This is a genomic window from Thalassospira sp. ABD4_177 (genome assembly GCF_056160125.1).
On record NZ_JBSWWO010000001.1, the window covers coordinates 346,030 to 401,825 of the forward strand.

Annotated in this window: 59 protein-coding genes and 1 pseudogene (2 of these 60 only partly in view); 19 read left to right on the plus strand and 41 right to left on the minus strand. The window is 55.5% G+C overall.

Annotated features, from left to right (window positions below; genetic code table 11):
• The 5 genes from ACXAF0_RS01600 to mnmE all read right to left on the minus strand — a co-directional run.
• On the minus strand, positions 1–916 hold the 5' portion of the coding sequence (locus ACXAF0_RS01600) for a ParB/RepB/Spo0J family partition protein (RefSeq protein ID WP_475343030.1). 302 nt of this gene lie to the left of the window's left edge; 916 of the gene's 1,218 nt are visible here — the first part of the coding sequence; its start codon is at positions 914–916; its stop codon lies beyond the left edge, outside the window.
• The gene (locus ACXAF0_RS01605; protein WP_475343031.1) at positions 913–1,740 is read right to left on the minus strand and encodes a ParA family protein; all 828 of its coding nucleotides are present in this window, start codon (positions 1,738–1,740) and stop codon (positions 913–915) included. Before ACXAF0_RS01605 ends, ACXAF0_RS01600 begins: the two co-directional genes overlap by 4 nt.
• Entirely contained in the window at positions 1,737–2,372 is a 636-nt protein-coding gene (gene rsmG, locus ACXAF0_RS01610; RefSeq protein ID WP_475343032.1) for a 16S rRNA (guanine(527)-N(7))-methyltransferase RsmG, read from the minus strand. Before rsmG ends, ACXAF0_RS01605 begins: the two co-directional genes overlap by 4 nt.
• A 497-nt stretch (positions 2,373–2,869) precedes the next feature.
• Positions 2,870–4,771 (minus strand): tRNA uridine-5-carboxymethylaminomethyl(34) synthesis enzyme MnmG, encoded by a 1,902-nt coding sequence (gene mnmG / locus ACXAF0_RS01615; RefSeq protein WP_475343033.1) that lies wholly within the window; start codon positions 4,769–4,771, stop codon positions 2,870–2,872.
• Between the two features lie 144 nt (positions 4,772–4,915).
• The gene (gene mnmE, locus ACXAF0_RS01620) at positions 4,916–6,289 is read right to left on the minus strand and encodes a tRNA uridine-5-carboxymethylaminomethyl(34) synthesis GTPase MnmE (protein ID WP_475343034.1); all 1,374 of its coding nucleotides are present in this window, start codon (positions 6,287–6,289) and stop codon (positions 4,916–4,918) included.
• Positions 6,290–6,535: 246 nt separating this feature from the next.
• Here mnmE and ACXAF0_RS01625 point away from each other — a divergent pair, with 246 nt between their 5' ends.
• Positions 6,536–7,525, plus strand: coding sequence for a DUF4238 domain-containing protein (locus ACXAF0_RS01625; RefSeq protein ID WP_475343035.1), 990 nt, complete (start codon positions 6,536–6,538; stop codon positions 7,523–7,525).
• 278 nt (positions 7,526–7,803) lie between these two features.
• Here the strand turns inward: ACXAF0_RS01625 and ACXAF0_RS01630 are convergent, their stop codons facing one another.
• The 6 genes from ACXAF0_RS01630 to ACXAF0_RS01655 form a co-directional block, all read right to left on the minus strand.
• Complete coding sequence (locus ACXAF0_RS01630; protein ID WP_475343036.1) at positions 7,804–8,115, minus strand: (2Fe-2S) ferredoxin domain-containing protein; 312 nt, start codon at positions 8,113–8,115, stop codon at positions 7,804–7,806.
• A 20-nt stretch (positions 8,116–8,135) separates the two neighbouring features.
• Positions 8,136–8,393 carry a DUF6489 family protein gene (locus tag ACXAF0_RS01635; RefSeq protein ID WP_475343037.1) on the minus strand — a complete coding sequence of 86 codons (258 nt, stop codon included), beginning with the start codon at positions 8,391–8,393 and terminating at the stop codon, positions 8,136–8,138.
• Positions 8,394–8,574: 181 nt separating this feature from the next.
• Complete coding sequence (locus ACXAF0_RS01640) at positions 8,575–9,336, minus strand: ABC transporter ATP-binding protein (protein ID WP_475343038.1); 762 nt, start codon at positions 9,334–9,336, stop codon at positions 8,575–8,577.
• Complete coding sequence (locus ACXAF0_RS01645) at positions 9,333–10,397, minus strand: FecCD family ABC transporter permease (protein WP_475343039.1); 1,065 nt, start codon at positions 10,395–10,397, stop codon at positions 9,333–9,335. Before ACXAF0_RS01645 ends, ACXAF0_RS01640 begins: the two co-directional genes overlap by 4 nt.
• A gap of 6 nt (positions 10,398–10,403) precedes the next feature.
• A complete protein-coding gene (locus tag ACXAF0_RS01650) occupies positions 10,404–11,519 on the minus strand; it encodes an ABC transporter substrate-binding protein (RefSeq protein WP_475343040.1) in 1,116 nt (371 codons plus the stop codon).
• Between the two features lie 136 nt (positions 11,520–11,655).
• On the minus strand, positions 11,656–12,060 hold the full coding sequence (locus ACXAF0_RS01655) for a hypothetical protein (protein ID WP_475343041.1): 405 nt from the start codon (positions 12,058–12,060) through the stop codon (positions 11,656–11,658).
• A gap of 234 nt (positions 12,061–12,294) precedes the next feature.
• Between ACXAF0_RS01655 and ACXAF0_RS01660 the strand changes: the two genes are divergently transcribed.
• From ACXAF0_RS01660 to ACXAF0_RS01670, 3 genes are all read left to right on the plus strand, one after another.
• A complete protein-coding gene (locus tag ACXAF0_RS01660; protein WP_475343042.1) occupies positions 12,295–14,334 on the plus strand; it encodes a thioredoxin domain-containing protein in 2,040 nt (679 codons plus the stop codon).
• Between the two features lie 39 nt (positions 14,335–14,373).
• Positions 14,374–14,862, plus strand: a complete 489-nt coding sequence (locus tag ACXAF0_RS01665; protein WP_475343043.1) for a methylated-DNA--[protein]-cysteine S-methyltransferase — start codon at positions 14,374–14,376, stop codon at positions 14,860–14,862.
• A 125-nt stretch (positions 14,863–14,987) separates the two neighbouring features.
• On the plus strand, positions 14,988–15,962 hold the full coding sequence (locus ACXAF0_RS01670) for a quinone oxidoreductase family protein (protein WP_475343044.1): 975 nt from the start codon (positions 14,988–14,990) through the stop codon (positions 15,960–15,962).
• A 50-nt stretch (positions 15,963–16,012) separates the two neighbouring features.
• Here the strand turns inward: ACXAF0_RS01670 and ACXAF0_RS01675 are convergent, their stop codons facing one another.
• Positions 16,013–16,567 carry an HD domain-containing protein gene (locus tag ACXAF0_RS01675; RefSeq protein WP_475343045.1) on the minus strand — a complete coding sequence of 185 codons (555 nt, stop codon included), beginning with the start codon at positions 16,565–16,567 and terminating at the stop codon, positions 16,013–16,015.
• A 170-nt stretch (positions 16,568–16,737) separates the two neighbouring features.
• Here ACXAF0_RS01675 and ACXAF0_RS01680 point away from each other — a divergent pair, with 170 nt between their 5' ends.
• Complete coding sequence (locus ACXAF0_RS01680; protein WP_475343046.1) at positions 16,738–17,040, plus strand: hypothetical protein; 303 nt, start codon at positions 16,738–16,740, stop codon at positions 17,038–17,040.
• Positions 17,041–17,072: 32 nt separating this feature from the next.
• Here the strand turns inward: ACXAF0_RS01680 and ACXAF0_RS01685 are convergent, their stop codons facing one another.
• The 10 genes from ACXAF0_RS01685 to ACXAF0_RS01730 all read right to left on the minus strand — a co-directional run bounded on the left by ACXAF0_RS01685 (position 17,073) and on the right by ACXAF0_RS01730 (position 25,408).
• Complete coding sequence (locus tag ACXAF0_RS01685; protein WP_475343047.1) at positions 17,073–17,720, minus strand: LysE family translocator; 648 nt, start codon at positions 17,718–17,720, stop codon at positions 17,073–17,075.
• Between the two features lie 177 nt (positions 17,721–17,897).
• The gene (gene rho, locus ACXAF0_RS01690) at positions 17,898–19,163 is read right to left on the minus strand and encodes a transcription termination factor Rho (RefSeq protein WP_475343048.1); all 1,266 of its coding nucleotides are present in this window, start codon (positions 19,161–19,163) and stop codon (positions 17,898–17,900) included.
• Positions 19,164–19,505: 342 nt separating this feature from the next.
• Positions 19,506–19,865 carry a helix-turn-helix domain-containing protein gene (locus tag ACXAF0_RS01695; RefSeq protein WP_044829896.1) on the minus strand — a complete coding sequence of 120 codons (360 nt, stop codon included), beginning with the start codon at positions 19,863–19,865 and terminating at the stop codon, positions 19,506–19,508.
• A complete protein-coding gene (locus ACXAF0_RS01700; RefSeq protein ID WP_475343049.1) occupies positions 19,862–20,509 on the minus strand; it encodes a Smr/MutS family protein in 648 nt (215 codons plus the stop codon). The genes ACXAF0_RS01695 and ACXAF0_RS01700 overlap by 4 nt, the downstream gene beginning before the upstream one ends.
• A 228-nt stretch (positions 20,510–20,737) precedes the next feature.
• Positions 20,738–21,679: a substrate-binding periplasmic protein gene (locus ACXAF0_RS01705; protein WP_475343050.1), complete on the minus strand. Its 942-nt coding sequence runs from the start codon at positions 21,677–21,679 to the stop codon at positions 20,738–20,740.
• 1 nt (position 21,680) lies between these two features.
• Positions 21,681–22,394, minus strand: coding sequence for a DNA polymerase III subunit epsilon (gene dnaQ / locus ACXAF0_RS01710; protein ID WP_475343051.1), 714 nt, complete (start codon positions 22,392–22,394; stop codon positions 21,681–21,683).
• 18 nt (positions 22,395–22,412) lie between these two features.
• Positions 22,413–22,997, minus strand: coding sequence for a dephospho-CoA kinase (gene coaE / locus ACXAF0_RS01715; RefSeq protein WP_475343052.1), 585 nt, complete (start codon positions 22,995–22,997; stop codon positions 22,413–22,415).
• Positions 22,998–23,018: 21 nt separating this feature from the next.
• Positions 23,019–23,885 (minus strand): shikimate dehydrogenase, encoded by an 867-nt coding sequence (locus ACXAF0_RS01720; RefSeq protein ID WP_475343053.1) that lies wholly within the window; start codon positions 23,883–23,885, stop codon positions 23,019–23,021.
• 45 nt (positions 23,886–23,930) lie between these two features.
• Entirely contained in the window at positions 23,931–24,536 is a 606-nt protein-coding gene (locus tag ACXAF0_RS01725) for a Maf family protein (RefSeq protein ID WP_475343054.1), read from the minus strand.
• A gap of 47 nt (positions 24,537–24,583) precedes the next feature.
• Entirely contained in the window at positions 24,584–25,408 is an 825-nt protein-coding gene (locus ACXAF0_RS01730; protein ID WP_475343055.1) for a pyruvate, water dikinase regulatory protein, read from the minus strand.
• A gap of 691 nt (positions 25,409–26,099) precedes the next feature.
• Here ACXAF0_RS01730 and hemE point away from each other — a divergent pair.
• From hemE to hemJ, 3 genes are all read left to right on the plus strand, one after another.
• The gene (gene hemE, locus ACXAF0_RS01735) at positions 26,100–27,140 is read left to right on the plus strand and encodes a uroporphyrinogen decarboxylase (protein ID WP_475343056.1); all 1,041 of its coding nucleotides are present in this window, start codon (positions 26,100–26,102) and stop codon (positions 27,138–27,140) included.
• A 200-nt stretch (positions 27,141–27,340) separates the two neighbouring features.
• Positions 27,341–28,456: a ferrochelatase gene (hemH, locus tag ACXAF0_RS01740; protein WP_475343057.1), complete on the plus strand. Its 1,116-nt coding sequence runs from the start codon at positions 27,341–27,343 to the stop codon at positions 28,454–28,456.
• A gap of 361 nt (positions 28,457–28,817) precedes the next feature.
• Positions 28,818–29,246, plus strand: coding sequence for a protoporphyrinogen oxidase HemJ (hemJ, locus tag ACXAF0_RS01745; protein WP_044829906.1), 429 nt, complete (start codon positions 28,818–28,820; stop codon positions 29,244–29,246).
• 135 nt (positions 29,247–29,381) lie between these two features.
• Here hemJ and secB read toward each other — a convergent pair whose 3' ends face one another.
• Together secB and ACXAF0_RS01755 are read right to left on the minus strand one after the other, a co-directional pair.
• Positions 29,382–29,882: a protein-export chaperone SecB gene (gene secB / locus ACXAF0_RS01750; RefSeq protein ID WP_475343058.1), complete on the minus strand. Its 501-nt coding sequence runs from the start codon at positions 29,880–29,882 to the stop codon at positions 29,382–29,384.
• A 553-nt stretch (positions 29,883–30,435) separates the two neighbouring features.
• Positions 30,436–31,038 carry an FxsA family protein gene (locus ACXAF0_RS01755; protein WP_475343059.1) on the minus strand — a complete coding sequence of 201 codons (603 nt, stop codon included), beginning with the start codon at positions 31,036–31,038 and terminating at the stop codon, positions 30,436–30,438.
• A 377-nt stretch (positions 31,039–31,415) separates the two neighbouring features.
• On the opposite strand from ACXAF0_RS01755, the gene ACXAF0_RS01760 reads away from it, so the two are divergent.
• The 3 genes from ACXAF0_RS01760 (at position 31,416) to ACXAF0_RS01770 (ending at position 33,930) form a co-directional block, all read left to right on the plus strand.
• The gene (locus tag ACXAF0_RS01760) at positions 31,416–32,123 is read left to right on the plus strand and encodes a Tim44/TimA family putative adaptor protein (protein ID WP_475343060.1); all 708 of its coding nucleotides are present in this window, start codon (positions 31,416–31,418) and stop codon (positions 32,121–32,123) included.
• Positions 32,124–32,287: 164 nt separating this feature from the next.
• On the plus strand, positions 32,288–33,568 hold the full coding sequence (gene mltA, locus ACXAF0_RS01765) for a murein transglycosylase A (protein WP_475343061.1): 1,281 nt from the start codon (positions 32,288–32,290) through the stop codon (positions 33,566–33,568).
• Positions 33,565–33,930, plus strand: a complete 366-nt coding sequence (locus ACXAF0_RS01770) for a Dabb family protein (protein ID WP_475343062.1) — start codon at positions 33,565–33,567, stop codon at positions 33,928–33,930. Before mltA ends, ACXAF0_RS01770 begins: the two co-directional genes overlap by 4 nt.
• Positions 33,931–34,025: 95 nt before the next feature.
• Here ACXAF0_RS01770 and ACXAF0_RS01775 read toward each other — a convergent pair whose 3' ends face one another.
• The 8 genes from ACXAF0_RS01775 to ACXAF0_RS01810 all read right to left on the minus strand — a co-directional run bounded on the left by ACXAF0_RS01775 (position 34,026) and on the right by ACXAF0_RS01810 (position 42,484).
• Positions 34,026–35,990 (minus strand): ATP-binding protein, encoded by a 1,965-nt coding sequence (locus ACXAF0_RS01775; protein ID WP_475343063.1) that lies wholly within the window; start codon positions 35,988–35,990, stop codon positions 34,026–34,028.
• Positions 35,975–36,829 carry a phosphate/phosphite/phosphonate ABC transporter substrate-binding protein gene (locus ACXAF0_RS01780; protein WP_475343064.1) on the minus strand — a complete coding sequence of 285 codons (855 nt, stop codon included), beginning with the start codon at positions 36,827–36,829 and terminating at the stop codon, positions 35,975–35,977. The genes ACXAF0_RS01775 and ACXAF0_RS01780 overlap by 16 nt, the downstream gene beginning before the upstream one ends.
• Positions 36,830–37,021: 192 nt before the next feature.
• On the minus strand, positions 37,022–38,269 hold the full coding sequence (gene rlmN, locus ACXAF0_RS01785; RefSeq protein WP_475343065.1) for a dual-specificity RNA methyltransferase RlmN: 1,248 nt from the start codon (positions 38,267–38,269) through the stop codon (positions 37,022–37,024).
• Positions 38,270–38,501: 232 nt separating this feature from the next.
• Positions 38,502–39,065: an invasion associated locus B family protein gene (locus tag ACXAF0_RS01790; protein ID WP_475343066.1), complete on the minus strand. Its 564-nt coding sequence runs from the start codon at positions 39,063–39,065 to the stop codon at positions 38,502–38,504.
• Positions 39,066–39,287: 222 nt separating this feature from the next.
• Positions 39,288–39,800, minus strand: a complete 513-nt coding sequence (locus ACXAF0_RS01795; protein WP_475343067.1) for a hypothetical protein — start codon at positions 39,798–39,800, stop codon at positions 39,288–39,290.
• Between the two features lie 12 nt (positions 39,801–39,812).
• On the minus strand, positions 39,813–40,310 hold the full coding sequence (locus ACXAF0_RS01800) for a bactofilin family protein (RefSeq protein ID WP_475343068.1): 498 nt from the start codon (positions 40,308–40,310) through the stop codon (positions 39,813–39,815).
• Between the two features lie 283 nt (positions 40,311–40,593).
• Entirely contained in the window at positions 40,594–41,271 is a 678-nt protein-coding gene (locus ACXAF0_RS01805; RefSeq protein WP_475343069.1) for an EI24 domain-containing protein, read from the minus strand.
• Positions 41,272–41,785: 514 nt separating this feature from the next.
• Positions 41,786–42,484 (minus strand): LolA family protein, encoded by a 699-nt coding sequence (locus ACXAF0_RS01810; protein ID WP_475343070.1) that lies wholly within the window; start codon positions 42,482–42,484, stop codon positions 41,786–41,788.
• A gap of 513 nt (positions 42,485–42,997) precedes the next feature.
• Between ACXAF0_RS01810 and gshB the strand changes: the two genes are divergently transcribed.
• Positions 42,998–43,942: a glutathione synthase gene (gene gshB / locus ACXAF0_RS01815; protein WP_475343071.1), complete on the plus strand. Its 945-nt coding sequence runs from the start codon at positions 42,998–43,000 to the stop codon at positions 43,940–43,942.
• An 82-nt stretch (positions 43,943–44,024) separates the two neighbouring features.
• Here gshB and ACXAF0_RS01820 read toward each other — a convergent pair whose 3' ends face one another.
• Positions 44,025–44,318, minus strand: a complete 294-nt coding sequence (locus ACXAF0_RS01820; RefSeq protein ID WP_475343072.1) for a cupin domain-containing protein — start codon at positions 44,316–44,318, stop codon at positions 44,025–44,027.
• Between the two features lie 218 nt (positions 44,319–44,536).
• Between ACXAF0_RS01820 and ACXAF0_RS01825 the strand changes: the two genes are divergently transcribed.
• Both ACXAF0_RS01825 and ACXAF0_RS01830 read left to right on the plus strand, forming a co-directional pair.
• Positions 44,537–45,994: an alkaline phosphatase D family protein gene (locus tag ACXAF0_RS01825; RefSeq protein ID WP_475343073.1), complete on the plus strand. Its 1,458-nt coding sequence runs from the start codon at positions 44,537–44,539 to the stop codon at positions 45,992–45,994.
• A 24-nt stretch (positions 45,995–46,018) separates the two neighbouring features.
• A complete protein-coding gene (locus tag ACXAF0_RS01830; protein WP_475343074.1) occupies positions 46,019–46,675 on the plus strand; it encodes a glutathione S-transferase N-terminal domain-containing protein in 657 nt (218 codons plus the stop codon).
• 148 nt (positions 46,676–46,823) lie between these two features.
• Here the strand turns inward: ACXAF0_RS01830 and ACXAF0_RS01835 are convergent, their stop codons facing one another.
• The gene (locus ACXAF0_RS01835) at positions 46,824–47,390 is read right to left on the minus strand and encodes a carboxymuconolactone decarboxylase family protein (protein ID WP_475343075.1); all 567 of its coding nucleotides are present in this window, start codon (positions 47,388–47,390) and stop codon (positions 46,824–46,826) included.
• Between the two features lie 49 nt (positions 47,391–47,439).
• Between ACXAF0_RS01835 and ACXAF0_RS01840 the strand changes: the two genes are divergently transcribed.
• The 4 genes from ACXAF0_RS01840 (at position 47,440) to ACXAF0_RS01855 (ending at position 50,588) form a co-directional block, all read left to right on the plus strand.
• The gene (locus tag ACXAF0_RS01840; RefSeq protein ID WP_475343076.1) at positions 47,440–48,039 is read left to right on the plus strand and encodes a TetR/AcrR family transcriptional regulator; all 600 of its coding nucleotides are present in this window, start codon (positions 47,440–47,442) and stop codon (positions 48,037–48,039) included.
• Between the two features lie 94 nt (positions 48,040–48,133).
• The gene (locus tag ACXAF0_RS01845; RefSeq protein WP_475343077.1) at positions 48,134–48,370 is read left to right on the plus strand and encodes a hypothetical protein; all 237 of its coding nucleotides are present in this window, start codon (positions 48,134–48,136) and stop codon (positions 48,368–48,370) included.
• Between the two features lie 118 nt (positions 48,371–48,488).
• Positions 48,489–48,971: a GNAT family N-acetyltransferase gene (locus tag ACXAF0_RS01850; RefSeq protein ID WP_475343078.1), complete on the plus strand. Its 483-nt coding sequence runs from the start codon at positions 48,489–48,491 to the stop codon at positions 48,969–48,971.
• A gap of 105 nt (positions 48,972–49,076) precedes the next feature.
• The gene (locus ACXAF0_RS01855) at positions 49,077–50,588 is read left to right on the plus strand and encodes a YifB family Mg chelatase-like AAA ATPase (protein WP_475343079.1); all 1,512 of its coding nucleotides are present in this window, start codon (positions 49,077–49,079) and stop codon (positions 50,586–50,588) included.
• A gap of 8 nt (positions 50,589–50,596) precedes the next feature.
• Here the strand turns inward: ACXAF0_RS01855 and ACXAF0_RS01860 are convergent, their stop codons facing one another.
• The 5 genes and pseudogenes from ACXAF0_RS01860 to ACXAF0_RS01880 all read right to left on the minus strand — a co-directional run bounded on the left by ACXAF0_RS01860 (position 50,597) and on the right by ACXAF0_RS01880 (position 53,580).
• Complete coding sequence (locus ACXAF0_RS01860; protein WP_475343080.1) at positions 50,597–51,184, minus strand: class I SAM-dependent methyltransferase; 588 nt, start codon at positions 51,182–51,184, stop codon at positions 50,597–50,599.
• A gap of 133 nt (positions 51,185–51,317) precedes the next feature.
• The gene (locus tag ACXAF0_RS01865; RefSeq protein WP_475343081.1) at positions 51,318–51,614 is read right to left on the minus strand and encodes a phosphoribosylpyrophosphate synthetase; all 297 of its coding nucleotides are present in this window, start codon (positions 51,612–51,614) and stop codon (positions 51,318–51,320) included.
• Positions 51,615–51,683: 69 nt separating this feature from the next.
• Complete coding sequence (locus ACXAF0_RS01870; RefSeq protein ID WP_475343082.1) at positions 51,684–51,977, minus strand: phosphoribosylpyrophosphate synthetase; 294 nt, start codon at positions 51,975–51,977, stop codon at positions 51,684–51,686.
• A gap of 115 nt (positions 51,978–52,092) precedes the next feature.
• Complete coding sequence (locus ACXAF0_RS01875) at positions 52,093–52,575, minus strand: GNAT family N-acetyltransferase (RefSeq protein WP_475343083.1); 483 nt, start codon at positions 52,573–52,575, stop codon at positions 52,093–52,095.
• Positions 52,576–52,840: 265 nt separating this feature from the next.
• Positions 52,841–53,580 (minus strand): annotated as a pseudogene (locus tag ACXAF0_RS01880) (SDR family oxidoreductase).
• 126 nt (positions 53,581–53,706) lie between these two features.
• Between ACXAF0_RS01880 and ACXAF0_RS01885 the strand changes: the two are divergent.
• A complete protein-coding gene (locus ACXAF0_RS01885) occupies positions 53,707–54,624 on the plus strand; it encodes a LysR family transcriptional regulator (RefSeq protein ID WP_475343084.1) in 918 nt (305 codons plus the stop codon).
• Here the strand turns inward: ACXAF0_RS01885 and ACXAF0_RS01890 are convergent.
• Both ACXAF0_RS01890 and ACXAF0_RS01895 read right to left on the minus strand, forming a co-directional pair.
• Positions 54,610–55,116 (minus strand): SRPBCC domain-containing protein, encoded by a 507-nt coding sequence (locus tag ACXAF0_RS01890; protein ID WP_475343087.1) that lies wholly within the window; start codon positions 55,114–55,116, stop codon positions 54,610–54,612. The genes ACXAF0_RS01885 and ACXAF0_RS01890 overlap by 15 nt on opposite strands.
• A gap of 470 nt (positions 55,117–55,586) precedes the next feature.
• Positions 55,587–55,796, minus strand: the 3' portion of a protein-coding gene (locus ACXAF0_RS01895) for a hypothetical protein (protein ID WP_475343088.1). It continues 84 nt past the right edge of the window; only the last 210 of its 294 coding nucleotides appear in the window; its start codon lies off the right edge, out of view; its stop codon occupies positions 55,587–55,589.

Consider the following 55,796-nt stretch of genomic DNA (forward strand, 5'->3'; position numbering starts at 1 on the left):
TGCCATGGGTCAGGCGCTGCAGAATGTCATCAAGCTGCTCGAGCGTGTCATAGCGGATCGAGATTTTGCCAGACGCCCCGTCAAAGTCGATATTGACCGCCAACCCCAACATATTGCTAAGGTCACGCTCCAGAGCCACTGTATCTGGGTCTTTCTCCGTCGATGCCCCGCCGGATGATTTCTTCGGACGCGACGCCTTACCACCATCGGTTTTAACAAGCTTTTCGGCCTGACGAACGTTCAAGCCCTTCTTGACGATCTGTCCGGCAAGCTCGACCGCGTTTTCCGCACCCAGAAGCGCACGTGCATGGCCAGAGCTTAACACCTTGTCCGAGAGCATCTGCTTGATCGGTGCCGGCAGACCCAGAAGACGCAGACTGTTGGCAATGTGGCTGCGGCTTTTACCAAGTGCCTGACCCAGCGCTTCCTGCGTGTGGGAAAACTCGCTCATCAGGCGGTTATAGCCTTCGGCCTCTTCAAGCGGCGACAAATCCTGACGCTGCAGGTTTTCGATCAGGGCAATTTCGGCCGTTTCGCGGTCATCAAACTCGCGCACCAGAACCGGCACTTCGTGCAGCTGTGCCCGCTGGGCCGCGCGCCAGCGCCGCTCACCGGCAATGATTTCATAGGTGGTTTCACCCGTCGAAGACGCACGCACCAGAATCGGCTGAATGATACCCTTTTCGCGGATCGAGGCCGCCAGATCATCAATCGCGTCATCGTCAAAATTGCTGCGCGGCTGGAACGGCGACGGCTTCAGATCGGTAATCGCAATCAGCTGCGTCGTGCCCCCCGGTCCCGGATGAGCCGCCTCGCCGGTATCATCGCCACTTGCGGCAACCGCAACATCTTCGTCTTCTTCGCCCAGAAGTGCAGACAGTCCCCTTCCCAAGCCGCGTTTTTTTGCTTCGCTCATGCTTTCACCCCTTCGCGTTTCAGGACTTCGCTCGCCAGATTCAAATAGGCCCGTGATCCCGGGCACTTCATGTCATACACCAGCACCGGCGCACCGTGGCTGGGGGCTTCGGAAACGCGGACATTGCGCGGGATCACCGTGCGATAAACCACATCACCGAAATAGTCGCGCACATCATTGGCCACCTGGGCCGACAGGTTGTTACGCTTGTCATACATGGTCAGCACAATGCCCTGGATTTCAAGGTTCGGATTGAACGCCTTCTTGACCCGTTTGATGGTCCGGACCAGATGGCTGACCCCTTCAAGGGCAAAGAACTCACATTGCAGCGGCACCAGAACCGCATCAGACGCCACCAGCGCATTCAGGGTCAAAAGACCCAGCGACGGCGGGCAATCAATCAGGACGTAATCAACATCCTGCGGCAGTTTGCCAAGCGAATCCTTAAGCTGCGTCTCGCGCCGTTCAAAATCAACCAGCTCGATCTCAGCCCCGGAAAGATCCATGCCCGAAGGTACGATGCTAAGCCGCGGAATGCTGGTTTCCTTGCGCGCCTCTTCAAGCGTATTGCCATTGATCAGCACGTCATAAGAACTGATTTCGCGATCAGATGGACGCAAGCCCAAACCGGTACTGGCATTGCCCTGCGGATCGAGATCGACAATCAGAACCCGCTGGTTCACCGCCGCCAGGGCGGTTGCCAGATTGATGGTCGTGGTGGTCTTGCCCACCCCGCCTTTCTGGTTGGCCACGGCGATGATGCGCGGACGATTTCCGGCACCCTCTGATTTCGTCGAAAGCGGCAAATCAATAACATCCGTCACCGGCCCACTCCTTTTAAGATCATCACGACACCGTCCGGATCGACCAGGCTGGCATGCGTGGTTACATCAAATGTCCAACCGGCATCGCGTGCGTCCGCCAGTTCATCCTCAAAGGCACGTCCCTTTAGCAGCACATAATGGCCGCCGTCTTTCAAATGGCGCTGCCCCAATTCCAAAAGCTTTGGCAGTGGCGCAAAGGCACGCGCCGTAATTACATCGGCCTTACGCGGCGCTGCCGCCTCAATCCGTTCGCGGGCAATCTCGGTCTGGCCCAACACACCACACACCCGCGCGGCCTCCATCAGAAAGACCGTCTTCTTGGTATTAGATTCCATCAGGGTCACATTGTTGGCCCCAAGGATCGCCAGAACGATGCCCGGGAACCCAGCACCCGATCCGAAATCAACGATCTTGCCATCGGCCGCGATATCGGAAAGATGCGGCCAAAGCTGTGCGGAATCCTGCAAATGACGCCCCCAAACGTCTTCGGCCGTGCTGGCGCCAACGATATTGATGCGTGGCTGCCACTTCACGACGAGGTCTGCATACTGGTTGAGGCGGTCCAATGTTTCACGTGAAACATTCAAATCCTGCTCAAACCAGGTTTTTACGGGTGTGGAAATTGTCTGCATATTTGATTTATAGGCCCACCCAGAAAAACACTCCAGTCTTGATTTTTGCCATTTTGTGTTTTTGGCCTCGTCGGATGCGACAAAATCGAAATAAAACACATCGAATGTTTCACGTGAAACATTCACACGCTCAGAACCGATCACCCCGGCCCAATTTCTCCGCATATTCGAGGAAGTTTGTCCTGCCCTCGCACGCCATCAGCCGAGTCGGCCCATAACGTGGGCAAAACCTTCTGCGACTCGGCATACGCCGGGCCGGTGTGTGGGTATGTAGATGTACCCCTCTTCACCCGCCGTCGTTTATGCGCGCCGATTGGAATGGCATGATGGTTGACCGACAAAACCGCTGCCACGCTCCGGCACATCCGCACACCATAAACAAAACACCCGGCCGATGGTTTGGCCGGGTGTTCGGATCTGGGATCAGTTGTCGGATGTGTTTGGTGCGGACACTTTATATATATGTGTGGCCGCAGCCGGAACCCGTCACAAGTTGATCAGGCGGTACGCGATGCCGCTGCGTTCTGATGCTTGTGGCTTTTGATATGGCCGAGCAGTGCCGTGACCGCCGCCGGGGTGACACCCGGGATGCGCGATGCGGCACCGATGGTTTCCGGCTGGATTTCTTTGAGCTTAAGCCGGATCTCAGCCGACAGGCCACCGACCTTATCGAAATCAAGACCACGCGGCAGACGCAATTCCTCGTCCCGACGGAAGGCGGCAATGTCGGCCGCCTGGCGATCGAGATAGCCCTTGTACTGAGCATCAATCGCCACCTGTTCCTTGATTGCCGGATCAAATGCGCCGAGCTGCGGCCAGACCTTGGTCAGGGTATCGAAGTCGATATCGGGATAAGCCAGCAGATCATAGGCCGACCGGCGCACCCCATCCTGATTGATTCTGATATCGAACTTGGCCAGACCATTCGGGGTTTCGGTCAGCTCGGCGACCTCGGTCTTGGCCGCATTCAATGCCGACTTCTTGGCATCCCAGGCCTGTTCGCGGGTCGATGCGATGCAGTCGATATCCAGACCGCGATCGGTCAGACGCTGATCGGCGTTATCGGCGCGCAACATCAGGCGATACTCTGCGCGCGAGGTGAACATGCGATAGGGTTCACGCGTGCCAAGGGTGACCAGGTCATCGATCATCACGCCGATATAGGCGTCCGCACGATCGAGAACAAATTCACGTTCCGTCCCACCAGCAATCAGAGCCGCATTCACACCGGCAATCAGCCCCTGCCCGGCGGCTTCTTCATAGCCGGTCGTGCCATTGATCTGTCCGGCAAAGAACAGGGCCGCGACCTTTTTGGTTTCCAGCGTATGGCGCAACTCGCGCGGATCGACGAAATCATATTCCACGGCATAACCGGGACGGAAGATCTCGACCTTTTCCAGACCCGGAATGGTGGCCAGCATGGCCAGCTGGACGTCTTCTGGCAGCGAGGTCGAAATGCCATTTGGGTAAACGGTCGGGTCATCGAGGCCTTCGGGCTCAAGGAAAATCTGATGCTGATTTTTCTCGGCGAAGCGTACGACCTTGTCTTCGATGGACGGGCAATAGCGCGGACCGCTGCTTTGGATCTTGCCGCTATACATCGGCGCACGGTCGAGATTGGCGCGAATGATTTCGTGGGTCGCCTCGGTCGTCCAGGTCAGGTGGCAGGGAATCTGCGGCACCGTGATTTCCTTGGTCAGGAAGGAAAACGGATCGGGCGGTGTATCGCCCGGCTGTTCCTGCAGGCTAGCCCAATCAATGGTTCGGCCATCAAGACGTGCCGGGGTTCCGGTTTTCAAACGTCCTAATCGGAATTCGTATTTCGCCAGTGTATCGGACAGGCCCGTTGCCGGGGCATCGCCCATACGACCGGCCGGCTCGGACTTCTCGCCAATATGGATCAGACCATTGAGGAACGTACCCGTGGTCAGCACCACCGCGCCAGCCGTATATTCCGAACCATCACCGGTGACGACACCCTTGATCCGGTTGTTGTCATCAATGATCAGGTCCTCAACGCCGCCTTCAAGGATGGTGAGGTTTTCCTGATCCGCCAGAATATCCTGCACCGCCTGACGATAAAGTTTACGGTCGGCCTGCGCGCGTGGCCCACGTACCGCCGGACCCTTGGAACGGTTGAGCATGCGGAACTGGATGCCGGCACGGTCAATCGCACGGCCCATTACACCGTCAAGCGCATCGACTTCGCGTACCATATGTCCCTTCCCCAGACCACCGATGGCCGGGTTGCATGACATTTCTCCGATGCGATCGGCGCGATGCGTGACCAGTGCCGTGGCAGCACCCATGCGCGCAGCGGCCGCAGCGGCTTCACATCCGGCATGGCCACCGCCGACCACAATCACATCAAAGCGGTTATTTGGCACGTTCTTTGACATCGACTTCCTCACTCAATCCCCGCAGCTTATCATGCTGCAGGCGTGAACCGTGTTTGGTTCGAATAGACTTATATGATCAACCTTGTGACGAATGTTTCACGTGAAACATTGGTTGGGCTCAAGCCTAACGACTCTTCCCTAACTCTATTTGCCGATACAGAAGTCCCCGAAGATGATATCGAGCAAATCTTCCACATCGACGCGTCCGGTAATCTTGCCGATTTCGCGGACAGCGAGGCGTACATCCTCGGCTGCCAGTTCTGCGATATCGGTCTGCAATCCGCGATCCAGATGATCGCTGGCACTTTCAAGTGCCCGCCGATGGCGCAAACGTGTCAGCGGCACGGGCCCGGCAAAATCGAGCCCCTCTTTTACGCGAGTCTCCAGCAGTTGCAAGAGGCTTTCCATCCCCTGCCCGGTCATGGCCGATATGGCCAAAACGGGAAGCTCCAGTGCGTGGCCATCGGCTGATGTCCCCTGCCACTGGGCCGGGACATCAATGGCATCTGTTGCATCGACCTTATTGATCACAATAAGCGTCTTGTCATCGATCAGACGCGCGGCCTCCGGATCGATAGTCGGCCAGTCCGCGCGATCAATCACCACCAGCCTGAGGTCGGCATTCTCGGCCCGCTCCGTCGCCCGGCGCACGCCCTCGGACTCAATCACATCACCGCTTTCGCGCAGGCCTGCGGTATCGACCATGGTGACCGGGAAGCCACCAAGATCCAGATGGACTTCGATCATGTCGCGCGTGGTCCCGGCGATCTCGGAGACAATGGCGGCGTCACGCTGGGCAAGCCGGTTGAGCAGGCTTGATTTACCGGCATTGGGCGCGCCAAGGATAACGATCTGAAACCCTTCGCGCAGCCGTTCGCCGCGTCGGTTATCAGCCAGATGTTTTTTGACCTCGCCAAACACACTCATCAGATCGCCGCGCACCACGGGTACGATGCCGTCAGGAAGGTCTTCGTCGGGGAAATCGATATCGGCCTCGATATGCGCGAGGGCCTTCATCAAACGCGCGCGCCAGCCTTCATAAAGCGTGCCCAATTCACCGGCCATTTGGCGCACGGCTTGGCGGCGCTGGGCGGATGTCTCGGCATCAATCAGATCGGCAATGCCTTCGGCCGAGGTCAGATCCATCTTGCCGTTTTCAAAGGCGCGCCGGGTATATTCACCGGGTTCGGCAACGCGCAATCCATCCTGGCGCGACAGGCAATCGAGTACCCCTTCGACCACAGCCCGGCCGCCATGAACATGCAGCTCGACCACGTCTTCGCCGGTAAAGCTTGCCGGGCCTTCGAAATAGATCGCCACCGCATCATCAAGCCGTTCACCCGATTGCGGATCACGGATCGGGGCATAGATCGCATGGCGCGGTTTGGGCATGGCATCCCGACCCAATAACGCGCACAGCACCGCCCCGGATCGCGGCCCGGATAATCGGATCACGGCAACGCCGGCACGCCCCGCGCCGGAGGACAGGGCAAAAATGGTTTCTCGGCTGGCAATCATGGCGGGTCCGTCAGTTTTGAAGATGCGGTTGCGTGGCTGACGAGGATATCGTCCAGACAGCGGCAAAGGTCAACATATCGCAGAAAACAACCAACAGGGCTTTAAGCCTCGCTAAAAAATCAAGGTTTCCGGCACATTGGTCTGTCCAAATTCCGACATGACGAAATCTGCAATACTATTTTCTATGCTACAAATAGACTTCCCAAACTACGCCATTAAAATCAAACAAGCTTGGGTTCAAAGATTATGCCTAAGGCGAACAAAAGAGATAGCTCTCCAAAAATCCACCACTATGTGCCGCAAGCACAACTACGCCATTTTTCGGGCAGCTCAGATGAAAAGTTCGTTTACACATTCGATAAACAAACTTATCGCTCCTACCCAGATTCAATTAAAGACAACGCTGGCGCGAAGAAAAATTTTAATACGATTTTTTCGGAAAAAGATAAGGAAGTCTTTGAGGGGATATTTCAAGAGGTAGATAAAACCTCTCCTAGGCTAATATCGAAAATCTTAGAGAGAGGCTCAATCGATTGGCTAAGCCAAAATGACAGAACGGCTCTCTCCGACTTATTCGTTACTCAGTACATTCGAACTGAATTTCTTCGACAGAGCTTAGTCGAAGCTGCATCACAAATACGAGATTTTGCAAACCGGCACGGTATTAGTGACATCACTTCCATGCCGAGCGAGAACGACGCCCGCAAATTCGCTAAGGATATGTTTCTTAATCGTCGGGAACTTATTTCATCTCTGCTGAGATTAATTCCATTGCTCTACGTCGCTACCGGAAGCAGACAATTCGTTATCTCTGATCACCCCATCACATTACAGAATGCCTTTCCATACGGCGATTTAGGGCTAGAATCCGCTGGAATTCTTTTAACCTTACCCTTGTCACCCAAGTACGCCATAACCTTAAATTGCCCAACGATACTTGAGAAAGTTAGACAAAATACATTTCTGGATTTGGAAGAAAAGACCGCTAGAACTGCAAAAAAATTCTTGAATGTGTGTCAGTTGGAAAGCCTTTTGAACTCTCCGACGCGGAGGTCATACAAAATAACAATCAACAAATTATGCAAAGCAATAGATTCATCTATTCAGCAACAGATGAATTTGATTTCGCCAAGCAGTTCCTCGACGAGCACAAAAAGTTTCGCAGCCCTAACCTACCCATCACTTTCTCAGACACACCGCCTACGAACGCACGTTTACCAAATGGGTACCAAATAGCTGTGTTCGAACCAACGGATCACTGTTTGTTGCCAATCCAGCTAACGCCAACCAATGATAGGCATCGTATCATCGCTGAGACTGAGAACATTTCTACTTTGTGGCAACTTATCAAGGAGCGGCAGCCCTTAAACATTCATCTGTACGAAAATGGAAGGGTGATACAGATGGTCACTGGAGCAAAATTCGAAAAGATCGGCAAACTCGATGACGGGAAATTTGAGATTACTTACTTTGATCCAAAGCTAAGAAACCTACCGTTCAGATAATGCAAGCCGTTAAAGCTGCAGGCGTTCGACCACCTGCCCGCCAATCAGATGGTCATTGAGGATCGCCTCGATGTCTTCCATCGTATCAAAGCGATACCAGGTGCCTTCGGGATAGACCACCATCACCGGGCCCAGTTCGCAGCGATCGAGACAGCCGGCAGTATTGATCCGGGTTTGCGGCAGGCCGAGCTCCTTGGCGCGCACCTTCATGTAATTGCGAAGTTTGGTCGCGCCCTTGGAATTGCAACACCCGCGTTCATGGCCGGCCGGGCGTTCGTTCTGGCAGACGAAAACATGGGCCTGATAAAAATGTTCACGCATGGAATTCATTTGATCCCGGCTCAGTCCTTGCTACCAGAGCTGCTGCCCGGTGTGCTGTTGAACTGGCCCCAGAAGGCTTTTTGCAGCTGTTCCCAGTTCTGAATGCCTTGGGGCAGCCAGGTATTGAGCATGGTTTCCGGATCCATCGCCGCCAGATTGGCTTTCATGCGGTCTTCGATGTCTTGCATCATCGCCTTTTGCATCGGCTGAACATCAGGAAGGCCAAAGAAGGTCCGTGCCTCTTCCGGGGTGCAATCAATATTCACGGTTACTTTCATGGCCCTGATCTCCTCATGCGTTTTTGTTCGCGTTATCGCTGTCTGGTTGTCGCCATTATGACGGGGAATGGCAACATCTCAAACACAAAGCACTCAGAGAGGCTCCCCTTGGCCGCAAGCTCCCCGGAAAACCACCAAAAATGGATCGCCCCGATGCGCTTAGATCGGCAAATTTGCGAATTTACGCCATGACTTGTGGCCGCGGTGCAATCACCGGCCTACCGCCCGCCCGGGCGACAAGGTCGACATCAAGCCCGTAACATCGACGAATGTTTGCAACAGAAAGCACGTTCTCGGGCGCATCCTGATGCACAAGCCGACCATCATGGATCAGGACAAGCTGATCAGCATATTGCATAGCAATGTTGAGGTCATGAATGGCCATCAGGGCAAGCGCGTTGTGGCGCACGACATAGCGTTTCAGCAGCATCAGTACCGAAATCTGATGGGACATATCAAGGGCGCTGGTGGCTTCATCAAGCACAAGCAATCCCGGCTGACGCACCAGACGTTGGGCGAGAAGAACAAGCTGCTGCTGCCCGCCCGAAAGCGTCGTCATGCAGCGTGACGCCAGATGCGACAAGGACAATTCCGCCAGTATGTCGGTCGCCCGCGCGATATCTGATTGCGAAACCCGCCAGCCCAACCGTTCATGCGTGCCCAGAAGCACGGTTTCAAGCACCGTCAGCGATGCCGTGACCTTGCACGATTGCGGCATATAGCCGATATCGCTGATGTGCGGCGGCACCCCGTTCCAAGATACGGACCCTGAAAAGCCCGATTGCCCGGCCATGGCCGAAAGAAGCGTTGATTTCCCCGCCCCATTGGGACCAATCACACCGACCACCTGTCCGGTCGTCAAGGAACAGGTGACGCCAGTGAGGATATCAGTCCCCGACCGTCGGACATGCAGATCGGCAATGGCAAGCGTTTGCGTTTTCATGAGGACCGCCTTTTACGTGCGTAAATAACCAGAAACAGCATGGGAATACCCGCCACCGCAGTAATGATGCCAACCGGAATAACCCCACCCGGCGAAATCAGCTTGCCAAATACCGATGCGCTGGCAAGGATGACCGCCCCCACCATGGCCGATAGCGGAATGGCAAAGCGATGATCTTCGCCGACCAGTGCCTTGGCGACATGCGGGGCAACAAGTCCGACAAAACCGATGGTGCCGACAAAACTGACCGCGGCGGCGGTTAAAAGCGCAATCAGCACAAAGCTGCGCCGGCGCAACCGACCCACCGAAATGCCCAGACTTGCCGCATTGGCATCGCCCAGACGCAAGACGGTCAGTTTCCAGGTATCGTGCAGAATGAATGGCAAGCAGGCCAATGCCACAAGGCTTGTGACCGCCACACTCGTCCAATTGGCTTTAAGCAGGCTGCCAAACAACCAAAAAACGATCTGCTGCAGGATCTCCGGCGAGGCAAGATATTGCAAAAGCGATTGCAGCGACTGGAACAGAAACAACACGCCAATCCCGCACAGAACAAGGATTTCCGGCGTTTCGCCCAGCGCATGCACCATGCCATAGACAATCACACAGGCAAGGATCGTCATGGCAAAGGCAGCAATCGGGGTGATGAGATATTCCGGCAAGGGCAAAGCGGCGCCAAACATGATCGACAAAGCCGCACCAAAACCGGCGGCAGCCGAAAAACCCAGCGTAAAAGGACTGGCCAGCGGGTTATCAAGGATCGTCTGCATCTGGAGACCGGCAATGCCAAGGCACATGCCGACAATCACCGCCATCAGACTTTGCGGCATCCGCAAATACCAGATGATGGTCGCTGTCGCGCGGTCGGCACCATCCGGCCCGGCCAGAACCGCATCAATGACATCTGACAGCGGCATGCCGGATGGCCCGATCGACAGATCAAGAATAACCAGCCACAGCATGACAAAAATCGCGCCACCCAGTGCCAAAGCGCGTTTGAAGGCCATGCGTCGATACCCGGCAATATGCCGGGTATCGACGGTCATTGTTTCGCGGTGCATTGCCCGTTATTGCCCGACCGGGACATAACGCGCGACAAACACGCCGTCCGGGTCCACCGGCAGCCAATCGGCATAAAATGCTTCAAGCTCTTTACGCGGATGGATATCGGCAAAGCTGTCCGGATAAAGCGCCTTGGCGACCATACGCATATAGACGAAGTCCGAAAGCGTACGCGCACCGCCATGATAAAGCGCATAAATCTCGCCATCCTGAACAGCTGGCAGGTCCGACCAACCCGGACGACCGAGATAAGCCGCCATGCGCTCATTAACCAGTTCCGGATCCGCGCCAAAGCCGACCGGTACCGCACCGGGCGACCCCAGCCATTCCGACCCGGCAAGGAAAATCACCTCTGGCTTGCTGGCAAGGACATATTCCGGGTTCAGCGGGCCCCAATTTTCGATCTGACCATTGGCGATGTTATCGCCACCCAGCGTATCGACCAACCCGCCCCACATGCCATTGGCATAGCTGTTGCCGATTTCCGACGGGCCATTTTTTGCCAGTTCGACATAGACTTTCTTGCGCGCAACCTTGGATGCTTCAACGCGTTTGAGGGTGTCCTGGTAATAGGATTCATAAAGCTCGGCGAGCTTCTCGGCCCGGTCTTCAGTCCCCATTGCCTTACCAAGGGCGCGGGTCGAGGTCAGGTGACGGTCCAGCGTCTGGGCATTGTAATCAATCACCAGAACCGGGATGCCGGCCTGTTCGATCTGCTCGACATTCTGACCAAGGGCGCGATATTGCCAGGCGGCCATGATCGCCAGATCCGGGCGGGCCGCAATAGCCGCCTCGATCGAGAATGTGCCGCCCTCGGTATCGCCAACATCAGTCATCTGATCAATTTCGGGGAATTTGGCGACATAGGTTTCGTATTGTTTGGGACGCCATCCCTTCCAGACCGGGCGGGAGATGGCAACAACACGGTCAAGCGCGCCGTCACCGGTAATCGCCAGAAAATCTTCGAAGTTAAAGCCAAGCATCACCCGTTCAGCGGGCTTTTCAAGGGTAATGGTGCGGCCTTCAACATCGGTGATTTCGATATCGGCCTGTGCCTGGGACGCGCCAAACAGCGCAATCGCGCCGATTGCAGCCGTGGCAATTTTTGCAAAAAGTTTCATTGTTGTTTTCCTGATAGGATTTTCTCAAGACCGCGACCTTGCCATCTGAAAGGCGCAGCAAGCCAAGCGCGCAGCGGCATTACCCGGTAATACCCGTAGGGTCACGGTCATTTCGTGCAGTCGCAGAAAGCGGGAGTCACCCGATCAGGACGGGTGGTGCACGCGGCGAGATATCAGCGAAAACAGGTTCTGCGAAATGAACGGGTTCCTGTGCCTTTGGAAAGAAAATCCTCGCATAGGGCTCGCGGACTTTAAGCGCGGGCTGCGGAACTGGCAGAACGATAGAGGAAATAATACGACAGGCAGGGCAATCCTGCGTCAGACCGGATGCCGGTTCGTCATTTGCACCTGTCGGGAAAGCGGCAGAGCAAATGTACGGGATCGACCCGTCCGGCAGGGCATAGAAGGAAAGATCAGGCTTGCCTGCGTTGCTTTGCGGAAATTGCGGGACCAGATGCGCAAAACCCACCAGAACAAGTGCCAACGCGCAAAGTGCACGGATGACATTGCCAGCCAGAGGGTTTTTGAACGTGTTCGTCACAATACGCTGATCTCGAAAGTTTGACGCTTGATGGGTTTTTTAATCAATCGCGCGTCATTTGCCATGATTTATCGCAAATGTATCAACGATCATCAAGAATTAGTGAAATTTGCCCCCTAAGACTCTCGAATCCCTTGTTATTTTATCCATGTCCGATAGGCTTGATGATAATACAGCCATGAACAAAAAAGAACCGGTCGCAGACCCAAATGCGCACCAGGCACAGGACACAAAATGGAACTCGCACGTAACAATCTTGGTTCGGAAACAAGCCCCTATCTTGTCCAGCATCGTGACAACCCGGTGCATTGGCAGCCCTGGAGCAGCGAAGTCCTTGAGCACGCAAAGGCCGCCAACAAGCCGATCTTGCTCTCAGTCGGCTATGCGGCGTGTCACTGGTGCCATGTCATGGCCCATGAAAGCTTTGAGGATGACGGCATCGCCGCCCTGATGAATGACCTTTTCATCAATATCAAGCTCGACCGTGAAGAACGCCCGGATCTTGATGCGCTTTATCAGAATGCGCTGGCCCTTCTGGGACAACAGGGTGGCTGGCCACTGACCATGTTCCTGACCCCGGATGGCGAACCGTTCTGGGGTGGGACCTATTTCCCCAAGGAGGCGCGCTATGGCCGGCCGGGATTTGGGGATGTGCTGAAAACGGTCGCCAAGATTTACGCCGAAAAACCCGATGATGTGCGCCACAATGTCAGCCAGATTTCCAATGCGCTGATCAAGATGAACCGGGCGACGGTCGGTGCGATCCCGACCCTTGAGATGATTGATCGTTGCGGCCATGGCTGTTTGCAGATCATGGATGGGGAAAATGGCGGGACATCCGGCGCACCGAAATTCCCGCAGCCCAGCCTACTGTCATATCTGTGGCGCACCGGTGTGCGCACCGAGGATGACGGGCTCAAACGCATCGTCAAACACAGCCTGGATCGCATGTGCCAGGGCGGGATTTATGATCATCTCGGCGGCGGTTTCGCCCGCTATGCCGTGGATGATCAATGGCTGGTGCCGCATTTCGAAAAGATGCTGTATGACAATGCCCAGCTGATTGATCTTCTCTGCGATGTCTGGCGCGTCGATCCCAATCCGCTTTATGCCAAGCGGGTCGAGGAAACCATTACCTGGATCCTGCGCGAAATGCGCATCCCCGGCGGCGCCTTTACCGCAAGTCTGGATGCCGACAGCGAAGGGGTCGAAGGCAAGTTCTATGTCTGGTCGGAAACCGAGATTGATCAGATCCTTGGCGCGGATGCTGACCTGTTCAAGAAATTCTATGACGTATCAAACGACGGCAACTGGGAAGGCCACAATATCCTCAACCGCACCGCATCGGGGCTGGCACTTTCCGATGACGCGACCGAGGAAAAGCTGGCCGAGCTTCGCGCCAAGCTTCTGGCAGAACGCGCCAAACGCATTCGCCCGGGCTGGGATGACAAGGCGCTGACCGACTGGAACGCCATGACGATTGCCGCCTTTGCCGAGGCAGCCATGACCTTCCACCGTCCCGAATGGCTCGATTACGCCAAGCTTGCCTATGGCTTTGTGCTCAATACGCTCATGGAGGGTGATCGCTTCCTGCACAGCTATCGCGATGGCCGCGTCCAGCATGCCGGGATGCTCGAGGATTATGCGCATATGATCCGTGCGGCTTTGAGGCTTTATGAGTGCTTTGGCGAGGATGTTTATCTTAATGAAGCCATCCGCTGGTCGGCGACCGTGGAAACCCTGTTTGCCGATGCCAAGGGCGGTTATTTCCAGTCGGCATCGGATGCCAGTGATCTTGTCGTGCGCCAGAAACCCTTCATGGATAATGCGGTGCCGTCCGGTAACGCGATCATGGCCCAGAACCTTGCCAAACTTTATGCCCTGACCGGGGACACCAAATACCGTGATCACGCTGAAATCACCCTGTCAGCCTTTAGCGGACGGATTGGCGAGCAGTTCCCCAATATGCCGGGTCTTATGATGGCGGCAGAAATGCTGCAAAACCCGGTGCAGATCGTGCTCATCGCCAAGGATCGCAGCCAGACCTATCTCGATATGCGCCGGGCGATATTTGGCAGCTACCTGCCAAACCGGGCGATCACGATCTTGTCTGACGGGGATGCCCTGCCCGACGGCCATCCGGCCCAAGGCAAGACCGCGATACAGGCTAAGGAAACCGCCTATGTCTGTCAGGGACCGGTCTGTTCGGCCCCGGTCACAAGTGTCGCGGATCTGACCAATCTGCTTGCCGATTTGCCGGCCACGGCTGCGTAGTCCCAAGACACCCAACTAGAAGCACGAAAGACAGCCACCATGCCGCAAATCTCGATCAACACGCCCGTTGGCGCAATTACGGTTTTCGCATTTGAAGATCAAATCGTTGCGCTTGATTGGGGATTTGTTGACGAGATTGAAAGTACAGCCGTGCTGGAAGACGCCAAAAATCAGCTGACCGCCTATTTCGCGGGCGACTTGAAGCACTTTGACCTGCCACTCGCTCCGGATGGCACGGATTTTCAAAAGGCGGTCTGGGATGCGATGTGCAAGATCCCGGCGGGCAAAACCGCGACCTATAAGGAGTTGGCGAGCATGGCGGGATCGCCGAAGGCATTCCAGTCGGTCGGCACGGCCTGTGGCCTTAATCCAATCCCGATCATCATTCCCTGCCACCGGGTTCTGGCCGCAGGCGACAAGCCGGGCGGATATTCCGGCCAGGGCGGGCTTGAGACCAAACGCGCACTTTTAAAGATCGAAGGCGTTGACCTGCCGCTTGGCAGCGATCAGGGCAGCTTCGATCTTTAGGGTGGCGCCCGGTATTTCTACTCTACAAAATACATAACTTCGCCTGCTGCAAATCGCTGATATCTGCCCTACACTCCCCCCATTGATCAAACAGGCGCGACACAGCGCATCAAGGGAGGTCCGCGATGACCAAAGCATTCCGATTTTACGAAACCGGCGGCAGCGATGTCCTGAAATTTGAAGATGTCGATGTCGGAACTCCGGGCGAGAGCGAAGTGCGCCTGACGCAAAAGGCGGTCGGGCTCAACTATATCGATATCTATTTCCGTTCCGGGGTTTATCCCGCACCTGCCATGCCGTCCGGTCTTGGGCTTGAAGGTGCTGGTATCATTGAGGAAGTGGGTCCCGGTGTCACGGATCTGGCAGTCGGTGATCGCGTGGCCTATGCCGCACAGCCGCTTGGGGCCTATGCCGAAGCGCGCGTGATGCCGGCCAAGGGGCTGGTCAAGATCCCCGATGATGTCAGTTTCGAACTGGCCGCAGCGGCGATGTTGCAGGGCACGACGGCGCAATATCTTTTGCGCCGGACCTATGAGGTCAAAAAGGGCGACACCATCCTTATCCATGCCGCCGCGGGTGGCGTTGGCCAGATCGTCTGCCAGTGGGCCAAGCATCTCGGTGCGACCGTGATCGGGACTGTGGGCTCCAAGGAAAAGGCCGAGATTGCCAAGGCAAAGGGCTGCGATTACCCGATCCTCTATCGCGAAGAGGTCGTCTCCGAGCGCGTTAAGGAAATCACCAATGGCCAAGGTGTTGAAGTTGTTTATGATTCGGTTGGTAAAGACACCTTTGATGATTCGCTTAAATGCCTCAAACGCCTTGGCATGATGGTCAGCTTCGGCCAGTCATCGGGTGCGGTGCCGCCGGTATCGCTGGCCCAGCTTGCCCCGGGGGCCTATTTCCTGACCCGACCCAGCATCTTCCATTATAACGCCACCCGCGAAGAGCTACTGGCGAGTGCTGGTGAGCTGTTTGATGTCCTTAAATCAGGCATCGTCACCATCAACATCACCGCGACCTACCCGCTTGCCGACGCGGCAAAAGCCCATGACGACCTCGAAAGCCGCAAAACCAACGGCTCAATCGTCTTTACGGTCTGATTTGGTGCTATAGCACTGATATTTATATGGCATTCGTGATTGAGGCAGGGTTATTTCCCTGCCTCTTTCAGTTCGTTCTGATGGAAGATCCGCACATCGCGGGCGATGGCATCAAAGCGTTCTGACAGGCCGTCGCTGACTTCGCGGCATGGGGCGACCACCGCTTCGGCCCAGTCGACATAGGCGAGGATCTGTTTTTCATCCCAGCCAATCGGGGTGTCGGTCAGCATGGCGCCGACATTGGCGACCTTGTCGGCCAGACGGACCAGCTTGGCGCCGTTGGTCAGGTTTGGGGCAGTTTCGATCTGCTTTGCCTTGCGCTCATCACGTGGCAGGGCCTTGTCATCACTGACTTCCAGCACGATGTCGGCAACAATATCATTAAAGCAGGCGGCGATTTCATCGCGGGTCGCACCGCAATCCTCGATCACGTCATGCAGGACAGCGGCACAAAGGATGTCCTCGTCGGTGCCCGGTTCGCATTCGACAATCAGGCGGGAAACCTCGATCGGGTGATTGATATAGGGTTCCTGTGCGGCGCCTTTGCGACGCTGGTCGCGATGGGCGCGGGCGGCGAAATCAACAGATTTGAGTAGAAGCTGCATAAAGCGCAATACAGTCGTGAACAGAAAGGCCAGATTCACACGGCTTTTGCGCGGTTTCAAGCTTTCATCGGGCCGGGCGGCTGAAAATCATGCAAAGCCATGAAAAACCGCCACAAACAGGGTAGTATAAACCCCATCAACGCAACGCCATTCAAAGGGAGATCTGGACCATGTCACAGGAATTGTGCCTGAAACTGACCCTGCGCAACGACAATGACAGTCCCCTGCATCTGAGCGGCCTGGCCCCCAAGGATGGCTGGCAAAGCCCGCCGCCCAACCGGCTGGAGGCCAATGAAACGGTGCTCTGCGAAATCACCACCGCCCATACCCTTGCGATTACGCTCAATTACGGCACGTGCCATATCGGCCTGCAGCTGAGCGACGACAGTTTCAGCATCGAGCCGGGCGATGCCCGCGTCGAACGCCAAAAGCTGGGCGGGAATGTCGCAGAGGTGATTTTGGCCCTGGCTTAGGGATGCACCTCACTTGGCTGATATTGCGCCGGTCAATTGCGCAACGCGCGCAACCCATCCAACAGCAACCGCCCGCCAATCAGGCCGAAAATCGCCCCGAAACTGGCATCAATGGCGCGGAAAAAGCGCAGATAGGTTCTGACAGCAACGCCAGTTGAAAACAGCACGGCATAGGTCCCATAGACCATCATCGCAGAAATGGCGGCCATCACACCGATCAAGACCAGCGAAGAATGCGCCCCGTGGGCGGAGGCCAGAAACATCGATACCGCCACCCACATCATCGCCGCCTTGGGATTGGTCAACACCACCAGAAGACCGGTCCGCCAGGAGACAAGGCCCAGTCTTGGGAAGATTTGGGGATCCGATATAGGGGCGTGATTGCCCGGGCGTTTCAGGCAACTGCGCAGGGATTTGGCTGCGAGATACAGGAAGTACGTGCCGCCCAATATCTTCATCGCCGTCAAGGTCTGCGGGAAGGCATCAATAATCGTTCCGATTCCGAAAGAAAACAGGATGGACCAGACGAAGACGCCAGTCGCAATGCCCGATGCCGTCAGCATCCCGGCCCGTCGTCCACCCGATAATGCAGCGGCAGACACCGCCATCATGTTCGGGCCCGGTGACACCTGCGCCAGCGCAATGCCAAGCATGACCGTACCGATTTCCAAGCCCGTCATCACCGTCCCTTTCCGATCATTTTCGACATACAAGTATGACGGGTAAATCAAAGATCGCAAGCACGCACAGTTTCATGTGAAACATCGCGCCGATCGGATCCGCACAAAAAACGGGGCCACAGCGGGCCCCGTTTGATTTGGTCGATCCAATTGCCGAGCCATCAGGCCCGGCTGGCGTTAGCCATTCATGGAATCGAAGAAGTCGTCGTTGTTTTTGGTGCCCTTGAGCTTGCCAAGCAGGAATTCCATCGCGTCCTGCGAGCCCATCGGGTTGAGGATACGGCGAAGGACCCACATCTTGGACAGAACGCCCTTGTCGACAAGGAGCTCTTCCTTACGGGTCCCCGATTTGAGGATATCAATCGCCGGGAAGATACGCTTGTCAGACAGTTTGCGATCCAGAACCAGTTCGGAGTTACCGGTCCCTTTGAATTCTTCAAATATGACCTCGTCCATGCGCGAACCGGTATCGATAAGCGCAGTTGCGATGATGGTCAAAGACCCGCCCTCTTCGATGTTACGCGCGGCACCAAAGAAGCGTTTCGGACGCTGAAGTGCATTGGCATCAACACCACCGGTCAGGACCTTGCCCGAGCTTGGTACGACGGTGTTATAGGCACGCGCCAGACGGGTAATGGAGTCCAGCAGGATGACAACGTCATGCTTGTGCTCAACCAGGCGCTTGGCCTTTTCCAGAACCATTTCAGTGACTTGAACGTGACGCTGGGCCGGTTCATCAAAGGTCGAGGAAATCACCTCACCCTTCACCGAGCGGTCCATGTCGGTCACTTCTTCCGGGCGTTCGTCAATCAGAAGAACGATCAGATAGGCTTCCGGATGGTTTTCCTCGATCGCGTGCGCAATGTTTTGCAGCATCACGGTTTTACCGGTGCGCGGCGGTGCGACGATCAGGGCACGCTGACCTTTACCAAGCGGAGAGACAAGCTCAATCACGCGGTTGGTGGTGTCCTTGTTCGTGCCTTCCTGATCAGACTCACGCTCCATATGCAGGGGCTGATCGGGATAAAGCGGGGTCAGGTTGTCAAAGTTGATGCGATGACGGACTTTTTCCGGCGCATCGAAGTTGACCTTGTCGACTTTCAGCAGTGCAAAATAACGCTCGCCTTCCTTGGGCGACCGGATCTGGCCTTCGACCGTATCACCGGTGCGCAGACCAAAACGCCGCACCTGGCTCGGACTGACGTAAATGTCGTCGGGGCCGGCAAGATAGTTTGCCTCGGGGCTGCGCAGGAAGCCGAAACCATCCGGCAGAACTTCAAGAACGCCCTGACCAAAAATGGCGTGGTCGTTCTCGGCCAGCTGCTTGAGGATGGCAAACATCAGCTCCTGTTTGCGGAGCGTGCTGGCATTTTCGATTTCGAGTTCCTCTGACAGGGCAAGCAGCTCGGTCGGAGATTTCTTTTTAAGGTCCTGAAGATGCATATGTGCGTTTAATGATCTGTGGTTGCCGAAAGGGCGAATATTTTAATGGAGATAGAAAAGAAGATGTGCGGTTGACCGTCAGGCAAGGCGCTCAGGCGTTTGCTGGTGCGTGCGGACGGATCAAAAACCTTGGAGTTGCAAGAAAGGCAGGTCTTTTCATGTTTCTGGATCGAAACACCACCGATTGATACCCTTGAAAATCGCAATAGTCAAACCGTGATTCAATGAAATCGGCTATTTTCCCCCTCACGTTGTACAAAAAACACGTTTTTGGCGGCTGATTACCCCGAATTCGATCAACAGTTACGGAAATATGGGCTCAAGCGTTGCGAAAAAGACGTCCTAGGCCGGACGTTCGCGCACGATTTCAAGCATGCGATCAAGCTGATCGTCGCTCAGGCCGGCAATGCGTTCCGACAGCAGGTTGGCAAGTTCGGTTGCCGCGGGCTCAAGCCCGGCGGTATCGACGGTGACCTTGGGATGGGACAGCTGGGCGAGGCGTTTGATGTCATCGACCTCGTCCCAGACCAGATTGAAATAGCCACAGATTTGCTGCACCAGACCGGGGCTCGGCCGCCCGCGATGGCCGTGCTCAAGGGCGGACAGATAGGCCGGTGAGAGCTGAAGCGCGGTTGCCATGTCCGTCAGCGTCACATTATTGCGTGCACGGAGTTCCCTGATGCGATTGCCAAAAGGTGTCACGGGCGTCTCCGTTTCAACAAAACATAAAAGGCCCCGGCCCCGCCGTGCTGAATCTGGGCCTGATTGATGGCAAGGATGCGGTTGCGCAGGCGCGGCGCACTCAGCCATTGCGGGGTGCGTTCGCGCAACAGACCGGTGCGGCCATATTCATCGGCGCGCGATCCCTTGCCGGTAATCACCAGAACACAGCGCTTTCCGGCCCGCCAGCTGTCCTCGATAAAGGCATTAAGGGCATTATGGGCGACGTCCTGGGTCATGCCATGCAGGTCAATGCGCCCGTCGATCGACATCTTGCCTTTCTGGAATTTGTTGGCGGTCGAACGATCGATGCCGTCGGTGACACCGGGTTGAAGTTCACCAAGCTGGCGGTTCTTGATCTGCGGGCCGCGATCGGCATTACGGGCCGAGGGCAGATTGCGCGCCGCCCGGCTTTGCTCGGATTGTTCGAGCTTGTCACCAAGATTGTCCGGCAGGGTGATCGCGGTGTCACTGGTGTGGATTTCATCGTCTGATGCGGCCACGTCGTCGTCCCCTTTGCGCTTTTTGTTGCGCAAGGGTTTGACGTCACGGGTAAAGACCTCCCACAGGGTCTTTTCATCTTCCGTGATGGTACGGCGTCGCTTATTGGGTCTTTTACTTGTCATCTACCAGAACGATATGCAGCCGGCGCGGTCCATATGCGCCAAGCTGTATCGACGGTTCGATAGTGCCTGTTCGCAACAGCCCGGTCACCCAAGGAATGTTCGCGGCATATTGCCGTGTCCGAGCTTTTCGCGCAACCGCGCCCATACCCGAATTCGGTATCGGGACGACAATATGTTGGTTTGAAAATCAGTTGGGCGCGCGGATTTAGGTCCTTCCGAACTGCGCGCTTACGGCCCGACCCCGTTCAGATCGACACAGGTCACGCCGTTATTATCAAGGTTCAGCATCGCCTTGAGGAACGAGCTTTCCAGATTGGTCGAAAGACCGTGCGAACGACGGTTTTCAATGAAGAAGCCATTGGTCTTGAAGTTATCAAGCTGTGTCTGGAGCTTTGTGACATCCGCATCGGGTACATCACCGCTAATCGCGATGTAAAGATAGCAGGTTCGATATGGCACGGCCCCGGCGATGTCGGGCACCGTCGTTTTGGGCGATTGGCTGCGGGCCTGATTGACATAATGGCGCAGGATATTGCCACCCACCGCAATCAGATCAACGCGGCCCGCCATCATCATTGGCAACAAAAGCTCTTCGCGTGGCACCGTGATCAACTGTTCCGCACCGCGATCACGCAAATAGGCCTCGCGCGCAGATCCCATCAGAACCCCGATCCGGGCATCGCGCAACAGCGCTTGAAACGTCAGGTCGCGCCAGCCTGTGTTTTCAAAGCCATACAGGTTCCAGATGGTGCGGCTGACCGGACCGACCCATTTGAAAACGTCTTCGCGATAATCAATGCGGGTGGTGGGATACACGACATGGCCGGTTTCGCGTTCGGCCAGCTCCATCTGACGTTTCCACGGCATCTGCGGCACGATTTCAACCGCAAGGCCGGTTTTGGCGAACAGTTCAATGGCAAGGCTATCGAAATAGCCGGGCTCCGGACGGCCGCTTGACCTTACACGTGCGCTTTCAGAGAGATGGATAATATAGGTGCCATCAAAGACGGTCGGGTCAGATGGGTCTTTCGCCCCGGTTTGCTGGGCATGAACACCAACAGGGGCTGCATTGAGAACCATCGCCACCAACAGGGCTTTGGCAAGGCGTCGGGCGCATCTTTTGAAATACAGATCTCGAAAACGCAATGTTGGCCACTGCCGTTTTCCCATCTTATGCCTCTTGCTTTGCAAGCCAGAGGGCGTCTTTGACCTTGGCCTCGATATAGGCTTCGTGGGCGGCGAGCTCTTCGTCGCTGATCACGTGCGGCCTGGGTTCAAGCCGGTTGCCCTTGGGCCCGAGAACCCGACGACCGCCGTTTTCATCATCCTGATTGCCATTTAACGCATTGGGATCAAGCGACAGGCCATGCTGACGCCCGCCAAGCAGTTCAAGGTAAACCTGGGCCAGCAAATCGGAGTCAAGCAGCGCGCCGTGCAGGGTACGGTTTGAGTTGTCGATCTTAAACCGTCGACACAGCGCATCAAGGCTGACCGGGGATCCGGGGAATTTCTTGCGCGCCATCTGAACCGTATCAAGCGCCCGGTCCATGGCAATGCGCGGTTTGTTCAGCCATTCCAGTTCCGCATTAAGGAACTTCATGTCAAAGCTGGCATTGTGAATGACCAGAACCGAATCTTCGCCAATGAATTCGACGAAATCATCGGCGACCTCGGCAAAGACCGGCTGATCTTTGAGGAAATCATCACCCAGACCGTGAACATCAAATGCCTCTTTGGGCATCGGGCGCTGGGGATTGATATACTGGTGATACTGACGGCCCGTTGGCATGTGATTGATCAGTTCGATACAGCCAATTTCAACAAGCCTGTGGTCGGCATACGGATCAAGGCCAGTGGTCTCGGTATCGAGGACAATCTCACGCATCTATTCTGGGTCCAGTGATCAACGCAGTTGGTCAATAATGCCCTGAATATATTGAAAAGTAACCGCACGTCCCAAGCCTGTCGGGATGATGAAATCGGCACGCTTTCGCTTTTCGATATCGGGCATCTGTTTGGACAGAATGGCGGAAAATTTTGCGTCCGTCATCCCCTGTCGCGAAAGAACACGTTGGCGTTGAATAAACCCAGGTGCTGACACAACCGCAACATGATCACAACGCTTTTCACCATTGGTTTCGTAGAGAAGCGGGATGTCGAGAACAACCAATTTGCGACCCAGACGCCGTTGTTTGGCCAGAAACCGGTTTTCACCGTCGCGCACCAGCGGATGCAAAATGGTTTCAAGCTTTTTCAAGACCCCCGGATCGGCAAAGGCGATCTTGCCCAATGCCTGTCGATCAATCCGGCCATCATGGATCACATCGGGAAAAGCCGCCGCAATCGGATCAAACGCCCGTCCGGTTGGCGCCATCAATTCATGGGTCGTGGCATCGGCATCATGGACCGGCACCCCAAGGTGACGAAACATCGCCGCCGCGGTTGACTTGCCCATGCCGATAGAGCCGGTTAACCCAAGAATTTTCATTGTAAGATCACCAATATATTCTTAATCAGGCGAAAGAACGAAGTCGCGCAGTTCCTGGGTGACTTCCGGATCAATCCCGAACCAGCGATGGAAACCCGGTCGTGCCTGATGCAGCAACATGCCCAAGCCATCAACAATCGGATTGCCGCGCTCCTTTGCCTGCACCAGAAGGTCGGTCATCAGCGGTGCATAGACAATATCGGTGACAAGGGCTGTTTGCGGCAAGCCGGTCAGATCAATTTCAAGCTTGGGCTGACCGACCATGCCAAGGCTGGTGGTATTGACCACAAGCGACGCTCCGTCGAGGGCTTCGGGTGCCAACGGCCAGTCAACGACCTTGATCCGTGGATCGTTGATTTCCTTGGCCAAGTCCTCGGCGCGTTTGCGCGTACGGTTAGCGAGCCGGATTTCCGGGCTGCCTTCATCCAGCAAAGCAACCAAAACCGCGCGGCACGCCCCACCCGCGCCCAGCACAACGGCTGGACCAGAGGCAAAGGCGATATCCGGGGCTTCCTGACGCAGGTTTTCGATAAAGCCGTATCCATCGGTGTTATCGCCCCACATCCGACCATCCTTGGAAAAGGTGACGGTATTGACTGCGCCAATGCGCCGCGCCCGATCTGAAAGCTCATCACATTCGGGCATCGCCATTTCCTTTTGCGGAATGGTGACATTGACCCCGGAAAAACCAAGATTGCGCAGGGAAATCAGGGCCGCCTGAAAGTTTTCCGGCTCCACGGGGAGTGGCATATAGCAGCCATCAATGCCGTATTTCGCCAACCAGTAACCATGCAGGCGCGGCGATTTCGAATGCGAGACCGGCCAGCCCATCACGCCTGCCAGGCGCGAGGTTCCGGTCAATGTGCGATAGGGATTACGCGGGGTCATGGATGAGGTTTCCTGCCTGAATTCTTATTATCGGTTTGTTTTTTTCTATGCTTTTAGAACGCCATGATCACGCAAGAAGCCGATCAGCGGCAAAAGCGGCATGCCAAGGACGGTGAAATAATCGCCGCGCACCTCGGTAAAGAGCTGCGCACCAAGGCCTTCAAGCTGATAGCCGCCGACACAGTGATAGATCTCTTCGCCGGCAGCATCGAGATAGTCTTCGAGCCATTCATCGGTGAAGTTGCGGACAGTCAGATGGGCGGTATCGATCGTGCCCCAGATGCGCGAGCCCTCTTTATATATAACAGCGGCCGAAACCAGCTTGTGGCTTTTCCCGCGCAGTGAAAGAAGCTGGGCACGGGTATTGTCACGGTCCATCGGCTTGTCAAACCAGATGCCATTACATTCCAGCATCTGATCGGCGGCAATGACGATGGCGTCAGGCTGCTGACGATACATGCGCAGCGCCTTCATTTCGGCGAGCGTTTCTGCGGCTTCGGCAGCACTGGCGCCCTCGGCCTTCATCGCCTGTTTATAGCCATCCTCGTCAATCATCGAGGCGACGGCTTCGCAATTAATACCCGCATTGGTTAGCATGGCGTGGCGGGCCTTGCTGCTGGATGCGAGAATAAGACGATGGGTGTTGGGCATGGCTTTATCCTGATTGGTGGGCGCGACCTTGTTTATCGGCCGCACCTTTAGTGACCGCGCCGGTCATACATGGTTGAAAGAATGATGGCCGCGGTTTCTTCGATGGAACGGCGGGTCACATTAATGATCTTCCAGCCGCGTTCGGTAAAGTAACGCCGGGCCTGATGAACTTCATCACGCACAGCAACCGGATCGACGTAATCCCCGCCCTCGCCGCGTTCGATCTGGCGCAGACGGTTTTTCCGGATCGAGACCAGCTGATCGACATCCTTGATCAACCCGACCACCAGCGGCTTGTTCAGCTGATCAAGTTCGGGTGGCAATGGGCAGCCCGGCACAAAGGGAATATTGGCGGTCTTGATGCCGCGATTGGCCAGATAGACCGAGGTCGGTGTTTTCGAGGTGCGCGACACCCCGACAATCACCACATCGGCTTCTTCCAGATCCCAGCCGGACTGGCCGTCATCATGAGACAGCGTGTAATCGATCGCCTCGATCCGGCTGAAATATTCCTCGTCCATTTTATGGAGCGCACCGGTCCGGCCGTGCGATTGCTGGCCCAGATAGCCCGCCATCATGGTCACGGTATTATCAAGCACATGGCTGTGCGGGACCTGCAGACGACGACAGCCTTCTTCAAGCTTGCGACGGATGTCGCTGTCAAAAACGGTATAAAGGACGATACCGGGATTGCGTTCGATATCGGCCAGAACACGCGCCAGCTGTGCGTCGGTGCGGATCAGCGACCAGACATGTTCATGGGCCCGCACATCGGGAAACTGCGCGACACAGGCGCGCGCAATGCCATCGACGGTTTCACCGGTTGAGTCCGAGACCAGATGAAGATGGAAAATTTTGTCCGTCCCGACCATGCTTGTCCGTTTCTTTGGCCAAAATCCGGGCCCACAAGCAGAATCTTATCCACTTTTTGCGCGCCAAGCGATTTTTCAAAATTTGTTCAAACGCCCACCGGGCTGTTCAAAATACCGATCACTATCTGGATGCATAGTATTTTTGCCGCAACCCGAAGTTAGCAGATCGGAGTCGGGCCTGTGGATAATTGTGGATAACGGGAGCGACTCCGACCCGATTTTTTCCACAGAATTTATCCTCCCACTCATACAAAATTTCTCAAACGCTCTGTCCCGAGCGGGATAAGTGCCGATTTTTTCCCGTAATAACAGGGATAAGAATGCGAAAACCAGACTTATTCACCTTATCCCCGATATTCAAAAACGTCTTTTCCCAAGGCAGAGTCTGAGAGTCGTTCGGAGTCGTACACAGTTTTCCCCAAGACCGCTTGAGATGAATCATTTTTCCCGAGTCGGAATGTGGATAAACTGTGCGCGAAATTTAATCCCTGTTATCCACAGGGAACCACTCACAAACAACATCCTTTTTTCTTAAATAAGGTTTTGTTAGGCAGAACGTGGAAAACGTTCGGGCAAAGGCCCCAGGACACATTTCACAAAATAACAAAACCGGTTCCGGACCATTCTAACGATCCGCTCAGAACCGGAGCCAAGCTTTAAAAGCGATCGGGACAGACGAACAGGAAACCAGATGCCCAACACCCAGAAGACCTTCTTGCGTTCCCTTGCCGGTGAAACTCTTGCCACACCGCCAATCTGGCTGATGCGGCAGGCTGGCCGCTATTTGCCAGAATACAAGGCCACGCGTGCAGAAGCAGGCTCTTTCCTTGATCTTTGCTATAATCCCGATCTTGCCTGCGAAGTTACGTTGCAGCCGCTACGGCGCTATAACTTCGATGCGGCAATATTGTTCTCCGATATCCTCGTTATACCGCAGGCACTGGGTCAGCATTTGGCATTCAAGCAGGGTGAAGGCCCACAGCTTGAGGCCATCAGAGATGCTTCGGGCCTAGGCAAGCTTTCGCTTGATGGCATTCATGACACCCTTGGTCCGATCTATGAGACGGTTTCCAAGCTCTCGACCGCCATTCCGTCCAGCACAGCGCTGATCGGCTTTGCCGGGGCACCCTGGACCGTTGCGACCTATATGGTTGAGGGTAAAGGCTCCAAGGACTTTCCCAATATTCGCCGCTTTGCCTATGGCGATCACGATGGTTTTGCCAAACTGATCGACATCGTGGTTGAGGCGACTACGCAATATTTGCTCAAACAGGTTGAAGCTGGCGCAGAATGCATTCAGCTGTTTGAAACCTGGGGCGGGGTTTTGTCCGAAACCGGCTTTAATCGCTGGGTGATCGAGCCGACCAAACAGATCGTTGCCAATTTGCGCGCCGTGCATCCGGATCTGCCGATTATCGGCTTCCCGCGGGGCTGTGGTTTGCATCTGGTGGATTTCAAACAGAAAACCGGTGTGACGGCGGTCGGCCTTGATAGCGGGGTGAAACTCGATTGGGTGGCCGAAAACCTTCAGACACTGGGGCCGGTCCAGGGCAATCTTGACCCGATGTTGCTGATCACGGGCGGTGATCCGATGTTTGATGAAGCCAAACGCATCCTCGATACGCTGGGCAAGGGGCCGTTCATCTTTAACCTTGGCCATGGCATCACGCCGGAAACCCCGCCGGAACATGTCGAGCAGCTGGTGAACTTCATTCGGGATTACAAAGGATAAATGTCGGCAATTGCTGCATTTTATTTTGTGATTTTTGAAATCAATCAAATCGATTGAAAAATTCAATGCGTATAGTGGCCTAAGTTGGTTGCGCTCCGCACCTGTTTGACCAGAATAGGCCCCGGAGCGCGAAGGATTTATGCAAATGTCCGGTTTGTCGGGAACCGGTTGAAACACGCTGTGCCATGAAGGATAGCCAAATGTCCGAAACGACGCGCAAGAAACGCGCCATTGTACTTTTCAATCTGGGGGGTCCGGACAGTCCGGCCTCTGTCGAGCCGTTTCTGTTCAACCTGTTTAACGATCCGGCGATCATCAGCCTGCCCAACCCGTTCCGGTTTTTGCTGGCAAAGCTGATTTCACGTCGCCGCGCCCCGATTGCGCGCGAGATCTATGATCATATCGGTGGCAAATCGCCGCTTCTGGAACTGACCCAGGAACAGGCCGATGCCTTGCAGGTGGCGCTCAATGGCGAAGATGACGGTTATGAAAACCGTTGCTTCATTGCCATGCGCTACTGGAAGCCGTTTGCCGATGATACCGCGGCCGAGGTCAAGGCATGGGGTGCGGTTGAACAGATTTTGCTGCCGCTTTATCCGCAATTTTCCACGACAACCAGCGGATCGTCGGTCAAGGACTGGAAACGGGCCTGCAAGAAGATAGGCCTCAGCTCCCCGATCAAGACCGCATGCTGCTATCCGACCAATCCGGGCTTTGTGGATGCATCGGCCGAAATGATCAAGGCCGGCTATGAACGGGCATGTGACAAGGCAAGCGAGCTTGGCATTGATAAGCCGCGTATCCTGTTTTCTGCCCATGGCGTGCCGAAAGCCGTGATTACCAAGCGTGGCGATCCCTATCAGTCGCAGATCGAAAAAACCTCGGCCGCGGTGGTCGAGAAGATGGCAATCGACGGGCTAGACTGGAATGTCTGCTATCAAAGCCGGGTCGGACCGATGGAATGGATCGGCCCATCGACCGAGGACGAGATCGAGCGTGCTGGCAAAGAAAACAAGGCGATTGTCGTTGTGCCGATTGCCTTTGTCACCGAGCATTCGGAAACCCTGGTCGAACTCGATATCGAATATGGCGAACTGGCGCATGAAAAACATGTGCCGGTCTATGAGCGGGTGCGCACGGTGTGCTCCCATCCGAAATTCATCAACGGTCTTGTTTCGGTTGTAAAACAAACTCAGGAAGAACTTGATGAAAAGGGTGCCGATGACCCGTCGGTTGAGACGCGCGGCTGGTGGTGCCCGGATGAACATTCCTGTGCTGCGGCCAAACAGCCCGGTCTGAAGCCCGCCGGGGCCTAGATCACACATCGCATGCCGATCAGGCCGGTTCCATTGGGGGATCGGCCTTTTTGCTGTTAAGGTTGGCGCACCGCACGCTAAACATCGGGTCCAAACTCAGTCACATGACCGCCCCGGCAACTGATATGAGAGAAAAAGCTAGGAAAAGCCCGCAGAGCGGGGTGATCCCCGGTCAAGGGTTTTGACGCAGAGGCTTTCTCTCATATCAATTGTCCTTTGGATCACCCGGATTTGCACGGGCTATGTTGTCGCAAAATCTTGAAAGATATAGATCTTCCTGCGATTTTGCTCCGCATATCCGCACAAATCCGGGAGACCGCGACGATTATGTGACTGAGTTTGGACCCGAAAGAAGAGAGAGATGGATAGTTACAGCATTATCAAATCCCTGCATGTCATCAGCGTGATCGCCTGGATGGCGGGTCTTCTGTATCTGCCGCGGCTTTATGTCTATCACTGCGAAGTGGCGCCGGGATCGGAAGCCAGCGAGAAGTTCAAGGTGATGGAACGCCGTTTGCTGCGTGCGATCATGAACCCGGCGATGATTGCCACCTGGCTGTTTGGCGGCCATCTGGTCTTTGCCATTGATGCCCTGTCGCAGGGTTGGTTCCACGCCAAGCTTTTATGTGTGGTGCTGATGACCATCTCGCACATGATGTTGGCGCGTTATCGCCGCGCGTTCGAAGCGGATGCCAACACCAAATCGCAGAAATTCTATCGCATTTTCAATGAAGTACCGACGGTTCTGATGATCATCGTCGTCTTCATGGTGATCGCAAAACCGTTCTGATTGCTAGCGGGTTGCCAGACGGCATCCGACGAATTCGCATTTCATTACGATTTTAAAATAAAAAGGCCGCCAAACTGGCGGCCTTTGTCTTTATATTGTTTTGGTATCGAACCAAAAGCAATATGATGGGCTCAATCAGGCGTTTCCGGCCGGCTGACCTTCCATCTTTTTGGCGAATTTCTTGCGGAAAAGATCAGCAAAATCAATCTGCTGCATCATCAGCGGCGGGAAGCCACCATCTGCGGTCAGGTCAGAGATGATCTTGCGGACATACGGGAACAGCATACGCGGCACTTCGATCATCAGAACCGGCAGGCGATGTTCGTCAGAAACATTGAGCGTTACCACAGCGCCATACTGCAGTTCGGCAATGAAGGCGACCTTTTCAGCAACGTCGGCTTTGACATTGATCTTGATGGTGACTTCGTGAAGTTTCTGGTCCTGGGTGGTGCGGGCCTCAACATCAACATCAATATTGATTTGCGGCTGCTGCTGCAGGGCAACGCTTTCCGGTGCGTTCGGGTTTTCGAACGACAGATCCTTGATATACTGGGTATGGATCGTGATCGGGTTTGACGGCTGCTGCTGCTGTTGGTCTGCAGCGCCTTCTGCACCGGTGGTATTCTCGTCGGCCATTAAAGTCTAGCTCCCTTAGAGGTCATTTTGCCTTGATCAGAAAAAAGCGCTCAGTTTGGCGCGCGGCCCTTACTGAAATGCTTGTTACTGACGCCGCCTCATCGCGGCAGATGAATTGGACTTGTTGGCCTAGCACGTCTGACAGAGACGGGCAAGCCAATCGCAAGACGCGCAAAGCGCTTAATTCTGCGGGTTTGCCTGATGTCATTTGCCATCAGACCCCTAGAATCAAAGAAGGTTGACTAGAGCACGTCGCGCTTAATTTGCATCATTTTGTTTGATTTTGGCGGCGTTTCGCGGCGTTACACCGTTTGACCGATGCGCCGCATCGCTCTGCACGCCGTGCCTTGCCAAACGGCACGCCAAAATCAAACCCTTCGGGCCGGGACAGTCTTTCGCCCCACTGCGTCAGGATCCTTGACCGTAGCGCCGCTACGCTCTGCGGATCTTTCCTTGTGCGACAGAAGACTGTCTCCGGCAAAATGGCGCAGATTAAACGCGACGTGCTCTAACATATCAGCCAACCTTCTGATTTTGTGATTTTCCCGTGAAATCAGCGCGTCTCGTCGCGTGGATCGTTATGGGGCGGCAGATTGCGCGGTGTTTCCGTATCGTCACCCTGCCCGGTATCGTTGGACGGATCATGCGGGCTGACATCTTCGAAATCGCCATCAATGATCGGTCCCGCACCGGGTCGGCGGGTCCCGCCTGCGCCCGGACCACGTGCGCCGTGTGGTCCATGTGGACCGCCGGGATGTGATCCGCCAAATCCGCCGCCGAAATTGGTGCGGATATTGCCCGACTGGACGAGCTTCATGATGACTTTGGCCCCGATCAGCTGACGCAGTGGCGGCACCAGAAGCAGGAAGCCAAACGTATCGGTGACAAACCCAGGCGTCAGCAACAACACACCGGCCACCAGAATGCAGATTCCGTCAAACATCGCCCCGATGGGCATTTCGCCCTGATCCATCTGGCTTTGTGCCTTGGCAAGGGTCTGCAGGCCCTGGGCGCGCATCAGCGACGTGCCAATGATGGCGGTCAGGACAACCACACCAATGGTCGGCCACAGCCCGATCAGTTCGCCGGCCTGGATAAAGACCGCGATCTCGATGATCGGCATGGCGACGAATATCGCGAGAAAATAAAAGCCCATTTCTTCTCCGTTTACTGGCGATTTTTTAGCACAGCGGCCCGCAAGTATCGCTTTAACACATGATGTTTGTGCTCAAAGCTGACGTCTTGCTGAAACTATTGCAGAAAACAACTTGGATTTCAGTGATTTCTCATTAATCTGCAGACTGTCGTCCTTATAGATGGTCGGGACGCTAAAACGACAACGCGACAAAAATGCGGCAGATCGTCCTTTGGCCCCATATGCCTGAGGATGGTGCAGGTGAAGGGTGAAGATGATCACATCTTCGGGCGCGATCGGCAGTTGCCCTTGCATTTGGTTAAGTTCATACCATCTCTCGACCACGGTTGTGATATAAGTGCAACCAGTTTGAAACCACTAGGATCAAGAGACCGGTCTTGCAGTATTTCGATATATTCTTATTCGCTCTGATTGCGGTTTTCCTTGTGCTGCGTCTGCGCGGCGTTCTGGGCCGGCGTACCGGCAATGAAAAACAGGGACCGTCCGATATCTTTGGCCGTCAGACCCATGACAATGCCCATGAAAATGATGGTCAGAACGACACCGCTCCTCAGACCGATAACGTTTATCGCCTGCCGGACTCCGGTAACGATCAGGAAGACGCAAATGTTCCGTCCGGCACGTTTGCGACCCTGCAGCAGATCCAGAAACACGATCCGAACTTTACCCAGCAGGACTTCCTGAATGGTGCGCGCATGGCGTTCGAAATGATCGTCGAATATTTCGCCAAGGGCGACAAGGACGGTCTGAACCCGCTGCTTTCGGCCGAGGTGTACAAGAATTTCGCATCTGCCATTGATGCGCGCGCTGAAAAAGGCGAGCACGAGGAAACCACCCTGGTCGGCATCAAGAGCGCGTCCATCCATGATGCCAGCCTTGAAGGCCGCACGGCCTATGTCACGGTGAAGTTCGTTTCCGAGGAAGTTTCGGTCATCCGCAATGCCGAAGGCGATGTGGTTGATGGTGACCCCAATCAGGTGGTCGAGGCCGAAGACCTTTGGACATTTGCGCGCAATATCGAAAGCCGCGATCCGAACTGGCAGCTGGTGGCAACCGAAACCCCGGAAGAAGAAACCACCGACTGATCCGGGTTTCGTAAAAACCGAATACATATCAAAGGCGATACGACAAACCGGGTCGCCTTTTTTCATGTCCGGATGACACGGCGCGCGGGCAGTTATCGCCTTGTTAAGCATGTCAGGGGCAAGATCGGGTTTTCGTAGAACTGTTCTGAAAAACGGATTCCATCTTGAAAAGACGACTGGTTTTATCGCGCAGCCTTTCGCTGATTTCCGTCCTGGTGGGTGCGGCGGCGGCCCTGATCTGGATGTTCTGGCCACAAATTACCGGACAGATCGAACCTCCGGCCGAGGTTGAAGACAAACTGACGCTCCGCCCGGCGAGTTTTGGGGAACTTGATGGCTGGCAGGGCGATGACATGCGCGGCTCGGTGCGCGCTTTTGCCCGGTCGTGCAAGGCGATGCTCAGGCGTGATGATGACCGGGCCGTTGGCCCCGATCCGCGCATGGGAACGATTGGCCAGTGGCGCGATCTTTGCCAGACGGCGGTTACGATTGATGTCGAAAGCCTGCGCAAAGAAGACGCAGGGACCTTCTTTGAAAGCGGCTTCAGACCGTATCTCAGCGGTAATCGCGATAAGGCAGAAGGCCTGTTCACCGGCTATTACGAGCCGGAATTGCAAGGCCAGCTGGCCCGTGGGGGCGCCTATCAAACCCCGCTTTATCTCAAACCAAATGACATGGTTTCGATTGATCTTGGCGAGTTTCGCGAGGATCTCAAAGGCACCAAGCTGGTCGGGCGTTTGTCGGGCAGTTCGGTAAAACCCTATTACGACCGCGAAGCGATCGAAGAAGGGGCGTTATCCGAGCGCGATCTTGAGCTGGTCTGGGTGGATGACGCGGTCGATGCGTTTTTCCTGCAAATTCAGGGATCTGGCCGGGTGGTTTTGCCTGATGACAGCGTGCTGCGCGTTGGCTATGCCGCAACCAATGGGCATCCCTACTTTGCCATCGGACGTGAACTGATTGCGCGTGGGGTGCTAACGCGTGAGACCGTATCGCTGCAATCGATCCGCAAATGGTTGCATGACAATCCGGACGAAGCCGATGCGGTGATGAATACCAACGCATCTTATGTGTTTTTCCAACCGCTTAAGGTGGATCCCAATGATCCCGAGGCCGGACCACTGGGATCGCAGGGCGTGCCGTTGGAACCTGGTCGGTCACTGGCGGTGGATCGGCGGTTCCATGCCATGGGGGTGCCGGTCTGGCTTGAAACCAGCGATCCGATGAATGCAGACCGCAAATTCCGGCGTTTGATGATCGCCCAGGATACCGGCGGGGCCATTCGTGGGCCGGTGCGCGGTGATATCTTCTTTGGCCCGGGCGAGGACGCCGCCCTTTATGCCGGGCATATGAACCGGCCCGGTCAGAAATATGTCCTGCTGCCCAAAACCATCGATCCGGCAAGCTGGCAGGTTGCAGATGGCTCGAGGGGGGACAGTTCATGATCCGTCATATCGTCCTTTTGCAGATTCCAAACTACGCCGACCCGACCGAGGTCGAGACCATGTTCCGCCAACTTGAGCAGGCCGCCCTTGCCGTACCAGGGACGGTGGCCTTTTGTGGCGGGGCGAAGCTTCCCGGAAGCTGGATGGGTCAGGGGTTTACCCACGCCGTGAATATTGATTTTGTCGATGAGGCCGCACGCGATGCCTATCTTGCGGAACTTGATCGCGATCGGGTGGGCAGCAGATTGTCCGAGATGACCGAAGGCGGCCTTGGCGGCATCCTGATCATGAACATCAATATCGACAATATCACCACCCCGCAAAAGGACCTGACGAAAAAGCCGCAGCTGCGCTGGGAATAATCAAACAGATATATCTGATTATCCTTAATGTAGTAAAATCGTCGGATAGCTGCGCCTGAAATCCCGTTACCGAATCATTTTGCTGATCAATTAACTTAGGCCGCAACCGATGCATCACGCGGCAACTGAATGACAAAGCGCGTACCTTCGCCCGGTTTGCTGTCGACAGCCAGGTTGCCTGAATGGTTCTTGCAAATGATCGCGCGTGAGATCGACAAGCCCTGCCCCGTACCCTTGCCAATTTCCTTGGTGGTGTAGAATGGATCGAAGATGCGTTTGCGGACCTCTTCGGGCATGCCGGTGCCATTGTCGGTCACGACCATATAGACCGATTCTTCATCCTGACAGGCGGTGATGGTGATCAGGCCATCTTGCGGGTCGCCCTGATCGCGGCGTTCCTTGATGGCGTCAGCCGCATTAATGATCAGATTGACCAGAACCTGCCCCAACTCGCCGGAATTGACGACAAGCGGGGCGATAGTGTCGTCGATCTCGGTCTTGAGTTCGGCGACATAGCGCCACTGATTGGTGGTGACCGTCACCGCATTGCGGATCACTTCGGCGAGATTGGTCAGTTGGGCATTGCCTTGACCCGGATGGGAGTAAATCTTGATCGCCTTGACGATATCGGTAATCCGCTTGAGGCCGTCTTCGGTCTGTTCGAGCGCATCGGGCATTTCTTCGCGCAGGAAATCAACATCATAGCGTTCATTGAGCAGGGCAATGACGGCTTGCTTCTTGGTTTTGACAAGCTCGTCTTCAAGATCCTTGGCATAGGCGGACAGGCGGTTGGCGGCATCCTTGATGAAGCCGAGGTTGGAATCGACAAACTGGATCGGGGTGTTGAGCTCATGCGCGATGCCACCGGCAAGCGTACCCAGGCTTTCGAGGCGTTGCTTGCCAAGTTCGGTGAATTCTTCGCGACGGCGGTCTTCGGCCTTGCGATGAAGTTCCGACACATCGGTCGAAACAATCACCCGCCCGCCATCGGGCAAGCGGCACATGTGATTAAGGATAATGCGCTGATCAAACAGCTGAAATTCCCATTGTGCCTGCTCTTCCAACCCGGCCGTCTGTTCAAGTTGAATGCGGATGCGGTCTTCTTCCGGCACAGTGCGGCTATTGATAGAGACGTCGACAGAGGGCATCAGGCCGACATTATGGACCTGTTCGGACACCATGCGATCAAGCGGGATCGACATGCCTTCGGGGATGGCATCAAGCTCATACATCTCGCGACAGGCGCGGTTGATATGAATGACTTCGTCTGCGCCGTTGATGATGGTGACGGCCTGGGGAATGTTTTGCAGGGCGGCATATAGGCGGTCTTCGGCCTGAACGCGGCGGTTATCGGTTTCGCGCAGGACAGTTTCGGCCCGGTTGCGATAGGCGAGCAACGCGGTCGACATGGTATTGAAGCTGTGCGCGGTATCGGCCAGTTCATCCTGTCCGCGCAGCTCCATGGTATAGCCGAAATCACCCGCCGCGACACGCGCCGCGGCATCCTGAAGCCGGCTGAGCTGGCGGGTGAGAAAGCCGCCCAGCATGCTGCCAAATGCGGCAACCAGCAGGATTTCAGCCGCGGCAATACCGAGCATCCATTCGCCGGCTTCGGCAATGGTTTCATGGAGTTGTGTCGTCGACAGGCCAAGTTCAACAGTGCCAAACACCGTATTGCCGATCAAGATCGGTGCAGCGACATCATAGACATTGTCAGTGTCGGCATCGGAAATGGTACTATCGGCAACAAACGAACGCCTGAGAATGAGCGGATCGCCAGCCGCAGCCAGAACATTACCGTCGACATCGCGCACACGGGCATAGGTGATACCGGGATTGTCGATGGCTTGGGCGACCAGTTCTGCAATGGTTGCCAGATCAAGGGCTACAACGGCATCGGTCGTCATAGTAGCAAGCAATTTCGAGGATGTCTGTGCCTGTTCAATCAACCGGGTCTCGTTTGAGGACCGAAGATAACCAAGTCCGCTGATGACGAGAATGGCCAACAGAGTAATTTCGATGATGGCGATGCCGAGAACTGTTTTTAGCCGGAATGACATTGGTTGCTGTCCTCAACAACGACACCGGTGTCTTTTTTCGTCAGGCCAAGCCCACGAATATCATCCCAATCACCGTCAACACCCGCCTCGATCCCCTTCATGCCCAGCGGAGCGAGGGTATCTGCATCAAGTGCGGTCAGTGCATCACGAAAAGCCTTGGCCTGTTCTTCGGTCAAGGTGGAATGCACGGCAAAGGCATGCGGGGAATAGGGATCGGTCTGATAGAACACGCTCAACTGATCGCGGATGGCATCAGGAATGGTGTTCCAGGTGCGTTTGACGCCGCCACCGGCAACGGTCAGACCATTGGCGACCGCCATATAGACCGAATCGTGCGAGTTGACGTAGTTTTCGCTAATGGAAATACCGCGTCCGGCGATTTCGGCGCGGGGAATGACACTGGCGCCAAAGGCGGCCGGGGATGGAAAGGCCACTTCCTGACCATCGAGATCATCAAGGGTTTCAATCGTGCTGTCCTTGCGGGTGACCAGAAGACCACGCAGGCGATGATCCTGCTGGCGGCCGATGGCGCGATAGCCACTCACATCACTGAAAACGACATAGTGATACGGGTTCATATAGGCGATGTCATAAGCGCCCTGCGCCAAGCAGGCCTCAAAGGTCGGGATGTCCTTGGCAGTGGCGAACTTGATCTGATAGCCGCTTTTCTGTTCCAGCTTTTCAAGGATCGGCAGCCAGATGCGGGCCAGACGGCTGGCCGACTGTTGCGGGACGACCCCGAAACTGAGCGATGTGTGGTCATTTGCCTGTGCATTACTGGGCACGACGGTGGCTATGGTCAGGGCAAAGGCCATCAGGGCGGTTTTACGAGCAGCCATTTCCGGTCTCCGGCAGGGTTCCTTGATGGTGCCGAAATTACGCCATGGGAAAATTGCCCAATATCCCAATTTGGGGAGTGTCGTTTACCCAGTCCGTCATGAAGCGCTGATCACGCAGAGGTAATTGGCTGCCAAAAACAAAAAACCCGCTGTTTCCAGCGGGTTTCGTGTGTATTCCGAGGCGTTGCGGTTTTACTGGGCGGCAACGACCTTGTCGTCACCGGGGCCGGTTTTGCCACAGCCACCAGCGGATCCAACGCGTGATTTGCGCTGACGCTGGCTTTCGGATTTGAGCTGACCACAGGCCGCCAAGATATCGCGGCCGCGCGGCCAGCGGATCGGGGCTTCGTAGCCGTTATCGAGCAGAATTTGCGCGAATTTCTTGATGTCGTTGGTCGGCGTGCATTCGTAATCCGAACCCGGCCATTTGTTGAACGGGATCAGGTTGAACTTGCAGTGAACGCCTTTGACCAGCTTGGCAAGTGCGCGGGCATGTTCGGGTTTGTCGTTCACGCCTTTGAGCATGACATATTCCATGGTGATCGGACGCGCATTGGACATGCCCGGATAGTTCCGGCAGGCATCCATCAGTTCTTTCAGCGGATATTTCTTGTTGATCGGCATGATTTCGTTGCGCAAATCATCATCAGGTGCATGCAGCGAAATCGCCAGACCAACACCAAGATCCTCGCCACAACGTACGATTTCCGGCACCACGCCCGAGGTCGAGAGCGTGACACGGCGGCGCGAGATCGAAATGCCTTCGCCGTCCATGGCAATGCGCAGCGCATCGCGAACGTTTTCATAGTTAAACAGCGGCTCGCCCATGCCCATCATGACGATGTTCGACAGGCGGCGGATGCCATTGGCCGGGGTCGGCCATTCGCCGTAGCTGTCACGTGCAACCATGAACTGGCTGACGATTTCGCCCGGGGTCAGGTTGCGCACCAGAAGCTGTGTGCCGGTATGGCAGAATTTGCAGGTCAGCGTGCAGCCGACCTGGGATGAAATGCAGACAGCACCGCGATCTTCGTTGCGATCGGGGATATAGACCGTCTCGGCCTCATTCCCGTCATGGAATTTCATCAGCCATTTATGGGTATCGTCCGAGCTTTTCTGATCGGCTGTCAGAAGCGGACGACCGACATAGAAGTCCTGGGAAAGACGATCACGCAGCTTTTTGGAAATGTTGGTCATGTCCTCGATGTCGGTGACACCGCGGTTATAGATCCAGTTCCAGAGCTGTTTGACGCGGAATTTGCTTTCACCCATGCCGGCCATGATTTCGGTCAGCTCTTCGCGGGTGATGCCCACCAGATCACGACGGCCGTCGGCAGCCTGCCCATTGGCGGCGCGCGAAACGAAGTCGGACAGCGATGGCCCGTCCTGCGTCGCAGGGGCATCGGTCTGGGGTGCGTTTTCGGTCAGGACGTCGGTCATCCCGGGCTCTCTCTTTTAAGTATTGTGGGTTTGCCGGACGGTTTTTGGACCGTCTCTTTCTGGCGTCCGCGGGACTATACCAGAAATGATGCAAAAATGCTTGGCCCCGCATATAGCGGGGCCGGGTCGATTTAGAAACGATAAATTTCACATTGCTGCTATCACAGCAGTGCAGTCGCGGTTGCAAATCGGGCCGTGGCGGCCCCACCATACGGTTTGATCGGGCGTGTGATCAGTTGACCGGCTTGGTGTTGCAAGCCTTTGAAATCGCGTTATAGGCGGCAGTAAAGCCCGAAAGCGAATAGGTGTCGGTGGTCTTGGTCCCGCGCGAGGAATAGCCGACCACAACCATGGTCGATCCTGCTTTCATCGAGCTGACCAGTTTGCGGTCTTCTTCGCTGTTGGTCGCCCAGGCGGAATCGTCATGGGTAAACAGCTTGAAACGTTTGGAATCGATTCGAAGATCCACCTCGCTGCCCGATTTATAGGTATAGCCGGTGATAAAGCTGACTTCATTGAGCAGTTTCAGGGCCGGGCGGTGGGTGACCATGACATAGATTTTGCCGCGCTGGGTGTAGTCGCCTTTGGCCGAGGTCGGCTGGCTGCCCATATAGCAGACTTTCTGGCCGTCTTCGGAATAGGTGTAGGCTTCCCACTTGCTGTAGACATCAATCAGCTGCGGGGAGTTCTGTGCCTGTGCGCCGCTGGTCGGCAGACCAAGGGCAAGAAGACAGGCAATGGCGCCAAAAGCGGCGGCAAACGAATTTCTGACGAGACGATGGGCGTGTTTTTTCATGAGGTCGCGTATCGTGTCTGAAGTTTCGGGATGGTCCGGCGGACCGCGTTTGGATGCATAAAATCCAATGGATATGGCAAATTTATGAGCTCGTTTTCCGAGATTGCCGCCAAAAGGTAAAGATTAAACCAAGGAATGCATCCGGATGCCGATCAGACCAGGATTTTTAGAAAGTTTTTAATCTGCAGATCGGAAAAACGCGACGTCGATGCGCTTTGGACCCTAGCCGCGGGCGAGATGCTGTTTGACCACCTGATCAAGGCAGTCCTGCACCGTGATCGGCTGATTTCCCCGGCGCATGCGGGCCAGCATGTGGCGCAATTCGCGGGGTGCGCCCTCGGTTGCGGGGGCGAAAAAGGCATCAAAGGAGCAGAGGTCCGAGCGATATTGCCAGACGCGGATATCGCCTTCGCCGCGGATCATTTCCGGCGCGCCGATCTTGGCTTCGACTTCCTGTTCAGACAGCCCCTTAAGCGTTGCGTTGGGAACCGGTTTGAACGGAATGGCTGCCGATCTGCCGGTTCGGGAGTTTTCCGGTTTCTGGCGAGTATCGGGTTGGGTTGTGATGACATTGCCCTGGGCGTCAAGCTGCCCGTAATTGGTGTTTGTCGAACCCGGCGGCACAGATGCCCCGCCACACGCGACCAGACCCATGGCCATGGCGGCCAGAAGCAAAATCACCCCGACAGGACGGGTGATGTCCGTTCGGGGTGTGTTTCGGGTCAGATCAATCATGCGCAGCAAAAATCAGGAATCGTCTGATTTGCGCGGGATGGTGATCGCACCGCTATTGCCAGAGCGGTTGATGCCGGTGTCCGATCCTTCGACATAGTCGAGTTCGCCTTTGATGCGGCCACCGTTTTCGATCTGAAGCACGCTATAGGTGATCTTGCCGCTGATTTCAGCCGAGTTTACGACAACCACGCGGCCTGCGGTCAGTTCGCCTTCGAACTTGCCGCTGATTTCGGCCTCGTCAACCTGGGCCGAACCGATGAAGCTGCCGCCTTCAGAAACTTCGAGGCGCGAGCATTCCTGGATCTGGGCTTCGACAACGCCCTCGACGACCAGAATATCACAGGAACCAATTTCACCTTTGAGCGTGATGTCGCGACCAACTGTCAGCTTTTTGCCTTCGGCGTTGCCGCCCTGGCCTGCCGGACGGCCCGAGCTGCCACGGGTCGGGATTTCAAGCGGGCGCTTGGGGATTTCCGGGCGGAAGTTGGTGGAGTGCGGTCTACTGGACATTTGCGGTTCATCCTTTGTGCGCGGCTGGGTGAAGAGTCGCGGCTCACTTCGATTTTCTGATTTTTCGGTCGTCCCGCCAGAGGCGGGTTTTTCGGCTGCGGGTTCAGAGGCCGTGGTCATGGTCCCGGAAAGCGCGTCTGATGCATCCGGGCGAGATGTATCTGACGAAGTCGCACTGCTGTCGACTGTTTTATTGGCTTTTTTCTTTCCAAACATGGGATGACCAGATCCTTAAAGTTGCAGTTTCGGTTTTGGTCTCGGGTCAGGACCGTGTGTTCACCGGTTATACGGTTTCAGGCACATAGGTTCCAAGACGCACAGAATAGTGGACCATAAAGGCCGTGGCGATGATCGGCGCGACCAGGTTGACCACCGGAATGGTCATCAGGAAGGTCAGGCCAACCCCAGCGATCCAGAGCTTTTTCTGGCGGCTTTTGCGAATGGCTTCAACCGTGCGCGCATCATAACGGCGTGCGGCAACCAGTTCAAAATATTCACGCGACAAAAGATAACCATTCATGGCGTAAAACGCGATGACATAAAGCGGCCCGGCCAGAAGAAGCGGCAAAATCAGAATGTTAAGTGCAAGCGCTGTCAGGGCGAATTTAAGGCCACTGATCAGTGCATCCATGATCGGCTGCGGACGGGTATCGGGCAGTGTCGGGTAATGCTTGTCTTCGACCGCATCGGCAATCTGATCAAGCAGAAGGCTTGAGATCAGGACAGTTGCCGCAGGAAACAGCAAGATCACCAATATTGCGAGAACAAGACCAAGCGACCAGTCCGCAAGGCTTTCGAGCCATCCACCTTCTGTGAAGAAGTTAAACGAGTTTAATCCAAAACCGATCAACATCCAGAGACCAACGATGGTGGCAAGCGCACCGGCGACACCGATTAGCACGACTTTGCGAAAACGCGGGTCGGAAAACTGCGCAACGGATTTCAGAAAGTCATTGATCATAGAAGGCGTCGGTCCTGTCGTCTCGTGTGTTGAATGTGGTCCCGTCAGGGAATCATGCCTGACTTTAGTAGGCAATTAAAATTAACAGCCTGTGAAATCCCTGCCAAATCATGGCCTAGCTTTGTGGATTTCCCGAGAATGCGCGTTTTAGCTTAGGCATTGGGCAAAAAAAAGGCGTCCGGCCAGGGGGGAGAACCGGACGCCAGCGCTCCGATGATCTGGAGCGTGAGGAAAGGTAGGGGAGACCTTTTCCTCACACGGGGTTCCCGTCGTTTAGGGGAACCTTGTGACAGACTCACATATAGGAATTGATCGGACTTGCTGCCATGGGGTTGGGGCCGAAAAACCAACAAATTTTAAAACTTTATAATGATTCCAAACCGGCGATCATTTCATTACGAAACCACAATAAGATCCCGCGTCTGCCAAGCACTTGAATCAGAAAATATTCTTGATCCAAAAGCCGGTTTCAGACGGTTTTGCACTGTCAGACAGGGTTCGAAAAAATTCCGGCTTAGCTGCCTCGCTTTGGCCAGATGCGTTCAAACTTGAACAGTTCCGGATCGAGCTTCATGCCGGCCTTGGCGTTAAACAGGGTCACAGTGGTTTCAATACCGGTCGGATCGGTGACGATCCATTGGCGCAGCTGCATCGGCTTTTCGGAAAAGACCAGGGTGACGCTGCCCGCACCGGGGTCGGTTTTGCGCACCAGCTCGACACGGATGGTTTCGGCCGTGCGGCGATAATCGACAATCTTGACCTTGTCGGTCAGCGAGATGTTTTCGGCCAGAATGATGCCAGCCGGGGTTTCATCAATGTCGAAATAGGTCGGCGCGTTGATTTCCTTGTCATAATAGATGAAATCATGGCCGGTCGAGACCAGAAGGATCTGTGCGGGCGGGTTATATTCAAACCGCATCTTGCCCGGACGTTCCATGAACAGTTTGCCTTCGGCCGCACCGCCATCCGATGAAATCTGAACGAAATCGGCGGTCAGCGTGGTAATCCCGGCCAGATAGTTTTCGATCTTTTCGACCATCTCGGGGCTGATCTGATCGCTTGATTGCGCGGTTGCCGGGCTTGGCAACAGGGTCAGACTGGTCACCGCACCCAGACCAATGGCCGTGGCAAGTGCACCGGCAGCCACAAAGGCGCGGGTTTTCTTGCCAAAGGATTTCCAGCGGGTCTCTTGTTTCTGGGTCAAACGGGTCATGTGCCTTTTTGCCTTAGCGCTGTCTAGGGTCCAAACTCATTCAAATAATCGTCCCGGTCTCCCGGATTTGTGCGGATATGCGGAGCAAAAAGCGCAGGAAGATATACATCTTTCAAGGTTTTGCGACAAAATAGCCCGTGCAAATCCGGGTGATCCTAAGGACAATTGATATGAGAGAAAGCCTCTGCGTCAAAGCCCTTGACCGGGGATCACCCCGCTCTGCGGGCTTTTCCTAGCTTTTTCTCTCATATCAATTGCCGGGTCGGTCATTTGAATGAGTTTGGACCCTGACAATTCGTTGATCGCGATCATCGCGATTGCAGAAGGTGAATGGCGAATGATAAAAATCGTGCCAAATAGTAACCAGCAATCGCGAATTACATATCGCATCATTTGGCCGGGAAGGCCAGCCGGGTCAAGCCATGCCCGCAAATGACCTTATTTGGCCGGTTTGGGCCATATTTGCGGATTAAAGGCCGGCTTGATCAACGGTCTAAAGGAGAACGCTTTATAATGAGCCGTATCGTCGCCATCCAGATGGACCCGATTGAAAGTATCGACATCAAGGGGGACTCCACCTTTGTCATGGGCCTTGAAGCCCAAGCGCGCGGATATGACCTTTTGCATTATCATCCCGATGACATGTTCTATGACCGCGGCCGGGTGAAGGCGGAAGTCCGCCCGATGACCCTGCGTTACGAGCATGGCAATCACCATGATCTGGGTGCTGCGCGCGTGATCGATCTGGCGCGTGAAACCGACGTTATCCTGATGCGTCAGGACCCGCCCTTTGACATGAACTATATCACGGCGACACATTTGCTTGAGTCGATCCACCCGGAGACCTTTGTGGTCAACCATCCTGGCCATGTCCGCAATGCGCCGGAAAAGATCTTTGTCACCGAGTTTCCCGATCTGATGCCGCCGACCCTGATCACGCGATCGGGTGCGCGGATCAAGGATTTCCGCGAGGAATATAAAGACATCATCGTCAAGCCGCTGTTTGGTAATGGTGGGGCGGGTGTCTTCCACCTTAAACCGGGTGACGAGAACCTGAATTCCCTGATTGAGCTGTTTGCCGCCCAGTCGCGTGAACCGCTGATGGTGCAGGCCTATTTGCCCGATGTGCGCAAGGGTGACAAACGCATCATCCTTGTTGATGGCGAACCGGTGGGTGCGATCAACCGTGTCCCGGCCGAGGGAGAGGCACGGTCGAACATGCATGTTGGGGGTGTGGCCGAGAAATCGATGCTGACCCCGCGCGAACGTGAGATTTGCGATCGCATCGGGCCGGAGCTCAAGAAACGGGATCTGATCTTTGTCGGGATCGACGTGATTGGCGATTACATGACGGAAATCAACGTCACCTCGCCGACCGGCCTGCAGGAAATCAATCGCTTTGACGGGTCGAAGCTTGAAGGCCTGATCTGGGATGCAATCGACAAGCGTCTGGGTTAAGTCCGGGCCTGAAAGTGCTTTGAGACGAAAACGGGCAGGTGTTGATTACCTGCCCGTTTTGTTTGTTATCTGGTCCGACCGTTTATTTGGCTTCGATTTCAACAAACGTGATGGGGAAATCATTTTCGTTGATCACGTTATGCGCCACCCCGGTCTTGCGGGAATAGGACTTCCCGGCCGTCATTTCCGAGGGAAAGGTTGTGCCGTCATCGTTTACGATGGTCAGGGTTCCCGTGGTCATCGGCACGACGACATAATCCATGCCATGCACGTGGTCGCCGGTTTCCGATCCCGGGGGGAAATGCCATTCGGTCACCCGAAAGGTGTCATCATCGACCTGAACAGTGGGAATGGCTTTGGAGCGCTCTGTTGTCATGGGGCTTTTCCTTTTGGTGGCGTTTGAAATGCGAGAGTAAAAAAGACTAACGCATTGCAGCATTTAATCAATCGCCGGTCTTTGGACGGGTTTTGCCCGTATGGCTTTTTTGTTCGAAATTTCCGATCCAATTGATTTTAATAGGTTCGATCCGAAGGGAACCAAAACTGCGATCAAACGTATGATTTAAGGACAAAATTGGCAGGTATCAGACGCGCATGACCAACACAGAGGCAGAGACAATCACCGATCATGAGTTTTTCGGGCCGTTCTTGTTTGCGCGGGGTGCCGATGAAAAAACCGCGCGTCTGGCAGCACTTGTTGTTGCCGAGAGTGGCATGGATATCCCGGCATTCAAGGCCAATGGCAGCGATATTGTTGCCCCGGTCAAGCTGACGGAGCTGTTTGGCCGGTGTTATTGGCGGTTTGATTTTGACCTGCCGGCAAACACGACAGCAACTTATAGTTTCGGAAACGAAACATATGAGGTTTGTACGGATCTTAGCAAAGATCTGCGCATCGGGTTTGTGTCATGCAATGGTCAGGAGGACGGTGATCTGGACCGGCCGCTGGAAGACCGCAATGCGCTGTGGGCCGATCTGGGGCGCGAACATGCCGCCCAGCCCTTTTCACTTTTGCTGCATGGTGGGGACCAGATTTATGCCGACGGGGTGTGGGAATGCCACCCTGACATCATCGCCTGGGACAAAGCCGGGCGCCGCGAGCGGATGGCGACGGCCTTTTCCGATGCCCTGCGCGATGCGGTTTTGAAATTCTATCTTGATCATTATCTGGCGATTTATGGCCAACCGCAGATCCACCACATGCTGACCCGGGTGCCGTCGCTGATGATGTGGGATGACCATGACATTTTTGACGGCTGGGGCAGTCACAAGAAGTGGTTTCAGGGCACGGCAGTGGCCAAGGGCATGTTTGACTGCGCCCGCGAGGCGTTTTGCCTGATGCAGCTCTGCTGCGCGCCGGATGAATTGCCAGACATGGTGATGGATCGTGCGGGCAAAAGCCTTGCCTGGCGGACCGATTTTCCCGGCCTTAGCATTGTTGCGCCTGACCTCAGGTCCGAGCGCACACCGAATGCCGTGATGGGCGAAAATGGCTGGCGGGATTTGCCAAAGGCGCTTGAAACCGTGCCGGGTGGCAACCGGATTTTGCTGATGTCGAGTGTGCCGGTGATCGGACCGCGATTGTCGCTGGTCGAGATGATGATGCATCTGTGGCCCAAGGCGCAGAAATACGAAGATGACCTGCGCGATCAGTGGCAAAGCCGCTGGCACCGGCGCGAATGGTGCCGTTTTCTTGAGCTGATCGAAGACATCGCCAATGAGCGCGATCACGAAATCACCCTGCTGTCGGGGGAGATTCACGTGGCAACGCGCGGCACCTTTGAAACGCGGGGCAAAACCATCCATCAGCTGGTGGCATCGGGCATCTCGCACACGGCACCGCCGTCTGCTTTTGCGCGGGGGTTGGGGCTTCTGGCGTGGATCGGCGACAACCCGCTTCCCGATCGGCCGACAAAGTTAAAACCGCTGCCCGAACGCAAAGGTACCTATTGTGCGGCGCGAAATTACCTTACACTGTCACGCAGCGACACCAACTGGCATGCCAAATGGCATCTCGAAGGCATCGGCTGGACGCCGGATTTACGGGTTTGACAGCCTTGAGGGACCAACGGGATCGTGGCTGATGGCAAGGGGCTTTGGATCATGATGCAGCTTTATTACGCGCCAACTTCACCCTTTTCGCGCAAGGTGCGCGTGATTTTGCGTGAACTGGGTCTGGAAAAACAGATCAACGAGATTCTGATTGATCCGTGGACGGATGAAGCGCTGCGCGCCCATAACCCGCTGTCAAAGGTTCCGACCCTGATCCTTGAAGACGGGATGGCAGTTTTTGAATCTGCTGTGATCTGTGACTATCTTGATCAGCTTGCCAAATCCAAAGGCATTTCCGAGGGTGTCATCCCCGAAAGCGGCCCGGGGCGCCTGAGTGCCCTTAAATGGCAGGGATTGGCCGATGGCATGATGGTGGCGACCGGCCGTCTTTATGCCGATTCAAACCGTGATGCCAGTGATCGTTCCGAAATCGTAATGGAACGGCAGGCGCAAGCCATCACCTCGGGCATTGCGGCGATCCTGGACGGTTTGCCAAGCCTGCGCACCGAGGAACCGCATCTTGGCACCTGGTCGGTTCTGGTTGCGCTTTATTACATTGATTTCCGCTGGCCGGACCGGCGGTTTGATATCCCGGTGCGCGTGCGCGACTGGATGGCGATCATGTCCGAACGCGAATCCTTTACCGAGACGACCTTCCACCTGCCCCATGATGATGATTGATCTGATCGGCGACGCGAGTGTCAGATAAAAAAGCACCGCCCGGGGACAACGGGCGGTGCAGGACAACGCATGGATATGACGCAGGGGGATGGGGAAAATCTGTCCACGCCAAAGACTTGCGTTGATAACGGGTTGAGGTGGGCAGTAATCAGGCGGCTTTTGCGCCGGATTTTTCCCAGGCAAAACGCTGGAACGGTTCATCGACCGGCGTTTCGGCAACGTGGTTGACGTAGTTCGACATCACTTTCTGAGCCAGACCCAGAATGATCTCAAGCACCTGCTGCTGGCCGTACCCGGCCGCGTAGAAGGCGTCAAGCTGATCGGCCGTGACATTGCCGCGGCTACGTGTCATGGCAAGCGTAAAGGTGCGCAGCGCTTCGAGCTTTGCATCGGCAAGCGGGGTTTCATCGCGCAGCGCATTGATGGTGTCGCCATCGACTTTCATCATATGGGCAATGGCGGTGTGGGCCGGAACGCAGTAATGGCAGCCGTGCTCGACATTGATGGTCATCCAGACAACGGTCAGTTCATTGGCATCAAAGCTGGTCTTCTGAAACAGGTCATGCAGCACCTGATAACCTTCAAGCACAGCCGGGGCTTCGGCCATGACGCCGTGCAGGCCCGGGATCATGCCAAAGGCATCCAGCGAGTTCTGCAAAAGCGGTTTGGAATCGGCCGGAGCGGAATCTTTGTCGTAAATTTTGAAGTCGGACATGGGTATCTCCAGAATTTTTGAGTGATTGCTCAATAAACAAGGAAATATCGTGGCGAGACCAAGCTCATTTGATCGTGAAGATGCCCTGGCCAATGCGCGTAACCTGTTCTGGCGCAAGGGGTTTCATGCGACCTCGCTCAAGGATATCGAAGCGGCCCTTGCACTTAAGCCCGGCAGCATCTATGCCGCCTTTGGCAGCAAGAAGGAGCTGTTTTCCGAAGCGTTGAACTATTATGCGCGCGGTGTCGAAGGCGAATTTCAAAACTTCATGGCGCAATCGGACTCCCCGCTTTCGGGGCTGATCGGTTATGTGCGCAGCATCACGCAGGGCGGCATGAACAAAATGCCGTCCAATGCCTGCATGGTGTTCAAGACCGCGTTTGAGCTGGCCAATGACGAGTCTGATTTGAAAGACCTGGCCGCGCAGAAACTGACCAGCATGGCCAAACTGTTTGCCGGGGCCTTTGAACAAGCCCGTGCGAAAGGCGAAATTGCGCCGGATGTCGATCCGCACCGCGCAGCGCTTAAGCTGCAAACCAGCATTACCGGCCTGCGCGGCATGATCGAAAGCGGCCTTCTGGCGGATGATGTGCAGAACCTGATTGATGATATCATTGCGGATCTGGAACGTTTGCGGGTGGCGCATTGAGTCCCCATCTGTGCTGATTGGGTGCGACAAACGCCGCCAGACATGCTATCGCCGCCTTTTAACGCGCCAATTGCCAACGGAACTGCGAAAGCCGATGAGTGAACCGACCATTACCAAAGCCATGCGCGAACGCGCCTGGGTCCGTGCCGAACGGATCGAGGGTGAAGACCCCAAGGAAGTCCGCAAACACGCGGCCAGCGGCATCACCATGAAAAAGGCCAGCTTCGGCAAGTTCCGCAATTTCGGCTGGACCGTGGTGAACGAAGAAGCCGTGCCGTGCCGCAAGGAATTCTTGCCGCCACGCGAAACGGATACCGACGCTTCGCAATAACCCCTATCGCAATTGTGATGGGGCTTGCCGGTCAGGTGAATTGACACGGCAAGTGATCAAGGGCGCTATGAACTGATGGTTCTTGCGCCTTTTTTTATGCCCCAACTGGTTTTGGCCGATGACACCCCGAACTGACTCGATTTCGTTTGGACACCTTGACGATGTCGCACCCGCAACCCTGATCGCCCATATGTCCGATCCGCGCATGGCGGAGCATATACCGTTGCTCGAGGGTCCCTGGGATCAGGATGACGTCGCCCGGTTCGTGGCGGCCAAGAAAGCCTGCTGGAAGCGGGATGGTCTGGGCCACTGGGCAATTTTCCACGACCTCGAATATGTCGGGTGGGGCGGCTTTCAGAAAGAAGGCGAGGATTGGGATTATGGCCTGGTGCTGCGTCCCGAATGGTTCGGGTTTGGCATGGCAATTACCAAAAAGGCGTTGGAATTCGCCCGATCTGATCCCCGCATACCATCAGTCACCTTCCTGCTGCCGCCGACCCGCACCAAGCTGGCAGCGCTTAAACGCATCGGGGCAGTGTTTGAGAAATCCATTTATTATGAAAACGAAATGTTTATGCGTTTTCGTCTTCCAACGTCGTGATGGCGCGAAATTCCCCTGTCTAATCCCCTGAAATTAAACCATGCGTTGCGCAATTCCGATTAAACCGCCAAGATAAACAACCATTGGTTTTGTATGCGGGGGCCTATGACAGCGCGGGTGATGACGGTTGCCTTTGCCGGGATCGAGACGATTGCCGTTGATGTCCAGGTGCAGATGGCAAGTGGTCTGCCGGCCTTTAGCGTGGTCGGCCTTCCCGACAAGGCGGTGTCCGAGGCGCGCGAACGGGTGCGTTCTGCGCTTTCGGCCATGGGGCTGGCGCTGCCGCCCAAGCGGATCACGATTAACCTCGCCCCTGCTGATTTGCTCAAGGAAGGATCGCATTTCGACCTGCCGATTGCGCTGGGCATCCTTGCCGAAATGGATGTCATCGGCCATGACGATATCGAGCGGTTTCTTGTGCTGGGCGAATTGGGGCTTGATGGCAGCATCACTAGGGTGGGCGGGGTTTTGCCCGCCGCCATGGAAGCCGGCATGCAGGAATGCGGGGTGATTTGCCCCGAGGCCAACGGGGCCGAGGCCCTTTGGGCCGGGGATCTTGAAATTCTGGCCGCCCCCAGCCTTGTTCGGCTGATCAATCATTTCAAGGGCACGCAAATCCTGCCGCGTCCGGTTCGCCGCGACAGCGATGCGATCCATGATTTTCATGGTGATCTGCGCGATATCAAGGGTCAGGAAAGTGCCAAACGCGCGCTTGAGATCGCGGCAGCCGGTGGCCATAACCTTTTGATGTCAGGGCCACCGGGATCAGGAAAATCCATGCTGGCTGCACGCTTGCCGGGCATTTTGCCCGACCTTGATGCCAGACAAGCACTTGAAACCACCGTGATACATTCCGTTTCCGGAATGTTGCCGGAAGGCGGCCTGATCCGTACCCGCCCGTTTCGCCAACCTCATCACTCCGCCTCCATGCCAGCCCTTGTCGGAGGCGGTCATCGGGTGAAGCCGGGCGAGATTTCGCTGGCGCATAACGGGGTGCTGTTTCTCGATGAATTGCCGGAATTTCAGCGCAATGTGCTCGATGCCCTGCGACAGCCGCTTGAAACCGGGCAGGTGTCAGTCGCGCGTGCCAATGCGCATGTGACCTATCCCGCACGCGTGCAGCTGGTCGCGGCGATGAACCCGTGTCGCTGTGGTTATCTGGGGGATAACGAACTGGCCTGCACCCGCGCGCCACGTTGTGGCGAGGAATATCAGGCGCGGCTTTCCGGGCCGCTTCTGGACCGGTTTGATATCCAGATCGAGGTCCCCGCGGTCAAACCTGAAGACCTTGATATGCCAGCCAAAGGTGAAACCAGCCAGACGGTGCGCGAACGGGTGTTTTTGGCCCGTGAACTCCAAATGTTGCGATATAAAAACGAAAACATCTCAACCAATGCTGAGGCCGATGGCGAAATCCTGCAAAATGCCGCCGGACTTGATGCGGATAGTCGCGGCTTGCTGCAGGATGCGGCGCGTCAGATGAAGCTCTCAGCCCGTGGGTATCACCGGATTCTGCGGGTGGCGCGCACGATCGCCGATCTGTCGGGCAGTGGCGCGGTCAAGCGCGGACACATCGCCGAGGCGCTTAATTATCGCCAGATGGTCTATCGCCGTTAGGATGTTGATCAGGCGGTTTTAAGCAATTCCTCGCAGGATTTGCGTTCGATCTTGTAGACCGATGAGGGCGGGACATTGCGAACTGTGGTGCCGATGCGCGTGGCCTGCAGATCAAGGCGGGCCAGAATGGCAGATGGCACCGGGCAGCGCGGGCCATAGGTGAACTGATAAAACGCGCCGTCTTCGCGCAGATATTCGAAACTGCCCGATAAAATCCCCATGATCTGACGCGGCTTCATCGAGAGAAGCGGAAGGCCACTGATCGCACTTGCCAGTTCGCCCGGGCCAAACAGGCCCTGGCGCCCCAGTCGGCAGGCATCCATTTGCAGAATGCGGGCCTTGGGATAGCGTTGGGCCAAAAGGCGGGAGAAATCCGGTCCGGTTTCGATCAGGGTCAGGTCGTTCTGGGGGACGCCGCGATCGAGCAAAGCCCTGGTAAACACACCTGTCCCCGGTCCAAGTTCGAGAACCGGGGTGCGTTGGGCGGTGACTTCGGACGTGATCAGCCGCGCCAGTGCCGGGCTTGAGGGCGAGATGGCTGATACTTTTCTGGGATCGGTGACCCAGGCACGAATAAACGGCAACAAATCCGACATCGACTGGCCTGTTTTGGTTGCGAAGAAGGCGGGGATAGTGAGCCCGCCTTTTATGTCGCTACAGGTGCATGTTTGTGTTCATTTTGCGAATTGCCACCCCGCAGGTCTGCGCGGTGGCAATTATATCGCGTGATCAGGCCGCACGGTTGCGGCGCAGGATATCGATGATTTCCGCCTTGTGCGGGTCGGTATGAAAGGCATCGGCCATGATGATGACACCCTTGGTGCCGTCATTGGCCTCGATCATGAACAGGGTTGCCTCGTCACCCGGATCGGTGCCGTGATCGGTGCTGTTGGAATGAACAAGGCGCAGCTCGTCGGGTGTATAAAGCTTGCCGGTGCCGTCACTGCGCACACCGTCTTCTTCGGCCATGAAGTGATGTTCAAAACCGTGGTCTTTTGCGTTTGCCTGAAGATCAGCCAAGGTCATTGCGGGCCTCCTTGATCAAAAAATGTCTGACTAGGGGTAAAACGCAAAGACCTGCTTGTTGTTCCGAAATCAGCCCTGCTTGCGACGCAAATGATCGACCAGTTCGGCCTTGTCGGGATCGGTATGGAAGCTGTCAGGGACGATCAGCATGCCGCGCGTGCCGTCCTTGGCCTCGATCATATAAAGCGTGGCGTCATCGCCGGGATCGGTGCCGGTATCGACCGACCGGCAATCAATGATACTCAGATCATCGGCGTGATAGCGCGTTTCACGGCCATCACAGATGACGTGATTGTCCGATGCGCTGAAAACATGGGAAAAACCGCGTTCGCGGGCGAGATCCTGCAGTTCGATCAAGTTCATGGGGGGCTCCGATCTTGTGCTGTGTATTTCGAAGCATATCCTATCAGAGTTTGACGGCGCTGTGATTGCGCGAGCGCAAAACAGCAAGAATGGACAGCGAAAGTCGCCAAAATCCTCAGGAAATCTGCATCTTCATGCCTTCGTGGCTGGCGACAAAGCCAAGCCGTTCATAAAAGCGATGGGCATCCTTGCGGGTTTTATCCGTGGTGAACTGCACCAGCGCCGCACCCAGTAATTTCGAAATCGAAACGGACTCGGCAATCAGCTTCTCGCCGATCTTCTGACCACGCGCGGTGCTGGCGACCCGGACCCCTTCGATCTGGGCGCGCAGCTGCCCGCGCCGCGACAATCCGGCAATCAGGGTCAGCTGCAAACAGCCGACAATATCGGCTTCCTGAAGGGCCAGCAGGTATTTATTGGGCAGGGTTTCGGTGGATTGGGATTCCATGGCGTCAAACGCGGCGAAATAGGCCGCTGGCAGCGGATCGGTAAATTCCTCGCGGGTTTTGCCTTTTTCGTCATCGGCCAGAAGGGCGACGATGGCGGGCAGATCATCGCGGGTGGCATAGCGAAACGTGATGTCGGATGATTGTGTCATGATATCTCTTTCCTGATGGCGGGACATCATGGGCAAAGTCGGGCGTTCGCACAATCAGCCAAAGGTCTGGGATTGTTCACTTTTGGCGCATGGGGTGCCCGCCAAACGGCAATGATGCCGCCTGCTGGTCTGCGAGGCGACATCATTGCGTGTATTGCAGGAACCATCAGAAGAAACCGGCACGGGGATGGGGGGATGATGCCGATCCCAGGTCAACGGTCCCCGCAATCACATGATATTGAGCGGTTTGGGCCGTTTGACGGGTTTACGCCAGGCCGCCATTGGCGCGAATGGTCTGACCATCGACCCAGCCGGAATCAGGTCCGGCGAGGAAGGACACGACACCGGCGATATCATCGGGTTCCCCGAGCCGTTCAAGCGGTGGCATTTTTGAGAACTGGGCGATCTGTTCGTCGGTTTTGCCGCTGAGGAACAGTTCGGTTGCCACCGGCCCGGGGGCGACGGCATTGACCGTGATCTGACGACCGCGCAGTTCCTTGGCGAAAACGCCCGTCATCGCCTCGACCGCGGCTTTGGTGGCGTTATAGACGCATAGCCCGGCAGTTTGAGGTGAAGGGCGGTGGTCGAAAAATTGATCACCCGGCCATGATCGCGCAGATGCTTGGCCCCTTCGCGAAGCATGTTGAAGGTGCCACGGACATTGATGTCCATCATCGCGTCATAGGTGGCGTCATCCATGTCGGCAATCGGAGTGGTTGTCATGACGCCGGCATTGTTGACGATGACATCAACCCCGCCAAATTCGGCGATGGTCTTGTCAAACAGGGCGGTGACCGCATCCGGGCGGGCGATATCGGCCTTTACCGCAATCGCCCTGTGGCCCTGCGATTTCAGGCTTTCGGCCAGTTCTTCGGCGGCTTGGGCGGAATTGGCATAGTTGATGACAACGGCAAAGCCGTCAGATGCCAAACGTTTGGCAAGGGCAACACCAATACCGCGTGATGCGCCGGTGATGATAGCCGTTCTGTTTTCATTGGCAGACATTAAAAGTCTCCTTGGACTTGTGTGGCGTGTTGAGTGCGATGGCGCCAATATGCCCAAGATGACTTTTCGGATAATTAGCCTATATTGGAATTAATTATTCGAAATTAGATAACAATAGGCGTGTGGATGGACCGGTTTGAGGAAATGCGCAATTTCGTGCGCGTGGTGGAGCGCAAAAGCTTTACCAAGGCGGCCAGCGATCTTTTAATCCCGCGTGCGACCATGACCAATTCCATCCAGCGGCTGGAAGAGCGGCTGGGCACCCGGTTGCTCGAGCGCACGACGCGGACTGTCAATCCGACCCATGACGGGGAGGCCTATTATCAGCGCTGTGTCAGGATTCTCGCCGATCTTGAAGAAGCCGATGGCAGCTTTACCAATGCCGATCCCAAGGGATTGCTGCGGGTGAACCTGCAGGGCACGCTGGCGCGGACCTTTATCATCCCGGCCCTTGGTGATTTTCGGGATCGCTATCCGGGGATCGAGCTGGTGCTGGCAGATGGTGACCGCTTTGTCGATCTGGTGCATGAGGGTTTTGACTGTGTGCTGCGCAGTGGCGATCTGGCGAGTTCATCCATGATCGGGCGCAGGCTTGCCCTTTTGCATGAGGCGACTGTGGCAAGCCCCGATTACTTTGCTCGCGTTGGCATGCCCAAAACGATCGATGACCTTAAAGCGCAGGGTCATCAGATGGTCTGTTTCCTTTCCGGGGCGGATGATCAGCCGATCCCGCTTGATTTCACGGTCGATGGCAAGGTGCGCGAGGTCATGCTGCCGGCCAGCATTTCGGTCACCGGGGCAGATAGCTATGCCGCCTGTGCCGCGGCCGGATTGGGGATCGTGCAGGTGCCGCGCTATCGCGTGGCTGAGGACTTAAGATCGGGCAAGCTGATGGAAATCCTGCCGGAATTTCCGCCGGACCCCATGCCGGTCTCGATCCTTTATCCGCAAAACCGCCAGCTTTCGGTGCGGGTGCGGGTATTTGTCGACTGGCTGAGCGCGCTGTTTGCGAAGATTGATTTTGCCGGATCAGGCCGGGCGTGATTCGTTGGCAAGCATTTTGATCCGGTTTCGCAATGAAACCAGATGTGCCTGCCAGTAATGGGTCATCATCGGCTTGAAGCGGTTATCATTCAGGCCATTGCGGCCGGGATGGGCCATCGAAAGCTTTTCAAGGCCCAGATGTTCAAGCGTGATGCGGGTGTAGTCGCCCTGGGGGCTAAAGCGGATATCAACCAATGTCGCCGGTTCGTTGGGGTCGGCCATCGGCCATTGCCATTCGAAGGCAAGGTGCTTAGCGGGCTCCCATTTGGTGACCTTGCCGGCACGGACGATGAAATCGGGGCGACGTTTGTCGACTTCCTGCAAATAGCGGACCCCGTCACTTTCGCCAAATTCCATGATGCCCGGACGATTGCCGATCAGGCGGTTGCGCGGCCCCTGTTTCCACCAGTGATCGATCTCGCTTGTGAACTGCTCAAAGGCGGTGGCGGCGTCACATTCAACGCGAAGCGCAACAAAGGTTTTGGCTGACATTGGTTACGCCGCTTCAAGCGCGGTTTTTGAAAAGCACATAAGCGGCAAAAGCTCTGCGATCTTTTGGTGGGACATTTTTGAATCGCTCTATCACGTCTTTTGTATCGGCGATATCTTGCTTTACGGACGATTTATAGAACTTTTCATTAGGATCGTAATCCGCCATATGACGTTTAGACTGCATACTGACAAAGTTATTCGCGAAATCAATTATGTCAGGTGGAAACTGGTTCAGAATAGATGTTTGAGCGCAATTTCCCTTGGTCTTTCCGTGTTCGAGAGCTCTGTAAACTTGTTTCCAAGCATGCTTACTCCGATCAGAGTTTACGCCACCTACGAGCAAATCTGCGCAGTTTCGTGCCAAACAATGAAACAATGCATAGTACGTGGTGCTTGTTGCTCTACGCAGGTTTGCTTGCGTAGGTTTGCCGTTTTTGGCATTGACCAAATGTTCTGAAGTTTTAATCAGATCAAGCGGTTGCAGCGGCTTTCTTCCCGAAGTCAGAATTAGAGATGAATGAAATCACTGGAAAGGCATTTTCGCCAATTTCCATGATCTTTGGACGTATATCTCTTAGGAAACCGGATGACTTACGTGCGTCTAACTGCTTCCTCGTTCCTGAGAAAACAATTTTAACTACCAATATATCATCCCCATCTTCATCCAAGTCTTCCTGAAT

Bases quoted from the DNA above. Each gene is read 5' to 3' on its own strand.
- ACXAF0_RS01730 (WP_475343055.1), bottom strand. From the start codon at position 25,408: ATGGTCGGGACGGACAAAATTTTCCATCTTCATCTGGTCTCGGACTCA.
- ACXAF0_RS01865 (WP_475343081.1), bottom strand. From the start codon at position 51,614: ATGACCTTGGCTGATCTTCAGGCAAACGCAAAAGACCACGGTTTTGAA.
- ACXAF0_RS01775 (WP_475343063.1), bottom strand. From the start codon at position 35,990: ATGTCATTCCGGCTAAAAACAGTTCTCGGCATCGCCATCATCGAAATT.
- mnmE (WP_475343034.1), bottom strand. From the start codon at position 6,289: ATGATTGCCAGCCGAGAAACCATTTTTGCCCTGTCCTCCGGCGCGGGG.
- ACXAF0_RS01795 (WP_475343067.1), bottom strand. From the start codon at position 39,800: ATGATTGATCTGACCCGAAACACACCCCGAACGGACATCACCCGTCCT.
- ACXAF0_RS01885 (WP_475343084.1), top strand. From the start codon at position 53,707: ATGGACCGGTTTGAGGAAATGCGCAATTTCGTGCGCGTGGTGGAGCGC.
- ACXAF0_RS01835 (WP_475343075.1), bottom strand. From the start codon at position 47,390: ATGTCCGACTTCAAAATTTACGACAAAGATTCCGCTCCGGCCGATTCC.
- rlmN (WP_475343065.1), bottom strand. From the start codon at position 38,269: ATGACCGACGTCCTGACCGAAAACGCACCCCAGACCGATGCCCCTGCG.
- mnmG (WP_475343033.1), bottom strand. From the start codon at position 4,771: ATGTCAAAGAACGTGCCAAATAACCGCTTTGATGTGATTGTGGTCGGC.
- ACXAF0_RS01770 (WP_475343062.1), top strand. From the start codon at position 33,565: ATGATCCGTCATATCGTCCTTTTGCAGATTCCAAACTACGCCGACCCG.
- ACXAF0_RS01630 (WP_475343036.1), bottom strand. From the start codon at position 8,115: ATGCGTGAACATTTTTATCAGGCCCATGTTTTCGTCTGCCAGAACGAA.
- coaE (WP_475343052.1), bottom strand. From the start codon at position 22,997: ATGAAAATTCTTGGGTTAACCGGCTCTATCGGCATGGGCAAGTCAACC.
- ACXAF0_RS01845 (WP_475343077.1), top strand. From the start codon at position 48,134: ATGAGTGAACCGACCATTACCAAAGCCATGCGCGAACGCGCCTGGGTC.
- ACXAF0_RS01805 (WP_475343069.1), bottom strand. From the start codon at position 41,271: ATGATCAATGACTTTCTGAAATCCGTTGCGCAGTTTTCCGACCCGCGT.
- ACXAF0_RS01890 (WP_475343087.1), bottom strand. From the start codon at position 55,116: ATGTCAGCCAAAACCTTTGTTGCGCTTCGCGTTGAATGTGACGCCGCC.
- ACXAF0_RS01820 (WP_475343072.1), bottom strand. From the start codon at position 44,318: ATGACAACAGAGCGCTCCAAAGCCATTCCCACTGTTCAGGTCGATGAT.
- gshB (WP_475343071.1), top strand. From the start codon at position 42,998: ATGAGCCGTATCGTCGCCATCCAGATGGACCCGATTGAAAGTATCGAC.
- ACXAF0_RS01875 (WP_475343083.1), bottom strand. From the start codon at position 52,575: ATGACACAATCATCCGACATCACGTTTCGCTATGCCACCCGCGATGAT.
- ACXAF0_RS01825 (WP_475343073.1), top strand. From the start codon at position 44,537: ATGACCAACACAGAGGCAGAGACAATCACCGATCATGAGTTTTTCGGG.
- ACXAF0_RS01650 (WP_475343040.1), bottom strand. From the start codon at position 11,519: ATGAAACTTTTTGCAAAAATTGCCACGGCTGCAATCGGCGCGATTGCG.
- rsmG (WP_475343032.1), bottom strand. From the start codon at position 2,372: ATGCAGACAATTTCCACACCCGTAAAAACCTGGTTTGAGCAGGATTTG.
- secB (WP_475343058.1), bottom strand. From the start codon at position 29,882: ATGGCCGACGAGAATACCACCGGTGCAGAAGGCGCTGCAGACCAACAG.
- rho (WP_475343048.1), bottom strand. From the start codon at position 19,163: ATGCATCTTCAGGACCTTAAAAAGAAATCTCCGACCGAGCTGCTTGCC.
- ACXAF0_RS01700 (WP_475343049.1), bottom strand. From the start codon at position 20,509: ATGACAAGTAAAAGACCCAATAAGCGACGCCGTACCATCACGGAAGAT.
- ACXAF0_RS01860 (WP_475343080.1), bottom strand. From the start codon at position 51,184: ATGTCGGATTTGTTGCCGTTTATTCGTGCCTGGGTCACCGATCCCAGA.
- ACXAF0_RS01810 (WP_475343070.1), bottom strand. From the start codon at position 42,484: ATGACCCGTTTGACCCAGAAACAAGAGACCCGCTGGAAATCCTTTGGC.
- ACXAF0_RS01625 (WP_475343035.1), top strand. From the start codon at position 6,536: ATGCCTAAGGCGAACAAAAGAGATAGCTCTCCAAAAATCCACCACTAT.
- hemE (WP_475343056.1), top strand. From the start codon at position 26,100: ATGCCCAACACCCAGAAGACCTTCTTGCGTTCCCTTGCCGGTGAAACT.
- ACXAF0_RS01675 (WP_475343045.1), bottom strand. From the start codon at position 16,567: ATGCAGCTTCTACTCAAATCTGTTGATTTCGCCGCCCGCGCCCATCGC.
- ACXAF0_RS01780 (WP_475343064.1), bottom strand. From the start codon at position 36,829: ATGGCTGCTCGTAAAACCGCCCTGATGGCCTTTGCCCTGACCATAGCC.
- ACXAF0_RS01640 (WP_475343038.1), bottom strand. From the start codon at position 9,336: ATGAAAACGCAAACGCTTGCCATTGCCGATCTGCATGTCCGACGGTCG.
- ACXAF0_RS01720 (WP_475343053.1), bottom strand. From the start codon at position 23,885: ATGACCCCGCGTAATCCCTATCGCACATTGACCGGAACCTCGCGCCTG.
- ACXAF0_RS01725 (WP_475343054.1), bottom strand. From the start codon at position 24,536: ATGCCCAACACCCATCGTCTTATTCTCGCATCCAGCAGCAAGGCCCGC.
- ACXAF0_RS01705 (WP_475343050.1), bottom strand. From the start codon at position 21,679: ATGGGAAAACGGCAGTGGCCAACATTGCGTTTTCGAGATCTGTATTTC.
- ACXAF0_RS01870 (WP_475343082.1), bottom strand. From the start codon at position 51,977: ATGAACTTGATCGAACTGCAGGATCTCGCCCGCGAACGCGGTTTTTCC.
- ACXAF0_RS01660 (WP_475343042.1), top strand. From the start codon at position 12,295: ATGGAACTCGCACGTAACAATCTTGGTTCGGAAACAAGCCCCTATCTT.
- ACXAF0_RS01755 (WP_475343059.1), bottom strand. From the start codon at position 31,038: ATGGGCTTTTATTTTCTCGCGATATTCGTCGCCATGCCGATCATCGAG.
- ACXAF0_RS01665 (WP_475343043.1), top strand. From the start codon at position 14,374: ATGCCGCAAATCTCGATCAACACGCCCGTTGGCGCAATTACGGTTTTC.
- ACXAF0_RS01635 (WP_475343037.1), bottom strand. From the start codon at position 8,393: ATGAAAGTAACCGTGAATATTGATTGCACCCCGGAAGAGGCACGGACC.
- ACXAF0_RS01855 (WP_475343079.1), top strand. From the start codon at position 49,077: ATGACAGCGCGGGTGATGACGGTTGCCTTTGCCGGGATCGAGACGATT.
- hemH (WP_475343057.1), top strand. From the start codon at position 27,341: ATGTCCGAAACGACGCGCAAGAAACGCGCCATTGTACTTTTCAATCTG.
- hemJ (WP_044829906.1), top strand. From the start codon at position 28,818: ATGGATAGTTACAGCATTATCAAATCCCTGCATGTCATCAGCGTGATC.
- ACXAF0_RS01800 (WP_475343068.1), bottom strand. From the start codon at position 40,310: ATGTCCAGTAGACCGCACTCCACCAACTTCCGCCCGGAAATCCCCAAG.
- ACXAF0_RS01685 (WP_475343047.1), bottom strand. From the start codon at position 17,720: ATGACGGGCTTGGAAATCGGTACGGTCATGCTTGGCATTGCGCTGGCG.
- dnaQ (WP_475343051.1), bottom strand. From the start codon at position 22,394: ATGCGTGAGATTGTCCTCGATACCGAGACCACTGGCCTTGATCCGTAT.
- ACXAF0_RS01645 (WP_475343039.1), bottom strand. From the start codon at position 10,397: ATGCACCGCGAAACAATGACCGTCGATACCCGGCATATTGCCGGGTAT.
- ACXAF0_RS01670 (WP_475343044.1), top strand. From the start codon at position 14,988: ATGACCAAAGCATTCCGATTTTACGAAACCGGCGGCAGCGATGTCCTG.
- ACXAF0_RS01850 (WP_475343078.1), top strand. From the start codon at position 48,489: ATGACACCCCGAACTGACTCGATTTCGTTTGGACACCTTGACGATGTC.
- ACXAF0_RS01680 (WP_475343046.1), top strand. From the start codon at position 16,738: ATGTCACAGGAATTGTGCCTGAAACTGACCCTGCGCAACGACAATGAC.
- ACXAF0_RS01790 (WP_475343066.1), bottom strand. From the start codon at position 39,065: ATGAAAAAACACGCCCATCGTCTCGTCAGAAATTCGTTTGCCGCCGCT.